64 protein-coding genes and 2 tRNA genes (1 of these 66 cut by a window edge) are annotated in these 53,760 nt (G+C 62.6%); 25 read left to right on the top strand and 41 right to left on the bottom strand.

Going from position 1 to position 53,760, the window contains the following annotated elements; genetic code table 11:
* Positions 1-97 precede the first annotated feature (97 nt).
* From Q4G20_RS08805 to gluQRS, 3 genes are all read left to right on the top strand, one after another.
* Positions 98-718, top strand: coding sequence for a 50S ribosomal protein L25/general stress protein Ctc (locus tag Q4G20_RS08805; RefSeq protein ID WP_303343063.1), 621 nt, complete (start codon positions 98-100; stop codon positions 716-718).
* A 101-nt stretch (positions 719-819) separates the two neighbouring features.
* Positions 820-2,157 carry a methylenetetrahydrofolate--tRNA-(uracil(54)-C(5))-methyltransferase (FADH(2)-oxidizing) TrmFO gene (gene trmFO, locus Q4G20_RS08800; RefSeq protein ID WP_303343062.1) on the top strand — a complete coding sequence of 446 codons (1,338 nt, stop codon included), beginning with the start codon at positions 820-822 and terminating at the stop codon, positions 2,155-2,157.
* The gene (gene gluQRS / locus Q4G20_RS08795; RefSeq protein WP_303343061.1) at positions 2,139-2,981 is read left to right on the top strand and encodes a tRNA glutamyl-Q(34) synthetase GluQRS; all 843 of its coding nucleotides are present in this window, start codon (positions 2,139-2,141) and stop codon (positions 2,979-2,981) included. The genes trmFO and gluQRS overlap by 19 nt, the downstream gene beginning before the upstream one ends.
* On the opposite strand, the gene hisI is transcribed toward gluQRS, so the two are convergent.
* Positions 2,965-3,318, bottom strand: a complete 354-nt coding sequence (hisI, locus tag Q4G20_RS08790; protein WP_303343060.1) for a phosphoribosyl-AMP cyclohydrolase — start codon at positions 3,316-3,318, stop codon at positions 2,965-2,967. The two genes, gluQRS and hisI, sit on opposite strands and share 17 nt — an antisense overlap.
* A 62-nt stretch (positions 3,319-3,380) precedes the next feature.
* Between hisI and Q4G20_RS08785 the strand changes: the two genes are divergently transcribed.
* A complete protein-coding gene (locus tag Q4G20_RS08785; RefSeq protein ID WP_303343059.1) occupies positions 3,381-3,821 on the top strand; it encodes an iron-sulfur cluster assembly scaffold protein in 441 nt (146 codons plus the stop codon).
* A 261-nt stretch (positions 3,822-4,082) separates the two neighbouring features.
* Here Q4G20_RS08785 and recG read toward each other — a convergent pair whose 3' ends face one another.
* The 4 genes from recG to Q4G20_RS08765 all read right to left on the bottom strand — a co-directional run bounded on the left by recG (position 4,083) and on the right by Q4G20_RS08765 (position 9,482).
* Entirely contained in the window at positions 4,083-6,179 is a 2,097-nt protein-coding gene (gene recG, locus Q4G20_RS08780) for an ATP-dependent DNA helicase RecG (RefSeq protein ID WP_303343058.1), read from the bottom strand.
* Positions 6,166-8,298 (bottom strand): NAD-dependent DNA ligase LigA, encoded by a 2,133-nt coding sequence (gene ligA, locus Q4G20_RS08775; RefSeq protein WP_303343057.1) that lies wholly within the window; start codon positions 8,296-8,298, stop codon positions 6,166-6,168. Before ligA ends, recG begins: the two co-directional genes overlap by 14 nt.
* 103 nt (positions 8,299-8,401) lie before the next feature.
* Entirely contained in the window at positions 8,402-9,112 is a 711-nt protein-coding gene (gene ctrA / locus Q4G20_RS08770) for a response regulator transcription factor CtrA (RefSeq protein WP_303343056.1), read from the bottom strand.
* Between the two features lie 94 nt (positions 9,113-9,206).
* The gene (locus Q4G20_RS08765; RefSeq protein ID WP_303343055.1) at positions 9,207-9,482 is read right to left on the bottom strand and encodes a DUF1153 domain-containing protein; all 276 of its coding nucleotides are present in this window, start codon (positions 9,480-9,482) and stop codon (positions 9,207-9,209) included.
* Between the two features lie 166 nt (positions 9,483-9,648).
* Between Q4G20_RS08765 and mnmA the strand changes: the two genes are divergently transcribed.
* Positions 9,649-10,809 carry a tRNA 2-thiouridine(34) synthase MnmA gene (gene mnmA, locus Q4G20_RS08760; RefSeq protein WP_303343054.1) on the top strand — a complete coding sequence of 387 codons (1,161 nt, stop codon included), beginning with the start codon at positions 9,649-9,651 and terminating at the stop codon, positions 10,807-10,809.
* On the opposite strand, the gene Q4G20_RS08755 is transcribed toward mnmA, so the two are convergent.
* A complete protein-coding gene (locus Q4G20_RS08755) occupies positions 10,781-11,191 on the bottom strand; it encodes a SufE family protein (protein ID WP_303343053.1) in 411 nt (136 codons plus the stop codon). The two genes, mnmA and Q4G20_RS08755, sit on opposite strands and share 29 nt — an antisense overlap.
* Before the next feature lie 111 nt (positions 11,192-11,302).
* Between Q4G20_RS08755 and Q4G20_RS08750 the strand changes: the two genes are divergently transcribed.
* Positions 11,303-11,803 (top strand): hypothetical protein, encoded by a 501-nt coding sequence (locus tag Q4G20_RS08750; RefSeq protein WP_303343052.1) that lies wholly within the window; start codon positions 11,303-11,305, stop codon positions 11,801-11,803.
* Positions 11,804-11,848: 45 nt separating this feature from the next.
* Positions 11,849-11,938, top strand: a tRNA-Ser gene (locus Q4G20_RS08745).
* A 491-nt stretch (positions 11,939-12,429) separates the two neighbouring features.
* Here Q4G20_RS08745 and Q4G20_RS08740 read toward each other — a convergent pair.
* From Q4G20_RS08740 to Q4G20_RS08700, 9 genes are all read right to left on the bottom strand, one after another.
* Positions 12,430-12,735 carry a hypothetical protein gene (locus Q4G20_RS08740; protein WP_303343050.1) on the bottom strand — a complete coding sequence of 102 codons (306 nt, stop codon included), beginning with the start codon at positions 12,733-12,735 and terminating at the stop codon, positions 12,430-12,432.
* A 108-nt stretch (positions 12,736-12,843) separates the two neighbouring features.
* On the bottom strand, positions 12,844-13,524 hold the full coding sequence (locus Q4G20_RS08735; protein ID WP_303343049.1) for a hypothetical protein: 681 nt from the start codon (positions 13,522-13,524) through the stop codon (positions 12,844-12,846).
* Between the two features lie 65 nt (positions 13,525-13,589).
* A complete protein-coding gene (locus Q4G20_RS08730) occupies positions 13,590-14,684 on the bottom strand; it encodes a GSCFA domain-containing protein (RefSeq protein WP_303343048.1) in 1,095 nt (364 codons plus the stop codon).
* Positions 14,685-14,927: 243 nt separating this feature from the next.
* Positions 14,928-16,085 carry an AAA family ATPase gene (locus Q4G20_RS08725; protein ID WP_303343047.1) on the bottom strand — a complete coding sequence of 386 codons (1,158 nt, stop codon included), beginning with the start codon at positions 16,083-16,085 and terminating at the stop codon, positions 14,928-14,930.
* A 400-nt stretch (positions 16,086-16,485) separates the two neighbouring features.
* Positions 16,486-16,560, bottom strand: a tRNA-Glu gene (locus Q4G20_RS08720).
* A gap of 142 nt (positions 16,561-16,702) precedes the next feature.
* Positions 16,703-17,623: a metal ABC transporter permease gene (locus Q4G20_RS08715; protein WP_303343046.1), complete on the bottom strand. Its 921-nt coding sequence runs from the start codon at positions 17,621-17,623 to the stop codon at positions 16,703-16,705.
* Positions 17,620-18,819, bottom strand: a complete 1,200-nt coding sequence (locus Q4G20_RS08710) for a metal ABC transporter permease (RefSeq protein ID WP_303343099.1) — start codon at positions 18,817-18,819, stop codon at positions 17,620-17,622. Before Q4G20_RS08710 ends, Q4G20_RS08715 begins: the two co-directional genes overlap by 4 nt.
* Positions 18,819-19,550, bottom strand: a complete 732-nt coding sequence (locus Q4G20_RS08705) for a metal ABC transporter ATP-binding protein (protein ID WP_303343045.1) — start codon at positions 19,548-19,550, stop codon at positions 18,819-18,821. Before Q4G20_RS08705 ends, Q4G20_RS08710 begins: the two co-directional genes overlap by 1 nt.
* Positions 19,547-20,467 (bottom strand): metal ABC transporter solute-binding protein, Zn/Mn family, encoded by a 921-nt coding sequence (locus Q4G20_RS08700; RefSeq protein WP_303343098.1) that lies wholly within the window; start codon positions 20,465-20,467, stop codon positions 19,547-19,549. Before Q4G20_RS08700 ends, Q4G20_RS08705 begins: the two co-directional genes overlap by 4 nt.
* Positions 20,468-20,606: 139 nt before the next feature.
* Here Q4G20_RS08700 and Q4G20_RS08695 point away from each other — a divergent pair, with 139 nt between their 5' ends.
* A complete protein-coding gene (locus Q4G20_RS08695; protein ID WP_303343044.1) occupies positions 20,607-21,029 on the top strand; it encodes a Fur family transcriptional regulator in 423 nt (140 codons plus the stop codon).
* Positions 21,030-21,041: 12 nt separating this feature from the next.
* Here the strand turns inward: Q4G20_RS08695 and Q4G20_RS08690 are convergent, their stop codons facing one another.
* Positions 21,042-22,424 (bottom strand): radical SAM/SPASM domain-containing protein, encoded by a 1,383-nt coding sequence (locus tag Q4G20_RS08690; RefSeq protein ID WP_303343043.1) that lies wholly within the window; start codon positions 22,422-22,424, stop codon positions 21,042-21,044.
* A gap of 48 nt (positions 22,425-22,472) precedes the next feature.
* Positions 22,473-23,846 carry a class II 3-deoxy-7-phosphoheptulonate synthase gene (locus tag Q4G20_RS08685; protein ID WP_303343042.1) on the bottom strand — a complete coding sequence of 458 codons (1,374 nt, stop codon included), beginning with the start codon at positions 23,844-23,846 and terminating at the stop codon, positions 22,473-22,475.
* A gap of 85 nt (positions 23,847-23,931) precedes the next feature.
* Between Q4G20_RS08685 and Q4G20_RS08680 the strand changes: the two genes are divergently transcribed.
* On the top strand, positions 23,932-24,549 hold the full coding sequence (locus Q4G20_RS08680) for an FMN-binding negative transcriptional regulator (protein WP_303343041.1): 618 nt from the start codon (positions 23,932-23,934) through the stop codon (positions 24,547-24,549).
* Between the two features lie 66 nt (positions 24,550-24,615).
* The gene (locus Q4G20_RS08675) at positions 24,616-25,875 is read left to right on the top strand and encodes a 3-phosphoshikimate 1-carboxyvinyltransferase (protein WP_303343040.1); all 1,260 of its coding nucleotides are present in this window, start codon (positions 24,616-24,618) and stop codon (positions 25,873-25,875) included.
* Positions 25,876-25,916: 41 nt separating this feature from the next.
* Here the strand turns inward: Q4G20_RS08675 and Q4G20_RS08670 are convergent, their stop codons facing one another.
* Positions 25,917-27,518 (bottom strand): bifunctional UDP-sugar hydrolase/5'-nucleotidase, encoded by a 1,602-nt coding sequence (locus Q4G20_RS08670; RefSeq protein ID WP_303343039.1) that lies wholly within the window; start codon positions 27,516-27,518, stop codon positions 25,917-25,919.
* Between the two features lie 147 nt (positions 27,519-27,665).
* Here Q4G20_RS08670 and Q4G20_RS08665 point away from each other — a divergent pair, with 147 nt between their 5' ends.
* Positions 27,666-27,998 carry a DUF952 domain-containing protein gene (locus tag Q4G20_RS08665; RefSeq protein ID WP_303343038.1) on the top strand — a complete coding sequence of 111 codons (333 nt, stop codon included), beginning with the start codon at positions 27,666-27,668 and terminating at the stop codon, positions 27,996-27,998.
* Positions 27,995-29,053 (top strand): quinone-dependent dihydroorotate dehydrogenase, encoded by a 1,059-nt coding sequence (locus tag Q4G20_RS08660; RefSeq protein ID WP_303343036.1) that lies wholly within the window; start codon positions 27,995-27,997, stop codon positions 29,051-29,053. The genes Q4G20_RS08665 and Q4G20_RS08660 overlap by 4 nt, the downstream gene beginning before the upstream one ends.
* Here the strand turns inward: Q4G20_RS08660 and cysE are convergent.
* From cysE to Q4G20_RS08545, 23 genes are all read right to left on the bottom strand, one after another.
* A complete protein-coding gene (gene cysE / locus Q4G20_RS08655) occupies positions 29,050-29,877 on the bottom strand; it encodes a serine O-acetyltransferase (RefSeq protein ID WP_303343035.1) in 828 nt (275 codons plus the stop codon). The two genes, Q4G20_RS08660 and cysE, sit on opposite strands and share 4 nt — an antisense overlap.
* A gap of 86 nt (positions 29,878-29,963) precedes the next feature.
* Positions 29,964-30,674 carry a DUF2793 domain-containing protein gene (locus tag Q4G20_RS08650; protein ID WP_303343034.1) on the bottom strand — a complete coding sequence of 237 codons (711 nt, stop codon included), beginning with the start codon at positions 30,672-30,674 and terminating at the stop codon, positions 29,964-29,966.
* Entirely contained in the window at positions 30,664-34,530 is a 3,867-nt protein-coding gene (locus tag Q4G20_RS08645) for a glycoside hydrolase TIM-barrel-like domain-containing protein (protein WP_303343033.1), read from the bottom strand. The genes Q4G20_RS08650 and Q4G20_RS08645 overlap by 11 nt, the downstream gene beginning before the upstream one ends.
* 19 nt (positions 34,531-34,549) lie before the next feature.
* The gene (locus Q4G20_RS08640; protein ID WP_303343032.1) at positions 34,550-34,966 is read right to left on the bottom strand and encodes an NlpC/P60 family protein; all 417 of its coding nucleotides are present in this window, start codon (positions 34,964-34,966) and stop codon (positions 34,550-34,552) included.
* Complete coding sequence (locus tag Q4G20_RS08635; RefSeq protein WP_303343031.1) at positions 34,959-35,792, bottom strand: DUF2163 domain-containing protein; 834 nt, start codon at positions 35,790-35,792, stop codon at positions 34,959-34,961. The genes Q4G20_RS08640 and Q4G20_RS08635 overlap by 8 nt, the downstream gene beginning before the upstream one ends.
* Positions 35,789-36,421, bottom strand: coding sequence for a DUF2460 domain-containing protein (locus tag Q4G20_RS08630; protein ID WP_303343030.1), 633 nt, complete (start codon positions 36,419-36,421; stop codon positions 35,789-35,791). The genes Q4G20_RS08635 and Q4G20_RS08630 overlap by 4 nt, the downstream gene beginning before the upstream one ends.
* 9 nt (positions 36,422-36,430) lie before the next feature.
* Complete coding sequence (locus Q4G20_RS08625) at positions 36,431-37,057, bottom strand: phage tail tape measure protein (protein WP_303343097.1); 627 nt, start codon at positions 37,055-37,057, stop codon at positions 36,431-36,433.
* A 17-nt stretch (positions 37,058-37,074) separates the two neighbouring features.
* Entirely contained in the window at positions 37,075-37,266 is a 192-nt protein-coding gene (locus Q4G20_RS08620; RefSeq protein WP_303343029.1) for a rcc01693 family protein, read from the bottom strand.
* Between the two features lie 10 nt (positions 37,267-37,276).
* On the bottom strand, positions 37,277-37,591 hold the full coding sequence (locus Q4G20_RS08615) for a gene transfer agent family protein (protein WP_303343027.1): 315 nt from the start codon (positions 37,589-37,591) through the stop codon (positions 37,277-37,279).
* Positions 37,591-38,004 (bottom strand): phage major tail protein, TP901-1 family, encoded by a 414-nt coding sequence (locus Q4G20_RS08610; protein WP_303343026.1) that lies wholly within the window; start codon positions 38,002-38,004, stop codon positions 37,591-37,593. The genes Q4G20_RS08615 and Q4G20_RS08610 overlap by 1 nt, the downstream gene beginning before the upstream one ends.
* An 11-nt stretch (positions 38,005-38,015) precedes the next feature.
* A complete protein-coding gene (locus Q4G20_RS08605; RefSeq protein ID WP_303343025.1) occupies positions 38,016-38,438 on the bottom strand; it encodes a DUF3168 domain-containing protein in 423 nt (140 codons plus the stop codon).
* The gene (locus Q4G20_RS08600) at positions 38,435-38,773 is read right to left on the bottom strand and encodes a head-tail adaptor protein (protein ID WP_303343024.1); all 339 of its coding nucleotides are present in this window, start codon (positions 38,771-38,773) and stop codon (positions 38,435-38,437) included. Before Q4G20_RS08600 ends, Q4G20_RS08605 begins: the two co-directional genes overlap by 4 nt.
* The gene (locus Q4G20_RS08595; RefSeq protein WP_303343022.1) at positions 38,770-39,378 is read right to left on the bottom strand and encodes a hypothetical protein; all 609 of its coding nucleotides are present in this window, start codon (positions 39,376-39,378) and stop codon (positions 38,770-38,772) included. Before Q4G20_RS08595 ends, Q4G20_RS08600 begins: the two co-directional genes overlap by 4 nt.
* A 162-nt stretch (positions 39,379-39,540) precedes the next feature.
* Positions 39,541-40,707, bottom strand: a complete 1,167-nt coding sequence (locus tag Q4G20_RS08590; protein WP_303343021.1) for a phage major capsid protein — start codon at positions 40,705-40,707, stop codon at positions 39,541-39,543.
* Positions 40,708-40,795: 88 nt separating this feature from the next.
* On the bottom strand, positions 40,796-41,326 hold the full coding sequence (locus Q4G20_RS08585) for an HK97 family phage prohead protease (RefSeq protein WP_303343020.1): 531 nt from the start codon (positions 41,324-41,326) through the stop codon (positions 40,796-40,798).
* 3 nt (positions 41,327-41,329) lie between these two features.
* Positions 41,330-41,557: a hypothetical protein gene (locus Q4G20_RS08580; RefSeq protein ID WP_303343019.1), complete on the bottom strand. Its 228-nt coding sequence runs from the start codon at positions 41,555-41,557 to the stop codon at positions 41,330-41,332.
* A gap of 1 nt (position 41,558) precedes the next feature.
* Positions 41,559-42,743, bottom strand: coding sequence for a phage portal protein (locus tag Q4G20_RS08575; protein WP_303343018.1), 1,185 nt, complete (start codon positions 42,741-42,743; stop codon positions 41,559-41,561).
* Positions 42,744-42,962: 219 nt separating this feature from the next.
* Positions 42,963-44,309 (bottom strand): DNA-packaging protein, encoded by a 1,347-nt coding sequence (locus Q4G20_RS08570; RefSeq protein ID WP_303343096.1) that lies wholly within the window; start codon positions 44,307-44,309, stop codon positions 42,963-42,965.
* Positions 44,260-44,613 carry a permease gene (locus tag Q4G20_RS08565; protein ID WP_303343017.1) on the bottom strand — a complete coding sequence of 118 codons (354 nt, stop codon included), beginning with the start codon at positions 44,611-44,613 and terminating at the stop codon, positions 44,260-44,262. The genes Q4G20_RS08570 and Q4G20_RS08565 overlap by 50 nt, the downstream gene beginning before the upstream one ends.
* 301 nt (positions 44,614-44,914) lie before the next feature.
* Positions 44,915-45,814 carry a tyrosine recombinase XerC gene (locus tag Q4G20_RS08560; protein WP_303343095.1) on the bottom strand — a complete coding sequence of 300 codons (900 nt, stop codon included), beginning with the start codon at positions 45,812-45,814 and terminating at the stop codon, positions 44,915-44,917.
* A gap of 29 nt (positions 45,815-45,843) precedes the next feature.
* Positions 45,844-46,530, bottom strand: a complete 687-nt coding sequence (locus tag Q4G20_RS08555; RefSeq protein ID WP_303343016.1) for a DUF484 family protein — start codon at positions 46,528-46,530, stop codon at positions 45,844-45,846.
* Entirely contained in the window at positions 46,530-47,183 is a 654-nt protein-coding gene (gene fsa / locus Q4G20_RS08550; protein ID WP_303343015.1) for a fructose-6-phosphate aldolase, read from the bottom strand. Before fsa ends, Q4G20_RS08555 begins: the two co-directional genes overlap by 1 nt.
* A 130-nt stretch (positions 47,184-47,313) precedes the next feature.
* Positions 47,314-48,132 carry a hypothetical protein gene (locus Q4G20_RS08545; RefSeq protein WP_303343014.1) on the bottom strand — a complete coding sequence of 273 codons (819 nt, stop codon included), beginning with the start codon at positions 48,130-48,132 and terminating at the stop codon, positions 47,314-47,316.
* Between the two features lie 228 nt (positions 48,133-48,360).
* Between Q4G20_RS08545 and rpmC the strand changes: the two genes are divergently transcribed.
* The 13 genes from rpmC to Q4G20_RS08480 all read left to right on the top strand — a co-directional run.
* Positions 48,361-48,567, top strand: coding sequence for a 50S ribosomal protein L29 (gene rpmC, locus Q4G20_RS08540; protein WP_303343012.1), 207 nt, complete (start codon positions 48,361-48,363; stop codon positions 48,565-48,567).
* A 12-nt stretch (positions 48,568-48,579) separates the two neighbouring features.
* Positions 48,580-48,825, top strand: a complete 246-nt coding sequence (gene rpsQ / locus Q4G20_RS08535) for a 30S ribosomal protein S17 (RefSeq protein WP_303343011.1) — start codon at positions 48,580-48,582, stop codon at positions 48,823-48,825.
* Positions 48,826-48,901: 76 nt separating this feature from the next.
* Entirely contained in the window at positions 48,902-49,270 is a 369-nt protein-coding gene (rplN, locus tag Q4G20_RS08530) for a 50S ribosomal protein L14 (protein WP_022708219.1), read from the top strand.
* On the top strand, positions 49,270-49,575 hold the full coding sequence (rplX, locus tag Q4G20_RS08525) for a 50S ribosomal protein L24 (protein WP_303343008.1): 306 nt from the start codon (positions 49,270-49,272) through the stop codon (positions 49,573-49,575). The genes rplN and rplX overlap by 1 nt, the downstream gene beginning before the upstream one ends.
* On the top strand, positions 49,575-50,135 hold the full coding sequence (rplE, locus tag Q4G20_RS08520) for a 50S ribosomal protein L5 (RefSeq protein WP_303343007.1): 561 nt from the start codon (positions 49,575-49,577) through the stop codon (positions 50,133-50,135). Before rplX ends, rplE begins: the two co-directional genes overlap by 1 nt.
* Positions 50,136-50,152: 17 nt before the next feature.
* Positions 50,153-50,458 carry a 30S ribosomal protein S14 gene (rpsN, locus tag Q4G20_RS08515; protein ID WP_303343006.1) on the top strand — a complete coding sequence of 102 codons (306 nt, stop codon included), beginning with the start codon at positions 50,153-50,155 and terminating at the stop codon, positions 50,456-50,458.
* A 10-nt stretch (positions 50,459-50,468) separates the two neighbouring features.
* A complete protein-coding gene (gene rpsH / locus Q4G20_RS08510; protein WP_303343005.1) occupies positions 50,469-50,867 on the top strand; it encodes a 30S ribosomal protein S8 in 399 nt (132 codons plus the stop codon).
* 10 nt (positions 50,868-50,877) lie between these two features.
* Positions 50,878-51,411, top strand: a complete 534-nt coding sequence (gene rplF, locus Q4G20_RS08505) for a 50S ribosomal protein L6 (RefSeq protein ID WP_303343004.1) — start codon at positions 50,878-50,880, stop codon at positions 51,409-51,411.
* A gap of 11 nt (positions 51,412-51,422) precedes the next feature.
* Positions 51,423-51,782: a 50S ribosomal protein L18 gene (gene rplR / locus Q4G20_RS08500; RefSeq protein ID WP_303343003.1), complete on the top strand. Its 360-nt coding sequence runs from the start codon at positions 51,423-51,425 to the stop codon at positions 51,780-51,782.
* A 102-nt stretch (positions 51,783-51,884) separates the two neighbouring features.
* The gene (gene rpsE / locus Q4G20_RS08495) at positions 51,885-52,451 is read left to right on the top strand and encodes a 30S ribosomal protein S5 (protein WP_303343002.1); all 567 of its coding nucleotides are present in this window, start codon (positions 51,885-51,887) and stop codon (positions 52,449-52,451) included.
* Between the two features lie 12 nt (positions 52,452-52,463).
* Positions 52,464-52,652 (top strand): 50S ribosomal protein L30, encoded by a 189-nt coding sequence (gene rpmD / locus Q4G20_RS08490; RefSeq protein ID WP_303343000.1) that lies wholly within the window; start codon positions 52,464-52,466, stop codon positions 52,650-52,652.
* Positions 52,653-52,862: 210 nt separating this feature from the next.
* Positions 52,863-53,174, top strand: a complete 312-nt coding sequence (locus Q4G20_RS08485) for a hypothetical protein (RefSeq protein ID WP_303342999.1) — start codon at positions 52,863-52,865, stop codon at positions 53,172-53,174.
* Positions 53,074-53,760: the 5' portion of a hypothetical protein gene (locus Q4G20_RS08480; protein WP_303342998.1), read on the top strand. 183 nt of this gene lie beyond the right edge of the window; the window shows 687 of its 870 coding nt (coding positions 1-687); the start codon lies at positions 53,074-53,076; the stop codon falls past the right edge of the window. The genes Q4G20_RS08485 and Q4G20_RS08480 overlap by 101 nt, the downstream gene beginning before the upstream one ends.

The following is a 53,760-nucleotide window of genomic DNA, read 5'->3' as shown; positions in this document are numbered from 1 at the left end:
GGCTTTACAAAACGCGTCTGCTGGCGTATACGCGCCGCCTGTCGTCACGCACCCTTGGAGGGTGACGGCATCACATAACTGATTAAGGAATATGACTATGGCCAAAGAGATCCCGGATCTGGTGGCCGAGGCACGCGCGGGGACAGGCAAGGGGGCCGCCCGCCAAGCTCGCCGCGAAGGCAAGGTGCCCGGTATCGTGTATGGTGACAACAAAGAACCCGTCGCCGTCGCGTTTGAATTCAACAAGCTGCTGACGCAACTGCGCGCAGGCCGCTTCATGTCCACCCTGTGGAACCTGAAAGTGGACGGTCAGGACGACGTTCGCGTGATCTGCCGCGCCGTGCAAAAGGACGTTGTGAAGGATCTGCCGATCCACATCGACTTTATGCGCCTGCGCCGCACGTCGAAAGTGAACCTGTTCATCCCGGTTGAATTTGTGAACCATGACAAATGCCCCGGCCTGAAGCGTGGTGGCACTCTGGTCACCGTCCGCGCCGAGGTTGAGCTGGTCGTCACCGCTGGCGACATTCCCGATCACATCACCGTTGATCTGGAAGGTCTGAATGTCGGCGACACCATTCACATTGGCGATGTGAAACTGCCCGCCGGCGCCAAGCCGACCATCGACCGCAACTTTGTGATCGCCAACATCGCTGCCCCCTCGGCGCTGCGGTCCAGCGATGACGAAGAAGCCGAAGGCGAAGCCGCGGCCGAATAATCAGCATTTGATTCAAATGCTGTGCAAACAGGGGGCGGTGCCGTTGGTGCCGCCCTTTCAATTTATCTAAGTTTCGCTAATCTGCCCCGCAGGAGGATCGCATGGAACCCGTTCACATCATTGGCGCCGGTCTGGCCGGGTCCGAGGCCGCTTGGCAGGTGGCTCGGGCGGGCGTCCCGGTGGTTTTGCACGAAATGCGCCCCGCTGTGGAAACATTTGCGCATCGCACCGGCGATTGTGCGGAAATGGTGTGCTCGAACAGTTTCCGGTCCGATGATGATGTGATGAACGCCGTTGGGCTGCTGCATTGGGAAATGCGCGCGGCGGATGGGTTGATCATGGCCATGGCCGACCGGCACCGTTTGCCGGCGGGTGGCGCGCTTGCCGTGGATCGCGACGCGTTTTCGGGCGCGGTCACCGATGCGCTGCGGGCGGATCCGCTGATCGACATTGTTCCCGGCGAAATCAGTGACTTGCCCAGTGATGGAAACTGGATCGTGGCGACGGGGCCGCTGACCTCGGACAAGCTGGCCCATGCGATCCGTGGGGTGACCGGCACCGAATCGCTGGCCTTTTTCGATGCGATTGCGCCCATTGTTCACGCCGAAACCATTGATATGTCGGTGGCGTGGGAACAAAGCCGCTATGACAAGGGCGAGACCGAGGCTGAACGCCGCGCTTATATCAATTGCCCGATGACGCGCGACGAATACGAAGCCTTCATCGACGCGCTGCTGGCCGCCGACAAAACCGAATTTCACGAAGGCGAAACCGCTGGTTATTTCGACGGTTGCCTGCCGATCGAGGTAATGGCCGAACGCGGCCGTGAAACCCTGCGCCACGGCCCGATGAAGCCGGTTGGTCTGACCAATGCGCATAAACCCGATGAAAAAGCCTATGCCGTGGTGCAGCTGCGACGTGATAACGCATTGGGAACACTGTATAATATCGTTGGTTTCCAGACTAAGATGAAATATGGAGCGCAGACGCAGGTGTTTCGGATGATCCCCGGCCTGCACAATGCCAGCTTTGCCCGGCTGGGCGGGATTCACCGCAACAGTTTCCTGAACTCGCCCACTTTGCTGGATGATCGGATGCGGTTGCGGCTGCGCCCAAATCTGCGATTCGCCGGACAGGTGACGGGGGTCGAAGGCTACGTCGAAAGCGCGGCCATGGGGCTGTTGGCCGGTCGGATGGCGGCGGCGCAGGCGCGCGGCGGCGATTTGGCCCCGCCGCCTTATACCACGGCCATGGGCGCCTTGGTGAACCACATCACCGGCGGCGCGGATGCCAAGACGTTTCAGCCGATGAACGTTAATTTCGGCCTGTTCCCACCTTTGGATGATGTGCGCGGCGGGCGGCGCGGGCGCAAGGATCGTTACCCCGCCTATACCGACCGGGCCAAGGCGGATTTCACGGCATGGCTGGCCGCGCAGTAACGCGATTCGCGCCGTCACCCACCGGGTTGTTGCATCTGGGCCACGCCTATTCGGCCCTGATCGCGGCACAATCCGGCGCGTTTCACCTGCGGATCGAAGATATTGACTGCGACCGCTGCACACCGGAATTCGAGGACGCGATTTACGAAGATTTAACCTGGCTGGGGTTAAACTGGCCGCGTCCGGTCATGCGGCAATCCGACCGGATGGCCGAATACCGGGCGGCGCTGCGGCGGCTGGCGCCGTTAACCTATCCCTGCCGCTGCCGTCGCGGCGATATTCGGGCGGCCTTGTCCGCGCCGCAAGAAGGCGCGTTGCCCGCCGGCCCCGATGGACTGATCTATCCCGGCACTTGTCGCGGGCGTCGGATGGATAAGGCTGACCCAGATGATGTGATCCGGCTGGATGTCGGGCGCGCCTTTGATGCGATGCAGATCGACCGGATCGGGTTTCAGGATCGCGGCATGGCCTTGCCCAGCGAATTGACCCGCGATCAATTCCGGGACAGGATCGGAGATGTCATCCTGTCGCGGCGGGGGATGGGCACCAGCTATCATCTGGCGGTCGTGGTTGATGACGCCGCGCAGGGGGTGACATTGGTCACGCGCGGGAAAGACCTGTTTGATTCAACCTTTATTCATATTCTGCTGCAACGCCTGTTGAATCTGCCGATGCCCGCCTATCATCACCACGCCCTGATCCGCGATGATGCGGGCAAAAGGCTGGCCAAACGCGATGATGCCCGCGCGATCCGCCAATATCGGCAGGACGGCGCGACGCCCGACGATATTCGCCGGATGGTCGGACTTACTGCGGCTCCATAATCACAATCTCGGCCCCGCCACGAATCGCCGTGTAAAAACAACTGCGTCGGTTGGTGTGACAGGCTGGCCCGGTTTGACGCAGCACGGCCAGCAGGCAATCGCGGTCGCAATCGACGCGCAATTCGACCAATTCCTGAATATGGCCGGAACTTTCACCTTTGACCCAAAAGGATTGCCGCGACCGCGACCAATAGGTGACGCGCCCGGTCTCCAGCGTTTGCGCGACCGCCTGCGCGTTCATCCACGCCATCATCAGCACCTCGCCCGTATCGGCGTCCTGCGCAATGGCCGGGATCAGCCCGTTTGCGTCATATTTAAGGCTGGCGGGATCAAACATCGGGTTTCCTTTCGCTGACTGCCCCCCTATCTAATCCGCAGCCCCGCCACAGGAAAGAACCGATGGCCGACAGCGACCTGATGCAGCTTTATTCCCGCCGTATTCTGGCGCTGACCACGGCGATTCCGCATCAGGGCCGGCTGGATCCCTGCGACGGTCATGCCATGCGGCGGTCACCGCAATGCGGATCATCGGTCACCGTCACCTTGCGCATGAACGGCAACCGCATCGCCGATTTCGCGCAAGAGGTCCGCGCCTGCGCCTTAGGTCAGGCATCGGCGGCGGTTCTGGGCAGAGCCGTCCTAGGCTGCACCCGCGACGACATCGCAACGGCGCGCGACCAATTGGTCGCGATGCTGACATCCGACGCCGCAGCACCCGCCGCCCCCTTTGACGCGGCCGAGGCATTGTTACCCGCCCGCGATTATCCGAACCGACATCCGTCAATCCTGCTGGCATGGGACGCGACATTGGCCGCCATTGACCAAGCCGCATCGGAATAAAAGGGCCAACCCCAAAAGATTGGCCAAGTTACGCATTGCGACCGGGACAATTGGCGCACAGGCGTGGGCGCCGTCGCAATGCGGGCAGTAAACTCAGACGCCGAAAAAGGCGGGCAACCACAGGACAACCGTGGTGGTCAGGCCAACAGCGGTCAGGCCAAGAACATCAGTGATCAGGTCGCGGGTCATGGGCAATCTCCTCTTGTTGCCCCTTTGTTCCATGATTCGCGCCCCTTTGTAAAGAACAATTTAGGAACAAGTTTAACCAATTTGTATCAATTTGATGGCTTGATCTTGGCCCATCATCCACATCAACATGCGAACAGCCTGCCCCCGTTGCGTTTCCAGCCCCGGATCGCGATCCAATAATGCCCGCGCATCCTGCCGCGCGACCGCCATCAGCCCCGGCTGATGTTCCAAATCCGCGATGCGAAATCGCGGCACACCCGATTGTGCGGTGCCGATCACATCCCCGGCGCCGCGCATGGCCAGATCAACCTCGGCGATGCGGAAACCGTCCTCGGTGTCGCGCAAGGTGGTTAACCGCTGCGCGCCGGTGTCGTTCAACGGCGCGTGATACAGTAACACACAGGTCGAGGCTCCGGCCCCGCGCCCCACCCGCCCGCGCAGCTGATGCAACTGCGCCAGACCGAAACTTTCGGCGCGTTCGATCACCATGATCGTGGCCTCTGGCACATCCACGCCGACCTCGATCACCGTGGTTGCGACCAGAATCTGCGCGCGCCCCGACGCGAAATCGGCCATTGCGGCATCGCGTTGATCGGCGGGCATTTGACCGTGAACCAGCCGAACCGCATCGCCAAACTGCGCGCGCAACGTGGTAAACCGCGCCTCGGCCGCGGTCAGATCGCTGACCTCGCTTTCGTCCACCAAGGGGCAGACCCAATAGGCGCGCGCCCCCTCCGCCAAGGCCGCGCCCAGCCGCGCCGTAACCTGATCCAGCCGTTCGTCGCTGATCATCACGGTGGTGATCGGCTGGCGTCCGGGCGGTTTTTCGTCCAACACCGACAGGTCCAGATCGCCATATTGGGTTAACGCCAGCGATCGCGGGATCGGGGTTGCGGTCATGATTAACATATCGGGCGGCGCCGCGCCCTTGGCCGACAGCTCTAACCGCTGGGCCACGCCAAACCGATGCTGTTCGTCGATAATTGCCAGACGAAGATCATGAAATTCAACGTCTTTTTGGAAAACGGCATGGGTGCCGACCAGCACGTCGACCTCGCCCCCGGCCAAGCCGGTCAGGATCTGCGCCCGCGCCTCGCCTTTGTCCCGACCGGTTAATGCGACCAGCCGAACCCCCGCCGCCTGCGCCAGCGGTTGCAGCGCGCGCGCATGTTGGCGGGCCAGAATTTCGGTCGGTGCCATCAGCACCGCCTGCCCGCCCGATTCGACGGCGACCAAGGCCGCCAGAAACGCGACCAGCGTTTTTCCCGCGCCCACATCCCCCTGCAACAGGCGATTCATGCGTGTGTCGCTGGCCATATCGGCGGCAATTTCCGCGACCGCGCGCCTTTGCGCCCCCGTCGGAGGCCATGGCAAACGGTCCAAAACCGCGCGGCGCAGGCGACCATCACCGGGGCTTGCGCGACCCTTGGCCCGCTTTTTGTCGCGCCGAACCAGTGCCAGCGTCATCTGATGCGCCAAAAATTCGTCATAGGCCAAACGCGCGCGCGCCGGATGATCGGGCGATAAATCGCGTGGCGAATCAGGGGTATGCGCCTGATGCAACGCATCGACAAAGCCCGGCCACCCGCGTTCGGCCATCAGTTGCGGGTCGATCCATTCATCCACTTCGGGCAGGCGCGTTAACGCCGCCTGCGCCGCCCGCGTCATCACCCGCTGCGTCAACCCGGCAGAGAGCGGATACATCGCCTCGAACCCAGCGGGGGCTGGGTCGGTGTCGCGCAAAATGTGGTCGGGATGGACGATCTGCGCCAGCCCGTCGAACAGTTCGATCTTGCCGCTGATGATGCGGCGCGCGCCGACGGGCAATTGCTGTTCGATCCAATCGCGGCGCGGGTGAAAAAACACCAGCGTCACATCCCCTACCCCGTCGCTGCAATGCACGCGCCAAGGGCGGCCCTTAGCGGCGGGCGGGTGATGGCGCGTGACCGTGACCGAAATCGTCACAATTTCAGGTGCTTGCGCGTCCGAAATGCGGTCGATCCGCCGCCGCGTGACGCCATTCACCGGCAGGGTCAGCACCAGATCGCGCGGCAGATCGACGCCCATCTGCGACAGCGCCGCCCGGCCCTTGGGTCCGATTCCGGGCAAGGTTTCGATGCCTGCAAACAGCGGAAATAACGCGGGCGGCCGCCCCTTAGGCGCTGTCATTGGCGATCCGCAGCCATTCATCTTCGTCAATCACGGTCACGCCCAGTTGCGCGGCCTTGGTCGCTTTGGACCCGGCCCCCGGTCCCGCGATCAACAAATCGGTTTTGGCACTGACCGAGCCCGCAACCTTGGCGCCCATGGCTTCGGCCCGCGCCTTCGCCTCGGCCCGCGTCATTTTCTCCAGCGTGCCGGTGAACACCAGCGTTTTCCCTGTGATTTCGGTCTGTTGCGCCGTGCGCCCTTCATCCGGCAGAATGGTTAACTGGCGGGTCAGCCGGTCGATCCCGGCGCGTTCGATGGGTTGCGCGAATGTCGTCACCAGTGATGTCACCAGCACCGCACCGATGCCGTCAATGCCGGTTAATTCGGCCCAATGCGGACTGTCGGGCAGCGCGGCGCGGCGTGTTTTGTCGTCAGACGCGACAAAGGCCGGTTCCTGCGCCGCCGCGTCAATCGCGGTTAACAGCGCGTCCCAGTTATGGAAATGTCGCGCCAATATGGTCGCGGCGACCTCACCGACATGGCGGATGCCCAGTGCAAAGATCAGACGCGCCAGCGGGATCGTCCGGCGCGTGTCGATGGCGGCGAACAGCTTTTCCACCGACCGGTCGCCAAAGCCATCGCGGTTTTTCAGGCGGGCCAGATTGGTGGCATCGCGCGCGGCCAGCGTGAAAATATCGGCGGGTTCGCGGATGGGCAGGGTGTCGTCGGCAAAAAACATCTCGATCTGTTTGGCACCCAGACCGTCGATGTCAAAAGCCGCGCGCCCGACGAAATGTTTCAGTTTTTCAACGGCCTGCGCGGGGCAAATCATGCCACCTGTGCAGCGCCGCACCGAATCGCCCGGTTCGCGGATCGCCTCCGACCCGCAATCGGGGCAGTGATCGGGAAAGACAAAGGCCGCGCTGTCCGCCGGTCGTCGTGTCAGGTCAACATCCGCGATTTTCGGGATCACATCGCCCGCGCGGTAGATCTGCACCCAATCGCCGGCGCGAATATCGCGACCGTCGCGGATCGCCGCGCCGTTGCTGTCGCGCCCGGCGATGTAATCTTCGTTATGCAGGGTCGCGTTCGACACGACGACCCCGCCGACCGTCACCGGGTCCAGCCGCGCAACCGGAGACAGCGCGCCGGTGCGGCCGACCTGAATTTCGATCCGGTCCAGCCGGGTCCAGGCCAATTCCGCGGGGAATTTATGCGCAATCGCCCAGCGGGGCGTCGTAGATCGGAACCCCAACCGCGCCTGCCAGCCCAGATCATTGACCTTATACACCACGCCGTCGATGTCATAACCCAACGTCGCGCGTTGCTGTTCAATGCTGGCCCATGTCGCGATCAGATCGGTGGCAGAATGGCACAGCCGCATTAACGGATTGATCTGAAAACCAAATTCCTGAAACCGCTGCACCGCGTCGAATTGCGTTGCAGCCAGCGGTTCGCTGACCTGCCCCCAGCCATAGGCGAAAAAGCGCAGTGGGCGGGACGCCGTGACCGCCGGGTCAATCTGGCGCAGCGATCCGGCGGCGGCGTTGCGCGGGTTGGCGAAAACGCGCCCCTCGCCCGTGTTCAGCCGGGCGAAATCGTCATGCGCCATGTAAACCTCGCCCCGGATTTCCAGAATATCGGGTGCGCCGGTCAGGGTTTGGGGAATATCCGCAATCGTGCGGGCGTTCACGGTGACGTTTTCGCCGATACTGCCGTCGCCACGGGTTGCCGCCTGCACCAATTCGCCGCGTTCATAGCGCAGCGACAGCGACAGCCCGTCGATTTTCGGTTCCGCCGTCATGTCCAAAGGCGCGTCGGCGGCCAGACCCAAAAAGCTGCGGATCCGCGCGGCGAAATCGGTCACATCCGTTTCCGTGAACGCGTTTTCCAGCGACAGCATCCGCTGCGCATGGGTAACCTTACCGAAACCTTCGGCCGGGGCGGCGCCGACCTGCCCGGTAGGACTGTCCGGAGCGATCAGGGCGGGAAATTCCGCCTCTAACGCGGTCAGGCGGGCCTTGATCGCGTCATAATCGGCGTCCGACATGATCGGCGCGTCATGGGTGTGATAGGCCAGATTCGCCGCCGCAATCTGCGCCGACAGTTCCGCAATATCATCCGCGGCCTGCGTCATCTTATCCTGTGTCATCGCGCCCCCGGCATTCTGCCCTGTTCGGCGCGGTTGTGCCGTAAGCCGCGCGCGGCGTCCAGCACCCCCGCCACAGAACCGCAGATCGTCAGGCGCCCACGGCCATGCGTTCTTCGTTCATGGGGATGATGTCGCGCAGGACATAGCCGCGCCCCCAGACCGTTTCGATGGGACTGTCAAAGCCCAAGGCCTCGGCCAGTTTTTTGCGCAATTTGCAAATGAACACGTCGATGATTTTCAGTTCCGGTTCATCCATGCCGCCGTAAAGATGGTTCAGGAACATTTCTTTGGTCAGGGTCGTGCCTTTGCGCATGCTGAGCAGTTCAAGGATCTGATATTCCTTGCCCGTCAGATTTACCGGTTTCCCGCGCACCAGAACCGACCGCGCATCCAGATTGACGGTGATGTCGCCGGTGTGGATGATCGACTGGCTATGCCCTTTGGACCGGCGGATGATGGCCTGAATCCGGGCCTGCAATTCATCGCGGTTAAAGGGTTTGGTCATGTAATCATCCGCGCCGAAGCCGAAACCACGCAATTTGCTTTCGGTGTCGTCCGATCCGGTCAGGATCAGAATGGGCGTGTCGATCCGCGCCAGCCGCAGATGGCGCAAAACCTCCATCCCGTGCATGTCGGGCAGGTCCAGATCCAACAGGATCAGGTCGTAATCATACAGCTTGGCCAGATCAATTCCTTCTTCCCCCATATCGGTGAGAAATACATTGAAATTGGCCGCGGTCAGCATCAATTCGATCGCCCGCGCGGTGTTGGCGTCGTCTTCAACCAGAAGGATACGCATTTGTTCTAAGCCCTCGATTCGTCGCGTTCAGAACAGAATGAACCAAATGAGTTAACAAGACGTTACTTTCGCCAAAATTTTAACAAAATTCAACCTAAAGTTGTCTATAGCGTTGCAGCGCCGTGACCTTTAACGCAGATTTTCCATGCCGTTGCACCGCCATGCACCAGCTGTCGAATTCTTCTTCGGACAGGCCGTAGCGTTCCAAGGCATCGTTGCGCGACACCAGACCGTGATTCACGGCCTTAACGACGACCTCTTTTCGGCTGGCAACCCAACGGGTTGCGCTGTGCGGCAGGTCGGCCATGGACAAAATGCTGCCGTCATCCAGCGTAACCGTGCGGGGACCGGTGATTTTTTTCACGAACATCAAGCTCTCCTTCGTTGTTCATCTGTGCTTAGCGTCCGAAGTTTAATTCCCGGTTAGTCCAACCCGTTTTTTCGCCCTCTGTCAGCTTGAGAATACACAGCATTTACCTATATTTTGATCTATTCCGGGGCTTGCCACAGGTGCGAATCCCCGCCACAGAGGCCCCATGACCAGTCAGAACACAGCGCGAACCGATGAATTGAACAGCCTTGGCTTTGCCAAAAGTCCGGGCGACACCCGTGTGGTTGTGGCCATGTCGGGCGGGGTGGACAGTTCCGTCGTGGCCGCGCAGCTGAAGGCGCAGGGCTATGATGTCATCGGCGTGACGTTGCAGTTGTATGACCACGGCGCGGCCTTGGCGAAAAAGGGCGCCTGCTGCGCGGGGCAAGATATTCACGACGCGCGGCGCGTGGCGGAACGGATGGGGTTTCCGCATTACGTCCTTGATTACGAAAACAAATTCCGCGAATCGGTGATTGATGAATTTGCCGATGCGTATCTGGCGGGGGCGACGCCGGTTCCCTGCATCCGCTGCAATGAACGGGTGAAATTCCGCGATTTGCTGGAAACCGCGCGCGATCTGGATGCCGATTGCATGGCGACCGGGCATTATATTCAGCGCAAAATGGGCGATCAGCGGGCCGAGCTGCATATGGCGGCGGACCCCGCGCGGGATCAAAGCTATTTCCTGTTCTCCACCACGCAGGAACAGCTGGATTTCCTGCGCTTTCCGTTGGGTCATCTGGCCAGCAAAGCCGAAACCCGCGCATTGGCGGCGGAATATGGGCTGGGCGTGGCGGACAAGCCCGACAGTCAGGATATTTGCTTTGTCCCCAATGGCGATTACGCAGCTGTGATTGAAAAACTGCGCCCCGGCGCGGCGGATCCCGGCGATATTGTGGACATGAACGGCACGGTTCTGGGCCAGCATCGCGGCGTGATTCACTATACCATCGGGCAGCGGCGCGGTTTGGGAATCGGCGGCTTGGGCGACCCGCTTTATGTTGTGCGGCTGGACCCGGATGCGCGGCAGGTGATCGTGGGGCCGAAATCGGCACTGGCCACGACGATTGTTCCCGTGTCCGATGTGAACTGGCTGGGCGATGAACCGTTCGACGGCGAAATCCCGGTGAATGTGCGCATCCGGTCCACGCGCCCGCCGCGCCCGGCCATTCTGCGCCCCCTGCCCGGCCGCCGGGCCGAGGTGGAATTACTGACCGCCGAAGAAGGCGTCAGCCCCGGCCAAGCCTGCGTATTCTACGCCCCCGAAGGCACGCGAATCCTGGGCGGCGGCTGGATCAGCTTGCGTCGGCGGCCAGCAGCCTGATCCGCCCGATCATTGCGCGCACGCCGTTGGACCGCTGCGACGACAGATGTTCGTCCAGCCCCAGCCGCGCCAATTCCGCCTGCGCGTCCACCTGCGCGACCTCGGCCACCGGCAGCCCGGAATACAGCGCATGCAGCACCGCGATCAGCCCGCGCACGATCAGCGCGTCGCTGTCGCCGTGGAAATCGAACCGTCCGCCGTCAATCGCCGGCATGATCCAGACCTGACTGGCGCAGCCGTCCACCTTGGTCGCGGGAACCTGCAAGGCCGGATCCATCCCCGGCATGGCCTTGCCCAATTCGATGACATGGCGGTAACGATCTTCCCAATCGTCCAGAAATTCAAAGGTTTCGGCAATATCTTCGAATGCGGGGGTTGCCATCGGTGTCTCCTGATCTGTCGGCTTTGGGTAACCCGCACCGCCCCAAAGGTCAAAGAGGCTTTTCCGCGCCGCGACTTTGCCCTAACACAGAGACAACGACAGGAGGCCCGCATGACCCGACCGATTTTGCCGCTGATGCTGATTGCTGCGACCGCGTTGTCGGGCTGTGGCCGGATGGGGGACAGCGGCTGGAACCCGCTGGGCTGGTGGGGCAGCCGCAGCACCGCGCCGCAAACGCTGGCGCCCGAAGGCGGCTATCGTGACCAATCCGACCGTCGCCCCGGTGTGCCGCAGGTGCTGGCCGCAAGGTGGCAACCCTCGACCGAGGGGCGGCTCTTGGTCGTGCAGGGTTTCGCGCCGGTCAAAGGCTATTCCAATGCCGCCTTGGTGACCGCCGCGCCGCAACCCGGTGGCCGCATGGCGCCCGACGCCGACGGCGTGCTGCGCCTGCGTTTTGTCGCCCTGCCCCCTGCGGAAGGCACGCCCACCCTGCCCGCCACCCCGGCCACCGACACGATCACCGTGGCCCAATCGCTGAGCCATGTGCAGTTGTCGCGCATCACCGCCGTGGAAATCATGGGCGCCGCCAACACAATCAGCATCCGCCGCTGACACATACTTGTCACGGCCCGCGCAACCGTATAAGCCGCGCAGGTCGGAGGAGTGGCAGAGTGGTTTAATGCACCGGTCTTGAAAACCGACGAGGGTGAAAGTCCTCCGTGGGTTCGAATCCCACCTCCTCCGCCACACCATCTTTGCAAACCGCTGAAAAGATGGTATCATTTCCGCGACCGGGAAAATTCTTCCTACACTCCCCTCCCACAGCGCGACACGGCTTGAACGGGAACATGCTAGACGAGTGTAGCGTGACACAGATTTTTACACAGTTTGACACGAATAGTTGCAGCAGACGTTTTTGTGAAACTAACTCTTGAACATGCATTTAAGTGGTCCAGTTCTGCTGCCGGTCAGGCCCCGACACGCCGTCATCAGGTGATCGCCTATCAGCGCGGATTTCCAGACGCCGATGCGATTATAGGCCAGATGGTTGTTTGTGGGATTCGCCTCGCCGCCGATGATCAAGTTGCCCATCCCATGCGTCTTCAAGTCTGTGGTCCAGTTCTCGGATCGACCTCCGACATGGACCGATACTCACGCCCCTGAGATTACCAGAACAACACCGACCGGCTACGGCGCCGGCGGAAACGACCGCTGACCCGCAGTCGAGCCGACGCGGATCAAAACGCCAGCGGCTCGCCACCACGCGCGGCAATACGACGCTGACGACGCCACAATCGGCTGATTGATGCCATTATCGACTGAAACAATCGGGCGGCAATGGTGATGGCCGTATTGGTGCCGACGGCTAACTCCGTTCGTGAGTTGCCACCCATACCAACCCAGCCATCCGTCAGCGAGGGGCGCAGGACTGGATCGGCTTGCCGCCATACACTGCTAAGATCGCCCACCGACGACCATGCGGTTACCGCTCCGCCCTCGGTGGCCATGCGATCCGGGTGGGCTTCCAACAAGCCAAACACCATCAACGCCGCGTTTCAGGCCCTGTTCGACACTCTGGACAGATACAGCCACCACAACGGCAGGAAACACAATCCTGCGCAGCGAACGAATTGCGATTTCTTCAATAAGGATCAGAGAACGGTGCTTTCACGTCGCCTGATATCTTCGACGATTTTATTTGCAACGAAAAGACCCCAAGAGTCGTTCGCATGAACGCCGTCATCATCCGGCTCTTTGTTGTATTCAGGCGCCAGCAACAAACCATCTTGCCCCAGCTGCTCACGCAAATCAATCAGATGAACGCCCAGTTCATCCATTATTCTGCGCATTACATCGTCGTAAATCAGCCATGCCTTTTTTGTGTGATCCTCGAAGCGAGTTGGCCCGTAGAATGCAACGACGCAAGGAAACATGCGAACCAAGCTTGAATAAAAATCAGCATATTTTCGAGTATATTCCTGTGCAGCCGCTTTGATTGACCTTGACGACAGAAGCGAGGGATCTTCACCGTTAGCGCTTGCGGCCACGGCCAACTGCCTAGAGAAATGCGTCGCCGTCATGCCGATATTCGTGTAAACAGGAAGTCGTGTTGCAGACGCTTTTCTAATCGCTTTAGTGATAATCCCCTGTCTGTTTATCCTTTTTCTAACTTTATGCTCTCCATAGGTTCCAGCGTCCAGATATTCTGGTGAGATGTTGAAAACATGCAGCCCGCCGGGGTCATATTCAAGAGATGCATTCAGAAACACAGGTGAAGCACGACATTCTAACATCTCGAAACAAATATTATGACGAAACGCGGCATCACTCATAACACTCCAGTGAGAGTCGCCGAACACAAAAGCCTTATGTTTTTCTGACATTAAACGTCTATGCCCTACAGATCTTTGCTGAACTTATTCAGTTCGATTTCTTCACAGATGACGGCGTCCGCATCCTGGGCGTTCCGCACTGCCTGTTGAATTTCCTCGTCGATTTTTCCCTTCATATTCTTGGGCTGCGCGCCATCGACACCCAAACCAGCCAGAAAATGCTGCATGACGAATTCAACCGCATCAGCCCGCACGCTCCGGCGGTCATCACTGAACATTTGCCGGTTCAGGAACGGATTTGTAACAAGCTCGTAGGAAGGGAAATAATCAACATCCTGATGCGCATCGCAGAAATCGCCCGCTGCGGCGCGCAGAACTGATTTTGAATATGTGGTTGCCGTTAAAACATGCTGCCCATCGGCTGCCGTCGCAACCAGCGGCACCGGCGAAACGGTCAACAGCATACGAATTTCGGGGTTCAGATTCTTAACAAAGCCCCGGATCCTGACCAAGTCTTCGACAACATCATTGTAGGTCAGATTCGCAAATTGATGCGAAACGTCGTCAAAATCACCTTTTACCGTCCCGGGGCATGATGAATAGACAAGCCCCGTGTTTTTATTTTGCCAGCATTCCGTAAGGCCCAGAGTGAAAACAAAAACCGAAGCTTTCTCAATCGCCCTTTTCAGAGCCGCCAATGTGGCGCGCCTTGCGTCGAAAAGCTCATTTTCATCTTCAAAACCTTCGGGTTCAACCTGTGGCCGAGCAGGGTCGAAAAACGCGCCATCCCCACCCCAGACGTCGCGATCTTGCGATTCCGGGGATATTGTCCAGGACAACCACTGCGCCAACATTCGCGTCGTATAAATATTTCCGGTGCGTGCAGAAAAAAGACCATAGCCTAAAGATCGCGCCGTTTCTTCGCTAAGGCCGAACGGCGCGCGTTCCGCCTCGACCCATTCAAACCCCGCCCCGACCAATGCGCGGCTTATATGCTGCGCAAAGCACGACCCTAATGTCATGATCGGGTCATGTGGGGTTATACCAAATTTTGGACGCCACAGGTCCGCTAAAGGCGTTTGCGCCTGCGCCGAGCGTTCAACACTTGTGCGCCAAAATGCACGGCGTGGCAGTTTGTGATACGGGTGAGAACGGCCCATTACAGCCGCTTTCGAAAAGAAGAACGGCCTGAGGAACAATGGTGAAACGTCATTTGCGCCCTCTTTTCCGTCGCAATCCGGTCATGTTAATATGCTTTCCACAAACATGGCACCAATTCAACACTAAACTTAGAAAATCCCACCACTTTGGCCAAGGTATTACCTGCGCCCGCGTCGGGTCGCAAGCCCCGATTGCCCGCGCATATCCGACCCTGCCACCCATGCGCGGGGTCCGGGCCAGCATCATTGAAACACCCTGACGTCCGACAGGTCCGTCACTGCCTGAATCATGCGCGCCAGCTGCCGCAGAGATGTGCGTTTGCACGCCGCCTGACGTTGCCTGAGTGCGCCGCGAACCAGATCATTGGCGATGCCGTGCATGTCGTCCGGCAGCGATGCACGGATATGCTTGCGCGCAACGCAGGCCAGTTCCTCGGTCGTGGGGTCACGCAATTCAATCAGCGTGCAGCGATCCAGCAGCGCCTGAGACAGCGCCGCCGTCGAATTCGTCGTCATGACCCAATTCACCGACGACATATCAAACGGCACACGGTAATAGGGGCAGGTCCAGTGACGGGCGGTCGTGGGCTCGATCATCGATTTCAGAACCTCGACCGCTCCGGGCAGCGACGTCCCTTTGTTTGTGGATACCGCGTCGGGGATTTTGTCCAGCTCATCGACGATCACCAGCGGGTTGGCGATCTGCGTCTGAAGCATTGTTCCCACCAGTCGCCCAGGAGCCGCGCTGCCCCATCCCCGTTCGGTCCCCGATAAGGCAAAGGTCGCGCCGTTCGACGCGCCGATGTCGATATCGACGACCGGAACCCGAAACAGACGCGCCAGCGACCTGGCCCATTGCGATTTTCCGACACCCGGAGGGCCAGAGAGGATCAGCGGCGGCATGGTTAATCCCGCCGCACCCGTTCGCGTGGCGCGGTTCATGGCGTGCATCACAGCGACCGATGCCGGTTGCATCCACGGCGCGTCCTCATGCAGCGCCGCGATCCGTTCATGCATTTGGTGCTGGGTCACGACACCGGCGAATGTCCCCCGGCCAATCACGGCGCGGATCAGCTTGCTATCCGCCGCATTCAGGTGGGCCAGATGCCGGTCAAGCAGGGCGTTCCGCCGCTGCACAAAGCGGACAGCCCGATGAGCGGCCCGTTTCCAGCCGCTTGGCAGGTTGGGCGAAGCTCCGTCGTCTTCGTCATCATCCAAGCCATTCGCTGCGGCAAAATCGGCACCCAGCATCACAAGAATGTCGTCTTCGTCCGGGCAAGGCGCGGCATCGTCGCCCGAAAACTGCGCAATCCCGTGGCAAAAGCGGGCGGTGATCGCAGAAACCGACATATCCGGGGTCGTCGGGAAAGGCCGCGCGACGATACGTTTATTCTTAGACATCAACATACTCCTTCCAGCGGCCAGCCTTTCAGACCGGCCTTAAATGGCAAAAATCCGCTGAAAACGCGAAAGCGTCCTAGCGGGATGATCGCTGGAATATGCCGAAGGTTATGCTTTTGAGGGCGGCGCGATTGCGGCGCGTGTAAAACTGACGCACGGATCACCCTCCCCGTTTTTGGCCGGACACCCATTGCACGGCCACAGACGTAAATATTGGCATTTTATCGCATAATGACAAGGGCCGTATTGATGGCAAAGAACGATTTAGTGCGCGGTCACGCGGGGCAAGCGATCAGCGTCTTTCGACGATCAAAACGGCGCAGGATTTGACTAACCTGTCGGAAAGGTTCGCCAATGATACGCCGCAAGCCATTGAAAGGAAAGATAATGTGTAGGAAAATGGCAGCCCGTAGGGGAATCGAACCCCTCTTTCCAGGTTGAAAACCTGGCGTCCTAACCGATAGACGAACGGGCCACTTTCTGTCCGCTGCCGGTCATTCCCGGCGGCGTGAGGGGGTGTTTACGGACAGTTGCGGCGCCTCGCAAGGGGGAAAATACATCAAACCGTCATTTTTTCCAAAAAACACACCAATACACTGATACAAAACGATTATTTTTCAAACCCCCTGCCCCGCGCCCCGGCGGCATGGCCCCGCAACGCCGCAGATCAGCAGAATCACCCCCGACATTGTGGCGATCATCCCCGCCGCGCTGACCGAATGGGCCGCGCCCAGCCATAGCGGGCCATAGCCCGACAGGATAACCCCCAGCACCGCCGACAGGGTGGCGAAACCGACGGACCATGCGATCTGGCGCGGCAGGCTGTTGGTCATCAGCCGCGCGGCGGCGGGGGGGCAGACGAACATGGCGATCACGATGATCGACCCCACGGCGTCAAAGGCGGCGACCGCGACCGCCGCCGTTGTGATCACAAGACCAAAGCCGACCGCCCCCGCAGGGATCCCCACGGCCCGCGCAAAACCTGCGTCAAAGGTGCAGATGACCAGCCACCTCCAGAACAGCGCCATCATCACCACAACCGCCGCGCAAACCGCCGCCATGCGCCCCAGTTCGGGGGGCAGCGTGCGCAGGGCGTCGGCGTCGAACAGCGACGTCCAGCCGGTCGCGCGCAGCCAAACCAGCCCTTCCAGATTGCCCATCAGCGCGTGTTCAACATCCAGATGGACGGCGGATGTGTTGCTTTGTTCCAGCATCAGCACCCCGGCGGCGAACAGAGTCGTAAAGACCACACCCATGGCCGCGCCCGGCTCGATCCGGCCGAAGCGGCGCAGGAACTCGATCAGGGCGACGGCGATGACGGCGGCGGCGGCGGCTCCGGCCATCATCACGCCTCCGGCGACGGAACCGGTCAGCAGGAACGCCACGACAATGCCGGGCAAAACCACATGGCTGATGGCATCCCCGATCAAGGCCTGACGGCGCAGGATCAGGAAATTCCCCGGCAGCGCACAGGCGACCGCCGCCAGAATGCCAATCACCATCGGCGTCAGGGAAAAGCGCATGAATTCAGTGATCATGGCTTGCCCCCCTGCGCCAGCACCCCGTCGATCTGCGCAATCTGATCAGGGGTCAGCACGCTGGTGATCCGGGTCAGGCCGTCATCGCGCGGCGCAATCCCGGCATCGTCAAACAGGCGGCGCGCGGCGACCCAGCGGCGACCGTCCTGTGCAATATCAGCGGCTTGCGCCAGACCCTCATCCGTGGGCAGCCCCCGCGCATCGACCAGACCGCGCCGCTGCAAGGGGCCACGCAGCGCAGGCGGCACGGGCGATCCCGGCACCATGTCGCGCAGCGCCGCGCGCAGGGCCATCTGACGCCGCAAACGGACATGGCGCATCCAGCCCGCGACAATGCCGCGCCGGGGGGCCATCACCAAGGACAGGGCAAAGATCAACGCCGCCACCAGCACCACCACCGGCCCGGTCGGCAGCGCCGGCGCGACGGATGACAGCGCCGCCCCGATCCACGCGGCCAGCCCGCCAATCGCGCCCGACAGCCCCACCAGACGCGACGACCGGTCGGTCCAGAACCGCGCCGTCACCGGCGGGATGATCAGCATGGCGACAATCAGGATCAGCCCGACCAGCTTTAGCCCCACCACCGTGACGACCATCACCAGCCCCATCAGCGCGCGGTCCACCCACGCCACATTGACGCCCAAAGCCGCCGCATAAGACGGGTCAAACGCCGTCAGGATCATAGGGCGACGCAGCAGCCAGATCAGCGCCACCGGCACGCCGCCGCCAATGGCGATCACCAGACTGTCTTCGAACAGCATCCCGGCGGCGGAGCCCAGAAGGAAGGTCTCGATCCCCGCTTGTCGCCCCTGCGGGACGGTCTGGATCACCGTCATCAGCACCACGCCCAGACCGAAAAACGCGCCCAGAACCGCGCCGATGGCGGCGTCCTCGGTCAGGCGGGTGCGGCGCGTGGCCCATTCGATCAGCCACAGCCCAATCGCGGCACTGGCCGCCGCCCCCGCCAGCAGGCCGATCAGGCTGCGTCCGTCTCTGCCCATGGCCACCATGATCAGAAACGCCGCGCAGACCCCCGGCAAAGCGGCATGAGCGACCGCATCCGACACAAGCGCGCGTTTGCGCAGAAACATGAACGCGCCGACAGCCCCCGCCGCCATGCCCAACAGCGCCGCGCCGACCGCCACCAAGGCCGCGTTATACCCCGCGCGCAGAAACAGCGCGTCCAGCAGATCCATCACGGCGCAGCCCCCGGATGCCGCCCGCCATAGGCAACAGTCAGATTGTCGGGCGTGGCCACAAGATCCACCGGGCCGGACGCGATCAGGCGCATATTCATCAGCAAGGCGGTGTCGAAATAATCGCGCAGCGTGGCCAGATCGTGATGCACCGCAATCACCGCAAAACCCGATTCCGCCAGCGATTTCAAAACCTTGATAATGGCGCGTTCGGTTGCCGCATCCACCCCCGCAAAGGGTTCGTCCAGCACATAAAGCCGCGCATCCTGCGCCAGGGCGCGCGCCAGGAACACCCGTTGTTGCTGCCCTCCCGACAACTGCCCGATCTGGCGATTGGCAAAATCCGCCATGCCGACCCGGTCCAGACAGTCGCGCGCCCGCCCCGTCAACGACGCGGAAAACCGCCCCAGCAAACCAACACGGCGATACATGCCCATCTGCACCACATCACGCGCGGTTGCGGGGAAATCCCAATCCACGCTGGCCCGCTGCGGGACATAGGCGATGTCGTCGCGCGCCTGATCCACCGGGCGGCCCCAGACCTGCACATCGCCCGCCACGCGCGGCAACAGACCCAGACAGCCGCGCAACAGGCTGGATTTGCCCGCACCATTCGGGCCGATAATGGCGGTCATCGTGCCGGGCGCGATATCCGCGCTGACATCAATAGCCACGGGGTGATCGCCATAAGATACGGTGACGCCCCGGATGGATAAGGCGGGCGCGGTCATAGCAGCCCCTGCATACCGGTATCGGGTGCGTCACCGCCCAAGGCGCGGGCAATCGTGGTGACGTTGTGATCCATCATACCGATATAGGTGCCGCGATAGGTGCCGCCCGGACCCATAGCGTCCGAAAACAGATCGCCGCCGATCTGGACGCTGTGGCCCTGCGCCGCCGCGCCCTCGATCAGCGCGCGAATGTTGCGATCGGACACCGAGCTTTCGACAAACACCGCCCCGATCTGGCGCTGAACCAGCACCTCCACCAGATCGCGGATGCGGTGCAGGCCGGCCTCGGATTCGGTCGAGATGCCCTGAATCGCCAGCACCTCGAACCCGAAGGCGTGGCCGAAATAATGAAACGCGTCATGCGCCGTCACCAACACGCGGCGGTCGGACGGGACCGAGGCCAGCACCCCACGCGCGTAATCGCCCAGCCGCGCCAGTTCCCCCAGATAGGCGTCGGCATTCGCGCGGAACGTCGCCGCGTCCCCCGGCCGCGCCGCCGCCATGGCATCGCAGACCGCGCGCACGACATACCCCCAACGGTCCGGGTCCATCCAGATATGAGGGTCAAAGCGCCCCTCGAACCCGTCATAAGGCAGCAACTGATCCGCGGGGACATGTTCGGCCACCGCAACCGTCGGGATGCCATCATGGGCCAGACGCAGCAGAAAATCCTGCATCTGCGCCTCCAGATTCAGGCCGTGCCACAGCACCAGATCGGCATCGGCAAGCGCGATCATATCGCTGCGCGTCGGGCGATAGCCATGCGGATCAACCCCCGGCCCCATCAGCGCCGTGACCTGCACCCGGTCGCCACCAACATGCCGCGCGGCATCCGCGATCATGCCCGTGGTCGCCGTGACGGACAAACGCGCCGCCCCCGCCGCCGCCGCACCCGGCGATGCCATCAGCGCCAGCATGGCACCCGAAAAAAACCGACGATTCATGCGCATGTTGATATCCTTTGCCCCATCCCGTTTTGATATTGCGAATTATTCTCATTGTCAATTACGGCAGAGCGCGCTTGTTCACCGACGCCGCTTCAGGCATAAAACCGCCATGACAGATTTCGATGATACCGATGATTTGCTGAATCAGGCCGGGCTGCGCATGACGGCGCAGCGGCAGGCGATTATGCGCGTCCTGCTGACCAGCAACGACCACCCCGACGCCGAAGAAGTGCTGCGCCGCGCGCGTGATTTTGATGCCAGCATCAGTCAGGCGACGACCTATCGCACGCTGGCCACGCTGACCGAACGGGGCGTGCTGCGGTCGCACACCTTTGACAGCGGCGTGACGCGGTTTGAACTGGCCAACCGCCCGCATCACGACCACATCATCGACATCGACAGCGGCGAGATCGTCGAATTCGTGTCCCACGAAATTGAGCGCCTGCAACAGAAAATCGCCGCCGCGCATGGCTATGACATTATCGCGCACCGGCTGGAACTGTATTGCCGCAAACGCCCCGCGGGGGATTGACCGCCCCGCGCGTCACGGCGGGGTCAACGGCACCCCGTTCCTATCCAGAAAATCACCGGCAAAATGCGCCCGGATGCGGTTCGCTTTCAAAATCTGCGCGGCCTCGGCGATCATGCGGCGCGCGCGGTCGGTTTCATCCGGGCTCAGCCGCGACAGCGCGCGAACATGGGTCTGGTGATCATATTCAACAAGGCTCCAGAACGTCACCGACTGCGCGCCTTGGGCCACCAATTCCTGCGCGAAATCCGGCAGCACCCAGACCGAGGGATCATAAATCCCGACCGAAAATGAGATTTTTGGCCCGCCCCCGCCGCTCTGGCGGGCGGCATCGCGGATGCGGGCGATGTTGTCAAACACGCGGCCCACGCCAACCGCTTTGCGGATGCGGCGCATCATCGCGTCGTCGTGGCTGTCCAGGCTGATCTGAATGACGCCGAACCGTGACAGCGTGTCGATTTCATCATCGCTGTAACGCTTGGCCAGATTGGTGATGATCTGAGGCTTGTGGCCGCTGCGCAAAATCGCGCGGGAAAAATCGACCCAAGCCGGATGATAGGTGGTTTCGCCATGGCCGTTCACATGCACCTCGGCGCCGCGCGGCATCTGCCGGACCAGCCGCAGCGCGTGGGTCAGCGTGGTGGCGTCCATATCGCGTCCCGCATAGCCCGGCGATGTCACCTGACAATAGGTGCAACGCAGATTGCACCGGCCCGTCACGTCAACCCGCAATTCGCTGGTGGGTTGCGGGTCATCCACCTTCGGCGGCAGATCAAGCCGCACGACATTCACCGGGCTCCGACGGCGAATGTGGCAGTTGTGACATTCGTCCAGCAAATGCCCCGTCGCAACCATCCGCCGCACCCGCCGGAACGCGCCCGATTGGCTGATATTCTGCGCGTCATGGCTGGCCACATCCACCATCCACGGCGTGCGGCAACAGGGGCGCGCTTTGCCGTTGCTGCCAAACTCGACATAGCGCCATGGGTCCAGACAGTGCCGCGTCATCGGCGCGCCATCCGCGCCGGTCATGGGCCGCGCGGTGTGAAACAGATGCGCATTACAGCGAAACCCGTCCAGAACCGCAGCGGCCACAGGATCGACCGGATCGCGGCCAAAGGTAAACAGCGGCGCGTCAGCCGCCCCGGTCGCAATAAACGGCGCGATCAGCGCACGCAGATCGTCGGGCAACTGGTAATCGGCAGGGCTGTGCGTGTCGGGTTCGAACCAGCGTAACAGGCCGGTATCGGGGTCATAATCTTTGACCGTCAGAGACAGCGCCGTATCCAACGAGATCGACACATCGGTCAGAAACCGCGCCAATGCGTGAACCAGCGGCGGGACATCGGCCATGTCCTTAGTGGCGTCCGCCACGGCAACATCCAGATCAACCCACATAGACCGTTCCTGAAAAATCCCCCGGGCCGCAACCCGGGGGATTTGATGTTACGCAGCGGCCTGACGGCGTTTGCGCAGTTCTTCGGCCACCAAAAACGCCAGTTCCAGCGATTGGCTGGCGTTCAGGCGCGGGTCGCAGGCGGTGTGATACCGGGCGGACAGGTCTTCGTCTTTGACGTCGCGGACGCCGCCGGTGCATTCCGTCACGTCCTGACCCGTCATTTCGAAATGCACGCCGCCGGGGATCGTTCCTTCGGCGGTGTGGATGGCAAAGAAATCACGCACTTCGGCCAGCACATCATCAAACGGGCGGGTTTTATACCCCGACGCCGATTTCACCGTGTTGCCATGCATCGGATCGCAGGACCACAGCACATTTGCGCCTTCGGCCTGAACGGTCTGGATCAGGCGCGGCAGGTGATCGCCCACCTTGCCCGCCCCGAACCGCGCGATCAGAGTCAGACGCCCCGCTTCGTTTTCCGGGTTCAGTTTCGCCATCAGGACGCGCAGATCCTCGGCCGTGGTGGTGGGGCCGCATTTCAGACCGATGGGGTTTTGCACACCACGGCAGAATTCGACATGCGCGCCGTCGGGCTGACGGGTGCGGTCGCCGATCCAGATCATGTGACCCGACCCCGCAACCGGCAGGCCGGTGGTGGAGTCGATCCGGGCCAAGGCTTCTTCGTATTCCAGCAGCAGGCTTTCATGGCTGGTATAGAAATCAACCTTACCCAGCGACTGCGCCGTGTCCGAGGTCACACCCGCCGCCTGCATAAACGCCATCGTATCCGCGATGCGGTCGGCGATGTCGCGGTATTTCGCGGCCTCATCCCCCCCGGCGAAATCGGAAATCCAGCTTTGCACGCGGTGCATATCGGCATAACCGCCGGTCGAAAAAGCGCGCAGCAGGTTCAGCGACGCCGCCGCCTGCGTATAGGCGGCCAGCATCCGCTGCGGGTCCGGGATGCGCGCGTCGGGCGTGAAGTCAAAGCCGTTGATGATGTCCCCGCGATAGCTGGGCAGTTCCACCCCGTTCACGGTTTCGGTCGGCGCGCTGCGCGGTTTGGCGAATTGACCGGCCATGCGCCCGACCTTGACCACCGGCATTTGCGCACCCCAGGTCAGGACAACGGCCATCTGCAACAGCACCTTAAACGTGTCGCGGATGTTGTCGGCGCTGAATTCAGCAAAGCTTTCGGCGCAGTCACCGCCCTGCAACAGGAACCCGCGACCCGCGGCGACATCGGCCAGTTGCGATTTCAGGCGGCGCACCTCACCGGCGAAAACCAGCGGGGGATAGCGGCGCAACTGATCCTCGACCGCGTTCAGCGCGGCGGTATCGGTATAGTCCGGCATCTGCACGCGCGGCAGGGCGCGCCATCCGGCCTTATCCCAGTTTTTCGGGGCGGTGTGCTGCGTCATCTTACGCTCCTTTTTTAGTTGGCTTGGTATAGCCTTGAAAAACCGTCAGGGAAAGAGGATGCAGGGTCAGGCCAACGGGGGGCGCATGTATATTCCGACGCATTTTCAGGAAACCGACCCGGCGCAGATTGCGGCGATCATGGATGGCGCGCCGCTGGCCTGCATCGTGGCGCAGACCAAACAGGGGCTGGTGGCGAATCACATCCCCCTGTTCGCGGCGCCGGATGGGGCGTTGATCGGCCATGTCGCGGCCGCCAATGACCTGCACCGGATTTTGCCTGACGGATCAGAGGTGCTGGCGATTTTTCGCGGGGTCGATGGCTATGTGTCCGCCAATGATTACCCATCCAAGTCCGAACATCACCGCATGGTGCCGACGTGGAATTACACCGCCGTCCATATCCACGGCGCGATCACATGGCAGCATAATGACCACGCCAAACGCGCGGCGGTCGCCTTGCTGACCCGCCTTCACGAACGCCGCGTCAATGGGGATCAGGCGTGGCGCATGGCCGACGCGCCCGCCGATTATCTGAACGATATGCTGGCGGCGATTGTCGCGTTTCGCATCACGCCGACGCGGGTTCTGGCGAAATCCAAGCTGTCGCAGAACCGCGACGACCGCGATTATCAGGGCGTGATCGACGGCGCGCGGCGGCGGGGTGACGATGATCTGGCCGATGCGATGCAGGCGCTGCGTTAGCGCCCATACTGGCGCAAGGCGGGCGGGTTTGCTAATCATCGCGCGATTGTCGCAAAAGGTCACGCCATGCAGCCCGTCCCCGATTCCGTTCTGATCCATCCGCCTGCGGGCGCCTTGACCGGGGCTGTGACCCTGCCGGGGTCGAAATCCATCACGAACCGCGCCTTGCTGATTGCGGCTTTGGCGCGCGGGACCAGCCGGATCACCGGCGCGCTGTCCAGCGATGACACCCGCTATATGGCGCAGGCGCTGCGTCAGATGGGCGTGAGCGTGGATCAGACCGACGCGACGACGGTTGTCGTGACCGGCACCGGCACATTGCGCGCGCCCGATGCACCGCTGTTTCTGGGCAATGCTGGCACGGCGATGCGGTTTCTGACAGCGGCGGCGGGGCTGGTGGATGGCACCGTGGTTGTTCAGGGCGACGACCATATGGCGCGCCGCCCCATCGGCCCGCTGGCCGCCGCGCTGCAATCGCTGGGGGTCCATGCGCAGGACACGAATGGTTGCCCCCCCGTCACGATCCACGGCACCGGCGGGTTCCGCGCGGATCGGGTGGAAATCGACGGATCGCTGTCCAGCCAGTTCATTTCGGCGGTGCTGATGGCGGCGGCCTGTGGTGATGCGGCCCTGCATGTCTCGGTCCCGCAATCGGATATTGGCGGCGCGGGTTATATCAACATCACGCTGGCGGTCATGCGTGACTTTGGCGCGCGGGTGGATGTGGTGGCCGATGGCTGGGTGGTGCATCCCGGCGGATACACCGCGCGCGATTACGCCGTGGAACCGGACGCGTCGGCGGCGACCTATCTGTGGGGGATCGAACGGCTGACGGGTGGCGCGATTGATCTGGGCGTTGACCCCACGGCCATGTCGCAGCCTGATGCGCAGGCGTGGCATGTGATCCAGCAATTCCCGAACATGCCCGGCCAGATCAACGGCGCGCAGATGCAGGACGCCATTCCGACGCTGGCCGTGATGGCGGCGTTCAACGCCACGCCGGTTCGCTTCACCGGCATCGCCAATCTGAGGGTTAAGGAATGTGACCGCGTATCGGCGCTGTCCACCGAATTAAACCGCATCCGCCCCGGACTGGCGACCGAGGATGGCGACGATCTGATCGTTCACGCCGACCCGTCGCTGTCGGGGCAAACGCTGCCCACACTGATCACCACCTATTCCGACCACCGTATCGCGATGAGCTTTGCGCTCGCCGGTCTGCGGATCCACGGCATCACCATTTTGGATCCGGGATGCACGGCGAAAACCTATCCGTTGTATTGGGATGATCTGGCGGGGTTGGGCGTCACGCTGACGCGGGCATAAAAAAACGCCCGCCCCGGGTCTCAGGGGGCGGGCGATGTTCGTTAACGAACCGTGATGCGACCATCCAGTTCGGGGGTATACCCTTGGGCTTGGGCGGCCAGATAATCGGCCAACACCTCGGCCAGATCGGGGCCGAAATCATAGGCTTGGGTGCCGTTCTGCGCAAACACGCCGTAACCGTCGCCGCCCTGACGCATGTAATTGTTCGACACCACGCCATAGGTCGCGGCGGGGTCAAGATCGGTCCATTCGCCGTCTTTCATCACGCGCACATCGCTGATCCGCGCGCCGGATTCCGCTGCCGGATCAATGGTGTATTGCAGACCCGCGACCTGCGCGAACCGGCCCGCGCCTTCGTCATACCGGCTGGCGCCGTTTTCCAAGGCGGCGATCACATCGGCACCGGGCAACATGAACGTCGCCAGCGTGTTCTGGAACGGCAGGACGGTATACACCTCGCCCATCGTCACCTCGCCCGCGTCGATGGAGGCGCGCAGACCGCCGCCGTTCTGAATGGCGATCTGAATCCCCTGTTCGCGCACGCGGTCCAGCATGGCATCGGCCACCAGATTGCCCATTTCACATTCACGCGCGCGGCAATTCGCGCGGTCGCCGTCAATCGGCGCATTCGCGGTCGCGACGACGGTTTGACGCAGTTCTTCGATCGGGGCGGACATTTCGACGACGCGGGCGGCGATTGTTTCATCTTCGGGGATGGAATTATCCAGCAGGATCGGCTGACCCGACGCGGCGGTGACATGGCCCGCATCGTCAAAGGTCAGGGTCAGATGGCCCAGATATTTGGAATAGGCATAGGCCTGCACCACCGGCACATCGCGCCCATCCGCGCCCGCAACCATGGTCGGATAGGCACCGACCGCGCCCTCCATATCGCCCAACAGGCTGTGCGAGTGGCCGCCAACGACCGCATCCAGCCCCGGCACCTGCGCGGCGAAATCCTGATCGCGCAGATAACCCGTATGCGTCAGCGCGATGATTTTCGTCACGCCCTGATCGGTCAGATCCTGCACCGCCGCGCGCAGGCTGTCGATGTCATCCTGAAAGATCACATTCGGGCCGGGCGACGCAGTTTCGGGCGTGTCCATGGCAAGCGCGGACACGATCCCCACCTTGGTATCGCCCAGGTCGATGACGGTGTGTTTCGACACTTTGCCCGCCAGAATATTCGACTGCGACACGTCGATATTGCTGGACAGAACCGGGAAATCCACGCCGTCGATCAGAGTCAGCAGACCTTCGGGGCCATCGTCAAATTCGTGATTGCCAATCGCCATGGCGTCATAACCGATGGCGGTCATGAACTCGGCCACGTCTTTGCCCTTATAGGTGGTGTAAAACAGGCTGCCCTGATACTGATCGCCCGCATCCAGCACGATCACATGCCCGCCATCGGCACGAATCTGGTCGCGCAATTCGTTGATTTTATGGGCGACGCGGGCCACACCGCCGAAACATTCGCCCTTGGCGCGGGTGTCCTGATCACAGGTGCTGTCATATTGATTGATCGGTTCGATCCGGCTGTGCAGATCGTTGGTGTGCAGAATATGCAGCACGGTTTCAGCCTGCACGCCACCGGCGCACAACGCCAACACGGATGCCGCAGCAAAAAGGCGGGTGTTCATGGATAATCCTTTCCTGACCTTGACCGGGCCAGAGTGGCGGACCACCCCCGCCCAGTCAAATACTTGCGGGGTCCATGAATGACATTGGTTTGTGACGGGGCGGTGACGGGTCTTGACCACGGGGGGGAACAGGCGGCAAATGCGGCTATGCTGATTTACAAAATCCTTCGCCCCGCGGAATGGGCGCATTTGCAGGAACAGGGCGCAACAGACGGCGCGCCTGTGGATGTGGCCGATGGGTTCGTCCATTTTTCAACCGCCGCGCAACTGCCCGTTACTCTGTCCAAACATTTCGCAGGTGACGGGGATGTGATCCTGCTGGCCTGCGAAGCCGACGGGATGGAGGCGTTGCAATGGGAACCCTCGCGCGGCGGCGATCTGTTCCCGCATCTCTATCGTGCGTTGCGGATGGATGATGTGCTGTGGGCGCGCGACGTGCCGCGCACCGAAAACGGCCATGATATTAAGGAATTGGAATGAAACCGATTGAACGCCTTGGCGTGGCCGCGCTGCACCGTCTGGACCCGGAAACCGCGCATGATCTGTCGATTGCCGCGCTGCAACGCGGGCTGGTGCCTCTGGCCGGGGGGCCGGTCACCTCGGATCGGTTAGCGGTCACGGTGGCGGGGCTGGACCTGCCGAATCCGGTCGGTCTGGCGGCGGGATATGACAAAAACGCCCGCGTGGTCGCGCCCCTGATGCGCGCCGGTTTCGGATTCATCGAGGTGGGCGCCGCCACCCCCCGCCCGCAACCCGGCAATCCCAAACCGCGCCTGTTCCGCCTGACCGAAGATCAGGCGATCATCAACCGCTTTGGCTTTAACAATCAGGGCGTTGATGCGATTGCTGACCGTCTGGCGCAGCGCCCGGACGGCATCCCGGTGGGGCTGAATATCGGCGCGAACAAAGACAGCGCCGACCGGGCCGAGGATTTCGCCATCGTCATGCGCCGCGCGGGGCCGGTGGCCGATTTTCTGACGGTGAATGTGTCATCGCCCAACACCGAAAAGCTGCGCGATTTGCAGGGCGCGGATGCATTGGCCGCATTGCTGGCGCGCGTGCTGGATGCGCGCGACGGTCTGCCCGAACACCGCCCGGTCTTTGTGAAAATCGCGCCGGATTTGACCGATGCGGAAATCGCGGACGTTGCGGCGGTCGTGCGCGGATCGGGGATTGATGGAGTGATTGCGACCAACACCACCCTGTCGCGCGACGGTCTGGTCAGCGCGCATCAGGGGGAAACCGGCGGTCTGTCCGGGCGTCCTTTGACGCAGAAATCCGCGCGTGTTCTGGCGCGGCTCTATCGGAAAACGGGGGGGGATGTGCCGATCATCGGCGTGGGCGGCATCAGCACCACCGATGACGCATGGCAACGCCTGCGCGCGGGTGCAAGCGCAATCCAGATTTATTCGGCCTTGATTTATCAGGGTTTTTCGCTGGCCGCGCGGATCGCCCGCGAATTGGACGACCGGCTGGCGCGCGACCGGATCACGCTGCCCGAACTGACCGGCAGCGGCGTGGCGGATTGGGATTAACCGTAATCCCCAATCCCCAGAATCTGATCCATGGCCTGCGACGGCTCATCACAGCCCGCGTCTCCGATGACGCGCGCGGGAACGCCCGCCACGGTTTTGCAGGGCGGCACGTCATGCAGAACCACCGAACCGGCGGCGATGCGGGAATGATGGCCGACATGGATGTTGCCCAGCACCTTGGCCCCGGCACCAATCAACACGCCGTCGCCGATTTTCGGGTGGCGGTCGCCGTCCTCTTTGCCGGTGCCGCCCAGCGTGACGGAATGCAGCATCGACACGTCATTGCCAACCGTCGCGGTTTCACCAATCACAATCGAATGGGCATGGTCGATCATCACGCCCGTGCCGATTTTCGCCGCGGGGTGAATGTCCACGCCGAACGCCTCGGAACAGCGCATCTGCACGAAATAGGCCATATCCGCGCGCCCCTGACGCCACAGCCAATGCGCCATACGATACGCCTGCAACGCCTGAAACCCTTTGAAAAACAAAACGGGTTGCAGCAGCCGATGCGTGGCCGGGTCGCGGTCATACACGGCCAGCAAATCCGCCCGCGCAGCATTGCCCAAGTCTGGCGCGGTCGAATACGCTTCATCCGCCAATTCGCGCAGGATCTGTTCGCTCATTTCCCCTGATGCCAGTTTCAGCGAGAAACGATAGGCGAGCGCCGCCTCAAGGCTGCGGTGATGCAGCAAACCGGCATGGATCAGCGCGCCCAACAACGGTTCATCCGCGACGGCGGCCCGCGCCTCGGCGCACAGTTGCGCCCAGACGGAATCGCGGTCCGTCGTCAGGTTTTGTTTGCCGGAATGTTGCATATTCATAAATCTGCCCGCCCATGCTTTCGGGTGTTGTATCTGATCACCCAAGGAAACAAAAGCAAGGGCGGGCCGGGCGTTATTGCGATGCGTTATTGCGGCAAACGCATCTCCCACCAATGCACGGCGACCTTGACCTGACCGGCGGTAAATGTGCCACCCTCGGCCGTCAGGATCAGCTCAGAGGGCGCGTAATAGGTCATCGGACTGCCCAGCATCCCCCGCGCCCAAGACTGACGCGCCTTGCCCAGACCGTTGCCGAACCGGTCGGTGCCGTCCTCTGTCCCCATCCGCCAGGTGGCGGCGCTGCCGGTGATCGCCGTGGTGACGCGCGCAACCGCGCCGATCACCATGGCCCCCGCCGGGATCATCACGCCCGTTCGGACCGTCGCACCGGGGGTGATGGTCACATCGCCTTCGGCCAATGCGGCGATCATGCCCGAACCGCCCTGCCCCAGCGTCAGCGCGCCGATGGCCCAATCCGCACCGTCGAAAATCGCACCGACGCCCTGATCCGCGATGAACGCCCGCATCCCCGGCTGCGGGGCCAGATACGCCCAGCCGCCATTGCTGCCAATCGCGATCTGACCGGCCTTGCCCGACCAATCGCCCGACGCGCCTACCGGCACCGCCCAGCATTGCCCGTCGATCACGCCATCGGGCGGAGCCGTCACCGTGACGCTGTTCAGGACCAGATTCACCATCCCATCCAACCGCATCAGCGATTCATTCACCGTCACATGCTTTTGCGCCTGCGCGGCCTGAATCAGCGGCAATTGCAGCCGCAAGGTGTCATTCGACATGGAACTCTCCTTTGACAAAAGGCCCCTGCCCGAAGGTTTCGGACAGTTGCGCAACCTCGATCTCGACCGGGCCGCTGATGCCGGACGGGATGATGTGTTCAGGCCGGGTGACGGTCGCCTGATGAACCACGCGATCCCCCTGACGCAAACGGATCAGATAGGTTTCGCGCGCCTCACCCAGCGGCACATCCAGACCGTCCCAGCCGTCGCCATCAACCCGCGTGCGCCGCACCCAATGGATGCGCCGCCCATCCAGCCGCAGATGACACGGCGCATAGGGCCGCAACCCCATCCCCCGCGCCACCGTTTTGCGGGCGCGATAGCTGGCATCATCGGGCGCACGCATTGCCGGACCGATCCGCCAGAACCGTTCCTGACCGCGTGCCGATGGCGGCAAGGAAACCTGACGCATGGCGCTGTCGATCAGCACAATCAGGCTGCCCTTGGGCCACAGATCGGGCATGTCGGCATCCGTCCCCGCCTGCCCGCGCAGACGTCCGCTGATGTCCCACACATCCGGGGCGACCAGTTCGGCGCGGGTGAATTGCATCACCTCCCACCCGGTCAGATCGCCCGTGCCGATGGCCAGCAGGTTGCGCCCCGACAGCATCGCGCGCTGCGTGACCGATGACAGCGCCCCCGCGCGCAGACGCACCTTTAACGGCGCGCCACGGTCCAGAACGCCGGGGCGCGCGCGCGACAGATCGTTCAGCGTCCGCCCAATCACCGCCGCCTGATCCAGATGCAGGTTGTGGTCAAACCCACCCCCCGCATCATCCGACACATAGGCCGCAACCGATCCCGGCCAAGGCCGCGCCGTCACCGCCAGATAGGGGGCCGCCGGGTCTTCGTCCCCGCGCAGCAGCGGCAGGTCCAGAAACACCGGAAACACCGGTAACGGAGGCACAAACCGCCGGATCGCCGTATCCTCATCATGGCGCAGCGACGGGGTATAGGCGCCGGGTTCGACCCGCACCGCGTCAATCGTGATCGCGCCCGCGCGTTCCACCCGATCAATCCGCCAGCGTTGCGCGGGCAGGTCCGGCATCGCCACGCGCACCACATCCCCCGGCCCCAAATCCGCCCGCGACGGCGGCACCGCAAAACGCGCGGTATCGCGGGAAATCGCCGCCTCGGCCAGCCAGCGTTCGATAATGGCGCGGCCCTCGGCCCGGGTCAGAGACATGGCGAATTCGCTGTCGGAAATGCTGTCCTGCCTGTGATCGGGCAGCGACCCCGCCGCCGTTGCCGCGCCGTAATCCGCGCCGGCCTCGACATGCGTTAACCGCAGCCGTCCGGCGATCTGGGCATCCGGCGCGCGCACGGTTTCAAACCCCGTGACCCCATCGGCAAGCGCCAGATCATCCGGTCCGATGGTGGCCCGCGCCAGCCCGTCGCGCGCGATGAACCGCAACACGCCGTCACGTTCCACCGCATCGAACCCATGCGCCAACATCAGCGGCTGCAACGCCGCCCGCCCGGTGTCATTCCCGGTCAGAGCAAAGCCGCGCACCACGCCCGAAATCTGGCTGGTGTCGAAATCAGCCACACCCGCGCGGCGGCAAATATCGCCCACCACGGCGCGCAGCGACACCGCCCCCGCCCGACCATTCAGCCAATGCCCGCGATCCCAAGCGGGACCGTCCGACCACAAATCCCGCCGCGCCGGAAACGCCGGAAAGGGCCGCGCATCCCAACACCACAGATGCGCGCGTTCGACATCCACCATCCGCCGCCCGTCCGGCATGGCCGGGTTGTTCGCCCCGTCGCGCCAGTAATCCATGACCGCCGCGATATAGGCCGCCTGAATCGCATCATCCCGCGTTCCGTTGGAATAATGCGGCAGGGTGCTTTCCGAACTCATGGCGTCCAGAAATTTGTTCGGCTGGTTGGTGGCCTTATCCAGAGCCGCGCAGCCCAATTCCGTGAACCAAATGGGCTTTGACCCCGGAACCCATGCGGTTGCCTGATCGTCACGCACGCCGCCCGGACGGTTGTAATGCAGGTTTTCCCACCAGGCGCGGATGTCTTTGTAACGCCAGACCCACGCTTCGTCATAATAACCATCCGTGATCGGCGTGCGGCGTTGTGCGTCACGCTCAGTATCGCTGGCATAGAACCAATCGAACCCCTCACCCCCGCAGACATTGCCGCGCAGATAATCGGGGTTGTCGATCCGCCCGAACCCGGCATCCAGATGCGCATCCCCATCCCGCCAATCGGACAAGGGCATGTAATTATCAATGCCGATAAAATCGACATTTTCATCCGCCCATAACGGGTCCAGATGAAAGAACAATTCGCCATTCCCCGGATGATGGCCGAAATATTCCGACCAATCCGACGCATAGCTGATTTTGACATCCGGCCCCAAAATCTGGCGCACATCGGCGGCCAGACGGCACAGTTCGGCGACGGCGGGATAGCTGTTCCCCGCCCCCCTAATCTGCGTCATGGCGACCATTTCCGACCCGATCAGAAAACTGTCCAAGCCCCCAACCGCCGCGCACAGATGCGCGTAATGCAGGATAAAGCGGCGATACGACCATTCATCCGGCCCGTGATAACGAACCTGATCGCCGTCGCGGGTGAAATCGCTGACCTGCGCGGTGCCGAAAAACTGCGCCACCTCGGCCGCAGCGGCGGCATGGCCATCCGGCGACCCCTCACGCCCCGGCGCGATGCTGGTCGTCACACGCCCGCGCCACGGCATTACCGGCTGTTCGCCCGGCCCCCACGGATTTGCGCGCCCATTGCCCGCGATCTGTTCCATCAGGATAAAGGGATAGAAAATCGCCTTTTTCCCCGACGCAATAATCGCGCGCATCGCCTCAAGCACCGATTGATCCGCGGGCGTGCCGCCATAGATCGGGCGCCCGTCCACCTGCGCCACCTCATGCGCCTCGGACCGCGTGATCCCGCCCGCACGCCACGGCATTTCGGCGCCGTCAACGGCGATATGTTCAACCTTAGGGCGCACCGTGCATTGATTGATGCGCAGGTCATCACCAAACCACGACACGATAACCGACACCGATTTCGCGTTCGGCAATTCACGGCCCAGTGTCTCCAACGACGCCGAAAAATCCGTGCCGCCCATCGGGCTGTTGACGTTGAACGACCGCGATTCCCCCAAATCCATGCGTTCATTCACCGGCGTTGTCGCCAGCGAATATTCGCCCGTGCCGGGGATCAACGCGACTGCGCGCACGTCACGGGGCAATCCGCTGCCGTCCTGCGCGGGGCAGGTCACCTCGAACGACAATTGCGGCATCCGGTTGCCCCAGCGTTCCAGATGCAGCCCCTCGATCACGACATAGGCCACGCCGCGATAGGCCGGGGCGGCGTCCCCTTCGACCGCCGCAATGGCGGGATCGGGCATCTGGTCATCGCCGCCATTGTAAACCCGCATATTCAAATCCGATGCGGGGATTTCTTCGCCATCCGCCCAGACGCGCCCGACGCCAAGGATCGTGCCTTCGCACAGCGCCATGGCGACCGACAGGCGATAGCTGATGTGATCCACATTGGTGCGCGGCGCGCCCTTGCCGCCGCCCATGGTTTCGCGGCGGGATACCTCGGTCAGGTCCGACGCCCAGATGACATGCCCCGGCAGGCGCATCTGCCCCCAGATACGCGGCAGAGCCATCCCCTCGCCCGCGGTTTGCAGACGCATCCGGTCAACGCGCCCGGTTTCGACCGCACGCGCGCCGCCGCCCAGCAAACGCTGGTCGATCACGCGGCCCACGGTGGCACCAACCGCGCGGCCAATGACCGCGCCCGACAGGCCCAGCACCGTGCCGCCAAAGCCCGAACCAATCGACGCGCCGATTGCGGATAATACGATCGTAGCCATCGCGGCCTCCTTTCAGAAATCAGGGAAAACGGAACCGCGCGACCACACGGTTCCGCCATGGCAAGGTCAGAGGGCTGTCAATCACCCCATGCCCGGAATAGGCGTGGATGAACCGATTGCCCGGCACGACGATGCCCAGATGTTTCGCAATCGCCCCCGCCTGCATCCGAAACAGCAGCACCTGCCCCGGCCGATGCGGGCCGTCATCCACGCGCGGGAAATGCCGGGTCATGGCGCGCAGTAACACCTCATCCCCGGAACATTCGCCCCAATCGGGGGAATAATCCGGCGCAGGTTCGGGGTCCGCGCCATATAAGCCCCGCCACACGCCACGGATCAGGCCCAGACAATCGCAGCCCGCACCCCGCGCACTGGCCTGATGAACGTAAGGCGTCCCAATCCAATCGCGCGCCAAGGCAACAACCCGATCACCCATGCTTGCCCCCGATCTGTGGGGCCATCAGCCAATCTTCGGGCGGCAGATGCGGAAAGCCGCGAAAATTCAGCATGTTGCTGAACTTCAGCCGACAGGTTGCGGCGCGTTTGTCACATCCCGCGATCAGACGCAGCTGGTCGCCGGGCGCGGGCAGAATACCCAAACCCTGCCACAATTCGACCCGACGTGCGCCGCCCGGCCGGGCCTCATCATTCTTGACCGCCGCGTGCAGACCCTGCGCCGCGCCCGACAGAACGACCACGCGGCCATGTTCAAACCAATGCGCGTCAAAGGCCGGAAAGCCGGTGAAATCAAACACCCGCCCGTCATCATGCGTCTGCACCGCCAGATCACAGAAAAACGCGGGGTTTGTGACATCCACCCCGCACGCCGCATCGCCCAAACGGGCCGCGCAACCGGGGTGAAACGCCCGCCCCTGCGGCAGGTTCAGCGGTTCCGACAGCCCGCGCAGTTCCGCCCGGAACGCCCCGTTGAGGCGCGTCACCTCGCCCAGCGATCCGCGAAACATCAGGCGGCGGCGGACGGGATCGGTCCAATCCACATCCCACATCCGCAATTCCGCATCGTCCCAGCGACCGGCCAGAATGTCGCGTTCGGTGATGGCGTCGTCGTTTAACGCGCCCTCGGCCTCGGTGTTGTCCACGGACAGACCGGCGGCCTGAACCAAGGCGCGCGCGGTCATCCCCTGATCGGGGCGAAACGCGATGCCGTCGAAATGCAGCGCCGCGTCGTGATCGGTGAATCCTAACGTCACCCCATCCTGACGCCGGATCGCCCAAGCGCGGGCGTTCGTTGTGACGGTCATACGCGCACCTCAACCACGGGAATCTGCGGAACCTGACCGGCGTTGAAGGACGCCACCGACACCGCGATGCGGTCCGTGTCGAACCGCACCGGCACGTCAAATTCAAAGCCGGCTGTGACGGGGGCGCCAACCTCGGGCGGCTCAGAAAACGTGATCACCCCGCGCTGATCATCAACGCTGAAATGCTGGTCAAAGGTCATTTCATCGCCCCCCACGCCCGCAACCACGGTGCCGCGCACGGGTTTGACGACCGGACGCCGATATTCAGCGGCACCCGATGCGTAGCCTTTGCTGATCGCAAAGGTCACCGTCTGCCCGTCGCCCACCCCGATGATCTGATCGTCAAAGCCCGGCACGCGCGACGGCAGACAGCTTTTGTAATCGCTCCAATCTTTCCAGCGGAAGCCGTGCAACTGCCCGGCCCGCGCCTCAAAGAACGCGATGACGGCGGCGACATCATCCAGCGATCGCAGCCCCACGCCCGCATCGAACCGCCGCCTGGGATGCGCCCAAGGGGTGTTGCGTTCCTCGAACCCGCTGGCCAGCGTGACAATTTCCGTCCGGCGTTCCGGGCCACCCATCGACCCAAAGGACAAATTCGCCGGAAACCGAACCTCGTGAAAAGCCATACGCGCCCCCTATGCGTTACGATCGCCGCGCGCCAAAACACGCGACATCTGCGCCGCGATCTGCGACTGGCTGCGTTGAAACCCGGCCACATCCGGGGTCGAGACATTGATGGTGACATTGACCGGCGCAGGCCCGCCCGCCGCTGCCACGCCCAGCCGCCCATCCGCGCCACGGCGCAGCGGCATGATCGCCTCGGGTCCGGCTTCGCCCATCAGGCCGGTGGCGCCCTTCATCGGGAAATGCACCGGCTGAGACACCACGCCGCCCTTGGCAAACGGCACGACGCGGCTTTGCGTAAACGCGTTTTCCGCCACGGGATACAGATTGGCGATGCCCCCCGCGACCGCCCCGGCCACAGCGTTTTGCACCGGCTTCATCGCAATGGAATAAACCGTATCCGCGATGCTGCGCCCCACCCCGATCAGCGCGTCCGACAGTTTCGCCCCGTCAAACACCAACCCGTCAAAGGCACGACGCAGCCCCCCTTCGATCCCGTGGGTCAGGTTGCCCACCTCGCGCGTGGTCCAGATCATGGATTGCCGCATCCGGGCCAGTTCGTTTTCAAATTCGGACACCATGCGGCTGCTTTGGGTCCAGTCGTCATCCAGCCGGTCAATGCTCCGGCGTTCGTCCATCACCATGTGTTATCCTTTCACCCGGCGTCCGGGAAACGCGCGGCCAATTCGGCCAGCCGGTCGCGCGTCATCATCGCAGGACCGCCGGGTTCAATGCCGACCATCAGCGCCAATTCGGCGGGGGTCAGCGTCCAGAACTGATCGGGATGCAGGCGCAGCGCCCCCATCCCCACCCGCATCAGACCGGGCCAATCCAGCCCGCCCGTCACGGCGCGCCCATCACGACGCACCGTGAAACGCGCGCGCCAGCAATTCCGCCGCCGCACGCGCCGCCCCCACCGGACCGCCGCCAATATCGGCCGTGAACAAATCCGCAGCCGCCCCCTGCCAACCCGCGCCGCGCAGACCCGCGACCAGAACCGCCAGCACATCGCGGCTGCTGATGCGGCCGGTTTCAAACCGCTGCGCCAGCGCCAGAAAACCGTCGGCCTGCAATTCGGTTTCCAATTCGGCCAAAGCCCCCAAGGTCAGCCGCGCGACATGCGGCTGACCGTTCAGGATGACCTGAACCTCTCCTCGATGCGGATTGACCATCACAGCGCCGTAAAGGTGATGGCGCCCGCCGATGCCATCGACATCTCATAGGTCGCTTCGCCGTTATAGCTGCCGGAATATTCCAGCCCGGTGATCTGGAACGGGCCTTCCAGACGCCCGAAATCGGGGATAATCACCTGCAAACGCGGAGTTTCCCCGTCAAAGAACACCTGACGCGCCCGCCCGTCCGTATCGGCGTCGCGGAACACGCCCGACCCCGATACCGATGCGCTGCGAACCCCCGCACCGCCCAACAATTCGCGCCAGCCGCCTTCGCTGTCGATATTTGTCACGTCCACCGTATCGGCGTTGAAACTGATCCGCGTGGACCGCAGCCCGGCAATCGTGGTGAAACTGCCGTCGCCGGTCATGTCCATTTTGATCAGCAGATCGCGCCCGTTTTGTGCCGCCATGTTCTGTCTCCTCAGTTCAGGTCAATGCGCGCGCGAAAGGTCAGATCGACCTGCCGCGCGCCGCCTTTTTCCACCCGACGCGCCCGCGCGCGCAGGAACCACAGCCCGACCAGATGCCCGCGCCCCAATTCAAGCGCGCCCTGATCCAGCGCGTCCGTGACGGCCACGGCTGCGGCCTTGATGCGGGCAAACCCTTCGGCCCCGTCATCCACCCCGGACGAGACCGAGACCACAAAATCATGCTGCGCGCCCCGCGCGGTCATATCGCCCGCATCGCGCACATCTTCGGGGCCAAGCGCGACGTAAACACCCCCCGGCGCGTCCACCGGCATCGCGTCATAGACCGCGTCACCGACCAGATGTGCCAGCGTGGCGTCCGTTCGCAATTGCTGCCAAACCGCCGTTTGCAGCGCAACGGCTGCTGCGTAACTCATGGTTTTGTCTCCTCTTGGGCGTGGATGGTCAGCCAGTGACCGGCGCGGTCGGTTTCGGCCACGGCGTCGATGCGGAACAGGCGTTGCCCGTGGCGCAGGCGCTGACCGGGAACGGGGCGGCGCGGATCACCGGCCCGCGCGGCGCGGGTCAGGATGTGCCACCGAACCGCCGGACCAATGGCCAGCGTCGATCCCGTATCACGCGGCGTCCGCGCCACCATTTCCGCCCAGATCCAGCCCAGCCGCCGCCAGCTCACGGTGAAACCGCCCATGCCGTCGGGCTGACGGTCCATCTGTTCCAGCGCCAGCCGGACATTCGGGTTCGGCACGCTCATCGCCGCGCCCCCCTTCCGGCCAACGTCCTGACCGCGCGCCATTTTTCGATCAGCGCGCTGACGCCGAACGGCAACGCACCGACCTGCCCGTCAAAGGCCCGATCTTCGTAATACCGCGCGGCCAGCATGATGACCGCCTGCGCCAGATCGGCGGGAACCGCGTCCCACGTCGCGCCAAACCCCGCCGTGAAGGTGACCGTCACCGACCCCCGGCGCGGCACATGCGGGAAAATGACGCCCGCGGGCAAAATCATGGGCCTCTGGCTGTCGGGCAGCATCCGCCAGCTTGCCGGGGGCAGCGCGGTGATGCGCCCGTCCCCGTCGTCAATCTCGATCGCATCCACCGAATGAACCGGCGCCAGCGGCAAGGGCTGCCCCAACCGATCGCGCCAGTCGTCAATCTGCATCCGAAACCGGCGCGTTAACAACACCTTGCCGGTGCGCGCCTCGATCATCGACATGGCCGCGCGTAAAAACGCGGCCAGCGCGTCGGTTTCGGCCTGATCCTCGGGGGTGTCGAAACCCGCCCCCAACCGCAGATGCGCACGCAGCCGGGCGACCGGCAGCGCCTCGGCCGCTGGTGTGGTTTCCTCAATCAGCATCATTTCGCGAACCTCCCGTCCTGCTGTCCGCAACGTGGAAAAACCGGCCCGAACCCGGACCGAGTGATGGCGAAAGGGACGCGCCGCCGCAGACCATAAGCCCGTGCGGACAGTGCAAGCTGGTATGCCCCGCACGGCGCGTCCCCCTTCACCGTCCCGTCAGGATCAGGCGGCGAATTGCAGCAGCTTGACCGCGCGGAAATCCGTCACGCCGCCGCCCACGCGCTTGGTGGCATAGAACAGAACATGCGGTTTGGCGCTGAAGGGATCACGCAGCACGCGCAGATCGGGGCGCTCGGCAATGGTATAGGCCGAATGGAAATCCCCGAACGCAATCGACAGAGACGACGCGCCAATATCCGGCATGTCTTCGGAAATCAGCACCGGATAGCCCAGCAATTGCGGTTCCTGACCGGCGGTCAGCGCGTCCGTCCACAGGAAACGACCTTCGCTGTCCTTCATCTTGCGCACGCGGGCGGCGGTTTTGCTGTTCATGATGAACGCTGCGTTTGCGCGGTATTCGGCTGGCAGCGCATAGATCAGGTCGATCAGACAATCCGCCGGAGCCGTCGCCAGAAAATCGGCGGAACGCCCGGTTTTCACAAAACCCACCTGCGCATTGGTGGCCGTCGCCGCCGGAGCAACCGGGTATTTCAAAATCCCGCGCGGCTTGTCGGTGCCGTCGCCATTGATAAACGCCGCCGCCTCGGCGCGGGCGAAACGATCCGCGATGCGTTCGGCCAGCCAGCTTTCCACATCAAACGCGGCATCATCCAGCAGACGCTGGCTGGCCTTGGGCATGGCCGACAATTCGTGAACCGGGATGCTGATGCGTTCCACACCGCCCGACGCGGTTTCCGTTGCCGCCGCTTCGGTCGCCCAGCCCGCACCCAGGCTGTCCTTGTCCACCAGCACTTCGTAAACGCTGCTTTCGATGGTCACGACATTGGCCAGCTTGCGCAGCGACGCGCCGTTATGCAGCACGCTTTGCACCGCATCCGACACCTGCGGCGCGGCCAGAAAACCGCCGTCGCTGGCGACCGTCAGGCCCTTTTCCTCGATCGCCAGACCGCGCAGCCCGTCATCATTGCCCGACCGCAGATAGGCGTTGAACGCCTTTTGATGCGGCACTTCGGTTTCCGCGACGGTGGACAGAGGGGCGCGGTTACGCAGGGCGGTTTTACGGTCGATCATGGTCATACGCTGTTCCTGTGCGTTAAGTTTTTGCTGAATGTCGTTCTGAAAGCCCTTGAGTTCGCTGACGAACCCCATCATGGCCCCCTTCAGATCGGCAGGCACATCGCCGCCGGCCGTGGTTTTCACCTCGGTCATGGTCTTCTCCTCATCGCGATTGCGGGGCGGTTGGCCCCCATTTTCGGGGGTCAGCGCCCCCGAAATCCGTTGGCGCAGATGCGCCGGATCAGTTGCCGCGCAAAGCCTGCGTGGCGGCGGTGAACAGCGCGGTGATGTCGCGCAGGTCATCGGTGTGTTTGCGGCCCACTTTGGCCTCGGGCAGCATGGGGAACGTGACCAGCGACACCTCCCACAGATCCACCTCGATCAGTTTGCGGCGGCCCTGCGGGTCACGTTCCGCGCGGATGGTGCGGTATCCGATGGACAGCCCTTCGATGGCGCCCGCGGCTATCAGCGCCGCCGCCTCGCGGGCCTGCGCCACATCGGGCAGCAACCGCCCGCGCACCCACAACCCCTTGGCGTCTTCGCGGATGTCATCCCAGACGCCAATCGGGCGGGTCGGGTCATGCTGCCACAGCATCCGCACCTTGTCCCCCTTGGCCGCCAGCCGGTCCAGGCTGGCGCGGAACGCCCCCGGCGCGACGGCATCGCCGCCCTGATCGGTCAGCCCGAACAGGCTGGCATAGCCTTCAATCACCTGCCCATCGGTCAAGACCGGCGCGCCGCCCGTAAATTTCACCTCAAGCCCCGGAACCATCTGTCAGCCTCCTTTCGGCGCAAATTCCAAAATACCTTGCACGGCTTGGGTCAGGATCACGGCAACCACGCCGTAAACCGTCATCCATAGCCGCTTTTCCAGCCGTTCGATCAGGGTTTCGATGCGTTCCAGCCGCTTTTCCACGGTGCCAAATTGCAGCGCCATGATGCGTTCCTGAACGTCGAACCGCTGATCGTGCCAGCCGTCTTTGATGAAACGCGACCCCTCCACGTTACACCTCGGCCACGGGGGCCAGCCCCAACAGCGCGCGCTTTTCGGCATCGGTCAGGAATTGCGCATCGGTGACGCGCTTCCACAACTGATCGCGTTCGGCCGACAGCGCGGGGATCTGGTCGGGATCGGGGCGCAGTTCGACCTCGGCCCCCATATGTTCCGACAGCCACCACGCGACGGATGCGGCAACCCGCGTCACCAGCGGCAACACCGTCAGGCGGTAAAACGCCCGATGCGCCTCGGCATAATTGGCATAGGTCGCATCGCCAGGGATTCCCAACAGCATCGGCGGCACGCCAAAGGCCAACGCAATTTCCCGCGCCGCCGCCAGCTTGGTGGCGTGAAACTCCATATCCGAGGGGCTGAACCCCATGGGCTTCCAGTCCAGGCCCCCTTCCAACAACATCGGACGGCCCGCATTGCGCGCGCCTTGGTGGTTGGTTTCAATCTCACCGACCAGCCGGTCATATTGTTCGGGCGACAAGGTGCCATGCCCATCAACACCGCGATAGACGATGGCCCCGCTGGGACGCGCGGCGTTATCCAGCAACGCCTTGGACCAATGACTGGCGCTGTTATGCACATCCAACGCCACCGCCGCCGCCTGCATGGGCGACAAGCCATAATGGTCATCCTGCGGGTGAAAGCTCTTGATGTGGCAAATCGGGTCGGGGCTGCCGGTCATATCAAACCGATGCTTGCGCCCCCCAACGGCATAGTCATAGGCCACCGGCCAGCCATCCGCGCCGGGAACAATGCTCATCCGGTCCGACCGCAGCACATGCAGTTCTTCGGGCAAACCGGCATCCGACACGCCGACGGCCTCCAGATAGCCATTCCCGGACAACAGCATCTGCCCAAACAGCGCCTCGAACAACTCGGCCCGGCCCTGCCCGGCATTGGGACGACGCAGCAGATCAATCACCGGATGACAGTCAAACCGATGATCCCGGTCACCACAGATCAACGGCACCGCCGCCGCGGCTTCGGCAATCAGCTTGACCGACCGGAACCCCACCGGATTGCCCATAAACCCGCCGCGGGTCAGGCTGCCCGTATCGCGCGCCATCCAGACCGGACGCCCAACCCCCGCCGCCATCGCCGCAATCTTCCCCGAGGCACTGGCCTTAACCTCAGGCACCGGCGCAGCCTTCCCCGCGCCCCCAAACAATCGAAACGCCATCCGCGCCCCCTTTTGTCATGAAAAAAGGCCGCCCCACGGGGCAGCCCTGCATTTCTTACCTGTGAACCCCCGCAGCAACGAAGGCTGACCCGCCTATCTGCTGAGCGAACATATCCCGTCGAACGCCCGCTCCAAATCCGGGCCGGCCTGTCTATCTTCTGTGCAGAAATATCCCGGGGGTCCGGGGGCTGGCCCCCGGCGCCATCCCCCGAAAGCCCCCTACAACCGCCGCATCTGAGGACGCCGCCACCCCGCCGCCGGTTCAATCATCAACTCATGCAGCGCCCAGACCAGCGCATCCAGACGGTCGGGACTGCCGCGCCCCTCATATCCGCGAACGGTCATGCGGCACATCTGATCCTCTAACGCGCCCAAGGCCCCGCCGCGCAGATGCCGCACGCGCCCCTGTTCATACAGCGCCGCGACGGGTTCGGCCCGCAGCCCCTTGCCCCGCGACGCCCGCAACGCGCGGAACGGAACCAAAGGGTCCACCTGCCGGATGACCTGTTCGACCAGATCGCCGCCTTGGTTCACCTCGGCGACCAGCTTTTCAGCGCCGTGGCGGTCCATCGCGGCAATCGCGGCGCGCGCCCAGTCGGTCGGCCCGCCGCGGATGGTCGCATCCTCCAGAACATAGGCGCGCCAGTCGCGCGGCTCGCCCTGTGTGACGACACCGGCCACCACGATGCCACATTCATCCGACGCCGCGCCCGAACTGACCGCCGGATCGACCGCCACCACGACCCGATCCAGAACCGGCGCGCGATCCACCCGTGCCGCCTCTAACATCGCCGTGGTCCACAGCGCGCCTTCGACATCCTCCAGCAGCACCCCGTCCAATTCCTGCCGCCCGAGCCGAGTCCCGGCATAACGCGCCTGAACCTCGGTCAGGAAACTTTCCGCCAGATAGGCGCGGTTGGCCTCGGTCGGTGCGTGGGTCATCACCGTGCTGGCATTGTCCAGAATACGCTTCAAGACGCCGACATTGCGCGGCGTAGTCGTGATGACCTGCTGCGGATGATCGCCCAGACGCAGCGCGAATTGCAGCATGTCCCAGACCTCATCGGCCTTTTTCCACTTGGCCAATTCATCCGCCCAGGCCGCATCGAATTGCGGGCCGCGCAGCGATTCAGGCTCATGCGCGCTGTAAACCGTGGCCGTCGCGCCATTCGCCCAGACCAGCCGCCGCCGCCCGGCTTCCCAGACCGGGCGACGGTCGGGCGGAGAACAGGCGATAATGCCGCTTTCGCCGAACACCATCACCTCGCGCACCTGGTCGAATGTTTCGCCCACCAACGCGACCCGGTGGCATTTCCCCGGCGCGGCGGCGGTCGGTCCTTCGACCATGCGGCGCACCCATTCGGACCCGGCGCGGGTTTTCCCCGCACCGCGCCCGCCCATGATGACCCAACTTTTCCAGTCACCTTCGGGCGGCAATTGATGCGGCAGCGCCCAGAATTCAAACAGCCACGGCAGCGCCATCAACGCGTTTTCCGACAGCTCGCCCAGAAAGGCGTCAACCTGTTCCGGCGCGGCGCAGGCAAGCCAACCGGCGCCCGATTTCATGGCGTGCGTCGTCAAGGTCCAATCCGCCCCCGCCGACGCCCCCGGCAATATCTTTGCGCAGTTTGTCAACTTTGTTCCTTTCCGCCATCATCAGATGCAACGCCTCGCGCACGCCTTTGGCGCTGTTGATCGCTGCTTTCAGTTCTGCGGGGTCTATATCGCCCGCGTGCCGCGTTTCCAGCGCGGCTTCGTGGCTTTTCAAGTCCCGCACATAGGACCAGAAAAGCCCCTCGGCGACCGCCAATGCCTCTGCCGGGCAAATCGGGTCGCGGTTATCCCTGCATGCTGTGGCCTTTGCGGCCATGAATGGTCCTTCGGCCCCAAAGGGCCGTTCCGGTGTCAAATCGTTCATGCAAACTGTTCCGCCTCGTGTCCTGTCCGCACGGGCTTTCGGTATGAAAAAAGCGGCCCAAGGGGATGACCCCGGCCGCTTGCCCACCTGTTCCAGCATGGGTGTTTTCTATCTTGGGGCGTTCGCCAAGTCAATTACTAAATCTGGGGTTGCGGGATTAACGCCGCATTAATCCGTGATAACAACCGCTTAACCCCACGCAACACCCCCAGCGAACGCCGCGCAACACCGCCCAAAATCGGCGGGAATCACCCTATCCGCGTGGATGCGCCGCGCGATAGACCGCCATCAGCCGCGCATCATCCACGCCGGTATAGACCTGAGTCGTGGACAGGCTGGCATGGCCCAGCAATTCCTGAATCGTGCGTAAATCGCCGCCGCTGGCCAGCAGATGCGTGGCGAAACTGTGGCGCAGGGCGTGGGGCGTGGCGGTTGCGGGCAAGCCCAGCGCCGCACGGGCGCGCGCCATCGCGCCGTCAATCGCGCCCGCATACAGCGCGCCCCCCCTCGCGGCCCGAAACAGGGGTGCCGCGCGGGTCAGGGGCCACGGGGACAGCCGCAAATAATCCGCCACAGCATCGCGCGCGACCGGCAAAACCGGCACCTGCCGTTCGCGTCCGCCTTTGCCGCGAATGGTTAACGCATCGCGAAACGGCCAGTCAGCGCCGGTCAGGGCCAAGGCCTCGGATATGCGCAACCCGCAGGCCCACAGCAGCGTCAGAACCGCCATATCGCGCGCAGCGATCCACGGCTCGGGGTGCAGCGCGGCGACCTGATCCAGCGTGTCCTGCGCCTGTTCCGGCGTCAGAGGCCGAGGCAACCCGCGCGCATATTTCGGGCTGCGCGCCGACAGCGCGGCGGACAGGTCATAGCCCTGCCGATCCGACATCCACCGCAGAAAACTGCGCACCGCCGATTGACGCCGCGCCAGCGACCGCGCGCCCAAACCCCGGCGGCGTTCCTCGGCGGCAAAGGCGCGCATATCGGCCTGCACCAACCCACCCAACGATGCCGGAGTCGCCGCCTGCCCGTGATACCCGCCCAAAAACCCCAGAAAGGCCAGCACATCCGCCTGATAGGCCGTGATCGTGTGCCGCGACAGATCGCGGGCGGCGGCCTGCGCGTCCAGCCACCGCGCCACCGCGTCCGACATGGCGGGCGACAGAGCCAGCGGCGCGTCGGTCACGCCCGCAGCCGCGACAGCAGCACCAGACGGAACACCTGCGCGAAAAAGCGCAACAAATCCGTGCCATGCGCGGGCATGAACCGGCGCGGGTCGGTGCTGCCCATCAGCATCATGGCGCGCGGACGGCGGGCGCCCAGATCCAGCGGCAGCAACGCCTCGGACGCGACGGGGGTGCCGTGGATGGGCTGCGTGATGGGCGAGGCCGGACGCAGCACAATATCATCGCCCCGCGGCGCGCGCCTGCCGGCGGACACCATGCGGTCGATCGCGCCTTCGGGGGTGATGAACACGTCGCCCGGCAGATGCGGCATGACGGGTTCCGATTCCACCACCAGCCGCAGCGTTTCCACCCGCAAAAGCGGTGCAATATCGGCCTGCAACGCATGGGTCAGATCGGCCAGATCCACCGTTTCCAGCAGCCCGATCACCGCGCGATGAATCACCGCCGTGCCGGATTGGTTGTCATAGGCGGCGGCAATCACGCTTTCATGCGCGGATTCCAGACGATCCAGCCGGTTTTCCAAGGCCTGCATCGCCCGCCCGCGGATGTCGATGACGTTATCGCCCAGATCGGCCTCATGCGCGGCAACCAGCACGCGCATCAAGTCCCGATCCGCCAGAATGGCCGACGGATCGGCCAGCAGTTTGTCGCGCGTTTCCGCGTCCAGCCTGGGCGTGGTCATCAGCCGATTTTCTGGCCGGTTTTGGCCCAGTCGGCGTTGAATTGCTCCAGCCCTTTGTCGGTCAGGGGATGGGTGGCCATCGCTTTGATCACAGCCGGGGGGGCGGTGATGACATCGGCGCCAATGCGGCCCGCCTGAACGATGTGGTTCACATTGCGGATCGACGCGGCCAGAATTTCCGTTTCATAACCGTAATTGTCGTAAATGTCGCGGATGTCGGCGATCAGCTCCATCCCGTCCAGATGAATGTCGTCCAGACGCCCGATAAAGGGGCTGATAAAGGTCGCGCCCGCTTTGGCCGCCAAGATCGCCTGCGCGGCAGAAAAACACAGCGTCACATTGACCATATGCCCTTCATCCGACAGCGCGCGGCAGGCCCGCAGCCCGTCCCAGGTCAGAGGAACCTTGATCGTGATGTTTTCCGCGATTTTGGCCAGAATTTTGCCTTCGCGGATCATGTCATCGGCGGAGTTCGCCACAACCTCGGCGCTGACGGGACCGTCCACCATGTCGCAGATTTCGCGGGTGACTTCGGTAATGTCGCGGCCCGATTTCAGGATCAGCGACGGGTTCGTCGTCACCCCGTCCACCATGCCCAGATCATTCAGTTCACGGATGGCGTCCACATCAGCGGTATCAACAAAGAATTTCATGGCCCGGTTTCCTTATGGCTGGGTTTGAAGGGTGTGTAACATGATGCGCGGGCGGGTCAAAGGGGATAGCGGCCGGGGGCCAGCCCCCGGACCCCCGGGATATTTGCGCCAAGATGAAAGGGCGCGGCGTTTAGTTTGCGCAGTCGGCGCGGGTGCTGAGGACGGGCGCGTATTCCGGGCGGTCGCCGCCGGTTGTGACCGTCAGCCGGTTGCCCGACGAATCGTCATAGGTAAAGCCGCAATAGCCCATGCCGGTGCCGGCGCAGTCGCTGACCTCGGTGATGTTATGGGTGGCGAAGAAAGGGTCGGCATGGGGGGCGGGGGTTTGCGCGACGGGGTGCCAGCCGGCTTCGGCCAGCGCCGCGCGCGCGTTAAGGATCGGCTGGCCATAGATATTCGGCACCTGCCGGTCGCCGCAGACCGTTGTTAATGTGGCGATTTCGGTCAGCCGCGCGCCGGTCGCGTCGATATGCAGATCCGCAAACGGCGTCAGATAGGGACCGCCCGCAGAGACGCGGACCACATCGGGGCCGACCTGTTCCAATGCGCCCACCTGTTCCAGCGGGCTGCCATCGGGATAGATCATGGTCGGGTCGGTCAGGTAAAAGCCCAACAGGCTGCGGCCGCGAAAGATCGCCAGATGGCCGTCGTCGACCGCGCAGGGGGCGCCCGCCATGGGCCGCAGCGCACTGGCATAGCTGACCACGCTTAGCCCGTTCACGACCAATTCCGATTGCACCACCCAACCGGCGTCATACACCATCTGCCCGCCTTGGGTCGCGTAGTCGGTGATGGCGCGGCCCGAACATTCGTCGGCCAATCCGCTGGGATTGGGGTTCAGCTGGTCCAGTTTGACGGCGTGCATCCCGTTGATGGTGCTGGTCAGGTCAAAACCCGCGGCGGGCAGCGCGGTCAGGCAAGCCGCGCAGATAAGGGGAATAAGACGCATGGGACGCTCCGGCAAAGACAGGGGCAGTGTCGCGGAACCGGCGCGGTTGTCAACGCGCGTGATCGGGGATATTCGCGTCAGGATGAAAAAGCCCGGCATTTGCTGCGATTTTCGCTTGCAATTCGTTGCAACCGGGGGTAATTGCCAAGCCTTCATGTGAACTCCACCGGAATCAGGGTGGCCCGTGCAACACGGGGCCTGCCGGTGATGTTGAAAGGAAAACGCGTCATGGACGCCAAAGAACTGCGGTCTAAGACCCCTGACCAGTTGAAAGATCAACTGGTTGCCCTGAAGAAAGAGGCGTTTAACCTGCGCTTCCAACAGGCCACCGGCCAATTGGAAGGCACGGCACGTATGCGCGCCGTCCGTCGTGACGTCGCCCGCGTGAAAACGATTCTGAACCAAAAAGCGGCGGAAGCCGCTGCCGCAAACTAAGGAGCCTTCACTATGCCCAAACGCATCCTGCAAGGCACCGTGACCTCGGACAAAAACGACCAGACCGTCACCGTTCTGGTTGAACGCCGTTTTAAGCACCCGCTGCTGCACAAAACCGTCCGTTCGTCGAAAAAATACCGCGCACATGACGCGGAAAACCAGTTCAAGGTGGGTGACACCGTTCGCATCGTCGAATGTGCGCCGATCTCGAAAACGAAACGCTGGACTGTCCTGACGGACGAAGCTGCTTCGGCATAAGTCCATCAGAACTGATCAGAAATGATCGAAACCCTGGGGCCGGATAGGCCGGTCCCCAAAGGTCGGGAGAAACCAAATGATCCAGATGCAGACCAATCTGGATGTTGCTGACAACTCCGGCGCTCGCCGGGTTCAGTGCATCAAGGTCCTGGGTGGTTCGCACCGTCGCTATGCGTCGGTGGGCGACATCATTGTCGTGTCCGTCAAGGAAGCCATTCCGCGGGGCCGCGTGAAGAAAGGCGACGTCCGTAAGGCCGTGGTCGTTCGGACCGCAAAAGAAGTGAACCGTGAAGACGGCACCTCGATCCGCTTTGACCGCAACGCCGCCGTCATCCTGAACAATCAGGGCGAACCGGTCGGCACCCGTATTTTCGGGCCGGTCGTGCGCGAATTGCGTGCGAAGAACTTCATGAAGATCATCTCGCTTGCACCGGAGGTGCTGTGATGGCTGCCAAGCTGAAAAAAGGCGATAAAGTCGTCGTTCTGACCGGCAAGGACAAAGGCAAAGAAGGCGAAATCACCGCCGTCATGCCCAAGGACAACAAAGCCATCGTGGACGGCATCAACGTCGCAATCCGCCACCAGCGCCAGACGCAAACGACCCAAGGCGGCCGTCTGCCCAAGGCAATGCCGATCGACCTGTCGAATCTGGCCCTGCTGGACAAAAACGGCAAAGCAACCCGCGTCGGCTTCCGCGAAGAAGACGGCAAAAAGGTGCGTTTCGCCAAAACCACGGGGGACGTGATCTGATGCTGGATACCGCAAAATACACCCCGCGTCTGCGTTCGCAGTATCGCGACCAGATCCGCGCCGCTCTGAAAGAAGAGTTCGGTTACAAAAACGACATGCAAATCCCGCGTCTGGACAAAATCGTCCTGAACATGGGTGTCGGCGAAGCTGTGAAAGACACCAAAAAGGTGAAACAGGCCGCCGAAGAATTGTCGCAGATCGCTGGCCAGAAAGCAGTCATCACCCATGCGAAAAAGTCGATCGCCGGCTTCCGCGTGCGTGAGGAAATGCCGCTTGGCACCAAAGTGACCCTGCGCGGTGACCGCATGTATGAATTCCTGGATCGCCTGATCAACGTCGCGCTGCCGCGCGTCCGCGACTTCCGTGGCGTGAAAGGCACCTCGTTCGATGGTCGTGGCAACTATGCGATGGGTTTGAAAGAACACATCGTGTTCCCGGAAATCAACTTTGATAAAGTTGACGAAGTTCTGGGCATGGACATCATCATCTGCACCACCGCACAAACCGATGCGGAAGCGAAGTCGCTGTTGAAGCTGTTCAACATGCCGTTCAACAGCTGATCGCAGGGGAAAGAGATATGGCTAAAAAATCCATGATCGAGCGCGAGAAAAAGCGCGAACGTCTGGTTCAGAAATACGCAGCCAAGCGCGCTGCCCTGAACGAGATCATCAAAGACCAGTCCCGTCCGATGGAAGAGCGGTTCAAAGCCACGCTGAAGCTGGCCGACCTGCCGCGCAATTCGTCGGAAACGCGCCTGCACAACCGTTGCCAACTGACGGGTCGTCCGCATGCGTATTACCGCAAACTGAAACTGTCGCGGATCATGCTGCGCGAGCTTGGCTCGTTCGGTCAGATCCCCGGCATGGTCAAATCCAGCTGGTAAGGGGGCAAACATGTCGATGAACGATCCTCTCGGCGATATGCTGACCCGCATCCGCAACGCACAGATGCGCGGCAAATCGACCGTTCGCACCCCCGCTTCCAAGCTGCGCGCCTGGGTGCTGGATGTGCTGAAAGCCGAAGGTTACATCCGCGGCTATGAAGAAGTGACTGTGGCCACCGGCCATAAGGAACTGGAAATCAGCCTGAAATACTTCGAAGGCCAGCCGGTCATCCGCGAATTGTCGCGCGTGTCCAAGCCGGGCCGTCGTGTGTATGCCGGCGCCAAGGAAATTCCGCAGGTCCGCCAGGGTCTGGGTGTCTCGATCGTGTCCACGCCGAAAGGCGTCATGTCGGATGCAGCGGCTCGCAACGCCAATGTTGGCGGCGAAGTCCTCTGCACCGTATTCTAAGGGGGCCGCAATGTCTCGTATTGGTAAACGGCCTGTCGAACTGCCGAAAGGCGTGACGGCCGAGATCAAGGGCCAGACCATTGAGGTCAAAGGCCCTAAAGGCTCGCGCAGCTTTACCGCGACCGATGACGTGGATCTGGTGCTGGAAGAAGGCGCTGTCAGCGTCAAGCCGCGCGGCCAGTCCAAGCGCGCGCGCCAGCAGTGGGGGATGACCCGCTCGATGATTGAAAACCTGACCGTCGGTGTGTCGGAAGGCTTCAAAAAAGAGCTGGAAATCCAGGGTGTTGGTTACCGTGCCACCATGCAGGGCAAAACCCTGAAACTGGCACTGGGCTACAGCCACGACGTGAACTTCGAAGCGCCCGAAGGCGTGACGATCACGGCACCCAAGCAGACCGAAATCGTCGTCGAAGGCATCGACCAGCAGCTGGTCGGCCAAGTGGCAGCAAACATCCGCGAATGGCGCCGCCCCGAGCCGTATAAAGGCAAGGGCATCCGCTATAAAGGTGAGTTTGTCTTCCGCAAAGAAGGCAAGAAGAAGTAAGGGGCGCAGAAATGGCACTGAAAAAGCAAGAGCTGTTCCAAAAGCGCCGCCTGCGCGTGCGGAACAAATTGCGGGCTATGTCGAATGGCCGCCCGCGGATGTCGGTTCACCGTTCGTCCAAAAACATCTCGGTTCAGATCATCGACGATCTGAACGGCGTCACGCTGGCCGCGGCCAGCACGCTGGAGAAAGATTTTGGTCTGGTCGGGAAAAACAACGTCGAAGCCGCTGCCAAAATCGGCACGGCGATTGCCGAGCGTGCAAAGCAAGCGGGCGTTGAAGAAGTCGTGTTTGACCGTGGTGGTTTCATCTTCCACGGCAAAATCAAGGCTTTGGCCGATGCAGCCCGCGAAGGCGGTCTGAAATTCTAATCTTGCGGGGGGCGGCAACGCCCCCCCGATGATCCGGGGGTCATTGACCCACCAGGATTGGACAAAACGGCGCCGATGCGCGCCACCATGAAAGGATGCCTTATGGCAGAACGTGAAAACCGTCGGGGTCGCCGCGAAGAGCGCGAAGAAACCCCGGAATTCGCCGATCGTCTGGTCGCGATTAACCGTGTGTCGAAAACCGTTAAGGGTGGTAAGCGTTTCGGCTTTGCTGCTCTGGTGGTTGTTGGCGATCAGCGCGGCCGTGTCGGCTTTGGCAAAGGCAAAGCGAAGGAAGTCCCCGAGGCGATTCGCAAAGCCACCGAACAGGCAAAACGCAACATGGTTCGCGTGCCGCTGCGTGATGGCCGCACCCTGCACCACGACATCGAAGGTCGCCACGGCGCCGGTCGCGTTGTGATGCGCACCGCGGTTCCGGGGACCGGGATCATCGCTGGTGGTCCGATGCGTGCCGTGTTCGAAATGCTGGGCGTTCAGGATGTTGTGTCGAAATCGCTGGGTTCGCAGAACCCGTATAACATGATTCGCGCCACGCTGGACGGCCTGAAAAAAGGCGCCAGCCCGCGTTCGGTCGCGCAGCGCCGCGGCAAGAAAGTGGCCGACATCCTGCCGTCGAACGACAAGCCGGCTGACGCCGCCGTCGAAGCGTAAGGAGACAGGATTATGGCGAAAACCATCGTTGTGAAGCAGATCGGTTCTCCGATCCGCCGCCCCGCCATTCAGCGCGAAACGCTGAAAGGTCTGGGCCTGAACAAGATGCACCGCACGCGCGAACTGGAAGACACGCCCGCCGTGCGCGGTATGGTCAACAAGATCCCGCATCTGGTGACCATCATCGAAGAAAAGAACTAAGATCATGGCCGGGGCGACCCGGCCTTTTCTTTTGCGGGTATTTGTGCGACATCGCCGTCAGCTGGTCTTTGGTTGAGTCTCATTATGGTAAATGTTTCAAATTTCCGCCGCGTTGATCGTGATGGGCGTGTCGCCATCTGGGCCGATATTGCCGAATCGGCCTTGCCCGAACAGCTGTAGTTTTCAGTCCCGCAGGATCAGGCGGATGCCGTGATCGAGGCGAACCGCGACTGGGTCTTGCTGGCGCTGATCTATCCCGCAATGATGCTGGCCGAGCCGCTGCATATCGACGGCGCGATTTCCGCCGAATTGTTGCATTATGCGAATAACGACCTGCAATTCCTGCTGACATCGCACGATCCCCGGCTGTCGCGGATCACGGTGACGGCCTCGGGTTTCGCGCCCCGACCGGCCGCGTCGTGTGGCGACCGGGTTTTCCGCCGGGATCGACAGCCTCGCCACCGTGGCCGAATTCACCGCGCCCGATTGCCCGTTGCAGCTGACGGATTTGACCGTTTTTGACGTGGGCGCGCTGAATCTGGCGGGTGGCGACATGTCGCTGCGCACGGCGTTCGAAGACCGCGCGGATCGTTTTGCCGCCGTGACCGGGTTGAATACGCTGTTCGTTCACAGCAATCTGGATGCGTTTTTCGACGTGGCGTCGCGCGTCCATAATATCACGTTTATTCAAAGCTATGCGGTCCGCAACGGTGCGGCGGCGCATTTTCTGTCAGGCCGGCTGACGGATTATCTGTATTCCTCCAGCGAACCTTACTCCAGCACGCGTCTGCTGAATGGCGCGGGCGGCAAAATTGATGATCTGGGCATTATGGACCCAATTCTGTTGCCGCTGATCAGCACCCCCGGCCTGCGGATCCACAGCACCAGCGCGACGCTCACGCGCCCGGAAAAAACCCGCCTCGTTGCCAATTACGCCAAAGCCCCCGAGTTTCTGAATGTCTGCGTCGGTGATATAGACCTCAGCGGCAGTGACTTGCGCAATTGCGGCACCTGTTTCAAATGCGCGCGCACCCTGCTGACACTTGAAGGATTGGGGATGGCCGATCGCTTTGAAACCACCTTTGACATGGAGGTGTGGCGTCAGAAC

The sequence above is a fragment of the Paracoccus sp. (in: a-proteobacteria) genome (genome assembly GCF_030538495.1).
Lineage (GTDB): Bacteria > Pseudomonadota > Alphaproteobacteria > Rhodobacterales > Rhodobacteraceae > Paracoccus.
This window is presented reverse-complemented; position numbering and strand designations above follow the sequence as displayed.

Bases quoted from the DNA above. Each gene is read 5' to 3' on its own strand.
- Q4G20_RS08805 (WP_303343063.1), top strand. From the start codon at position 98: ATGGCCAAAGAGATCCCGGATCTGGTGGCCGAGGCACGCGCGGGGACA.
- trmFO (WP_303343062.1), top strand. From the start codon at position 820: ATGGAACCCGTTCACATCATTGGCGCCGGTCTGGCCGGGTCCGAGGCC.
- gluQRS (WP_303343061.1), top strand. From the start codon at position 2,139: ATGGCTGGCCGCGCAGTAACGCGATTCGCGCCGTCACCCACCGGGTTG.
- hisI (WP_303343060.1), bottom strand. From the start codon at position 3,318: ATGTTTGATCCCGCCAGCCTTAAATATGACGCAAACGGGCTGATCCCG.
- Q4G20_RS08785 (WP_303343059.1), top strand. From the start codon at position 3,381: ATGGCCGACAGCGACCTGATGCAGCTTTATTCCCGCCGTATTCTGGCG.
- recG (WP_303343058.1), bottom strand. From the start codon at position 6,179: ATGACAGCGCCTAAGGGGCGGCCGCCCGCGTTATTTCCGCTGTTTGCA.
- ligA (WP_303343057.1), bottom strand. From the start codon at position 8,298: ATGACGCAGGCCGCGGATGATATTGCGGAACTGTCGGCGCAGATTGCG.
- ctrA (WP_303343056.1), bottom strand. From the start codon at position 9,112: ATGCGTATCCTTCTGGTTGAAGACGACGCCAACACCGCGCGGGCGATC.
- Q4G20_RS08765 (WP_303343055.1), bottom strand. From the start codon at position 9,482: ATGTTCGTGAAAAAAATCACCGGTCCCCGCACGGTTACGCTGGATGAC.
- mnmA (WP_303343054.1), top strand. From the start codon at position 9,649: ATGACCAGTCAGAACACAGCGCGAACCGATGAATTGAACAGCCTTGGC.
- Q4G20_RS08755 (WP_303343053.1), bottom strand. From the start codon at position 11,191: ATGGCAACCCCCGCATTCGAAGATATTGCCGAAACCTTTGAATTTCTG.
- Q4G20_RS08750 (WP_303343052.1), top strand. From the start codon at position 11,303: ATGACCCGACCGATTTTGCCGCTGATGCTGATTGCTGCGACCGCGTTG.
- Q4G20_RS08740 (WP_303343050.1), bottom strand. From the start codon at position 12,735: ATGGTGTTTGGCTTGTTGGAAGCCCACCCGGATCGCATGGCCACCGAG.
- Q4G20_RS08735 (WP_303343049.1), bottom strand. From the start codon at position 13,524: ATGAGTGATGCCGCGTTTCGTCATAATATTTGTTTCGAGATGTTAGAA.
- Q4G20_RS08730 (WP_303343048.1), bottom strand. From the start codon at position 14,684: ATGGGCCGTTCTCACCCGTATCACAAACTGCCACGCCGTGCATTTTGG.
- Q4G20_RS08725 (WP_303343047.1), bottom strand. From the start codon at position 16,085: ATGTCTAAGAATAAACGTATCGTCGCGCGGCCTTTCCCGACGACCCCG.
- Q4G20_RS08715 (WP_303343046.1), bottom strand. From the start codon at position 17,623: ATGATCACTGAATTCATGCGCTTTTCCCTGACGCCGATGGTGATTGGC.
- Q4G20_RS08710 (WP_303343099.1), bottom strand. From the start codon at position 18,819: ATGGATCTGCTGGACGCGCTGTTTCTGCGCGCGGGGTATAACGCGGCC.
- Q4G20_RS08705 (WP_303343045.1), bottom strand. From the start codon at position 19,550: ATGACCGCGCCCGCCTTATCCATCCGGGGCGTCACCGTATCTTATGGC.
- Q4G20_RS08700 (WP_303343098.1), bottom strand. From the start codon at position 20,467: ATGCTGGCGCTGATGGCATCGCCGGGTGCGGCGGCGGCGGGGGCGGCG.
- Q4G20_RS08695 (WP_303343044.1), top strand. From the start codon at position 20,607: ATGACAGATTTCGATGATACCGATGATTTGCTGAATCAGGCCGGGCTG.
- Q4G20_RS08690 (WP_303343043.1), bottom strand. From the start codon at position 22,424: ATGTGGGTTGATCTGGATGTTGCCGTGGCGGACGCCACTAAGGACATG.
- Q4G20_RS08685 (WP_303343042.1), bottom strand. From the start codon at position 23,846: ATGACGCAGCACACCGCCCCGAAAAACTGGGATAAGGCCGGATGGCGC.
- Q4G20_RS08680 (WP_303343041.1), top strand. From the start codon at position 23,932: ATGTATATTCCGACGCATTTTCAGGAAACCGACCCGGCGCAGATTGCG.
- Q4G20_RS08675 (WP_303343040.1), top strand. From the start codon at position 24,616: ATGCAGCCCGTCCCCGATTCCGTTCTGATCCATCCGCCTGCGGGCGCC.
- Q4G20_RS08670 (WP_303343039.1), bottom strand. From the start codon at position 27,518: ATGAACACCCGCCTTTTTGCTGCGGCATCCGTGTTGGCGTTGTGCGCC.
- Q4G20_RS08665 (WP_303343038.1), top strand. From the start codon at position 27,666: ATGCTGATTTACAAAATCCTTCGCCCCGCGGAATGGGCGCATTTGCAG.
- Q4G20_RS08660 (WP_303343036.1), top strand. From the start codon at position 27,995: ATGAAACCGATTGAACGCCTTGGCGTGGCCGCGCTGCACCGTCTGGAC.
- cysE (WP_303343035.1), bottom strand. From the start codon at position 29,877: ATGAATATGCAACATTCCGGCAAACAAAACCTGACGACGGACCGCGAT.
- Q4G20_RS08650 (WP_303343034.1), bottom strand. From the start codon at position 30,674: ATGTCGAATGACACCTTGCGGCTGCAATTGCCGCTGATTCAGGCCGCG.
- Q4G20_RS08645 (WP_303343033.1), bottom strand. From the start codon at position 34,530: ATGGCTACGATCGTATTATCCGCAATCGGCGCGTCGATTGGTTCGGGC.
- Q4G20_RS08640 (WP_303343032.1), bottom strand. From the start codon at position 34,966: ATGGGTGATCGGGTTGTTGCCTTGGCGCGCGATTGGATTGGGACGCCT.
- Q4G20_RS08635 (WP_303343031.1), bottom strand. From the start codon at position 35,792: ATGACCGTCACAACGAACGCCCGCGCTTGGGCGATCCGGCGTCAGGAT.
- Q4G20_RS08630 (WP_303343030.1), bottom strand. From the start codon at position 36,421: ATGGCTTTTCACGAGGTTCGGTTTCCGGCGAATTTGTCCTTTGGGTCG.
- Q4G20_RS08625 (WP_303343097.1), bottom strand. From the start codon at position 37,057: ATGGACGAACGCCGGAGCATTGACCGGCTGGATGACGACTGGACCCAA.
- Q4G20_RS08615 (WP_303343027.1), bottom strand. From the start codon at position 37,591: ATGGTCAATCCGCATCGAGGAGAGGTTCAGGTCATCCTGAACGGTCAG.
- Q4G20_RS08610 (WP_303343026.1), bottom strand. From the start codon at position 38,004: ATGGCGGCACAAAACGGGCGCGATCTGCTGATCAAAATGGACATGACC.
- Q4G20_RS08605 (WP_303343025.1), bottom strand. From the start codon at position 38,438: ATGAGTTACGCAGCAGCCGTTGCGCTGCAAACGGCGGTTTGGCAGCAA.
- Q4G20_RS08600 (WP_303343024.1), bottom strand. From the start codon at position 38,773: ATGAGCGTGCCGAACCCGAATGTCCGGCTGGCGCTGGAACAGATGGAC.
- Q4G20_RS08595 (WP_303343022.1), bottom strand. From the start codon at position 39,378: ATGATGCTGATTGAGGAAACCACACCAGCGGCCGAGGCGCTGCCGGTC.
- Q4G20_RS08590 (WP_303343021.1), bottom strand. From the start codon at position 40,707: ATGACCGAGGTGAAAACCACGGCCGGCGGCGATGTGCCTGCCGATCTG.
- Q4G20_RS08585 (WP_303343020.1), bottom strand. From the start codon at position 41,326: ATGGTTCCGGGGCTTGAGGTGAAATTTACGGGCGGCGCGCCGGTCTTG.
- Q4G20_RS08575 (WP_303343018.1), bottom strand. From the start codon at position 42,743: ATGGCGTTTCGATTGTTTGGGGGCGCGGGGAAGGCTGCGCCGGTGCCT.
- Q4G20_RS08570 (WP_303343096.1), bottom strand. From the start codon at position 44,309: ATGAAATCGGGCGCCGGTTGGCTTGCCTGCGCCGCGCCGGAACAGGTT.
- Q4G20_RS08565 (WP_303343017.1), bottom strand. From the start codon at position 44,613: ATGGCCGCAAAGGCCACAGCATGCAGGGATAACCGCGACCCGATTTGC.
- Q4G20_RS08560 (WP_303343095.1), bottom strand. From the start codon at position 45,814: ATGTCGGACGCGGTGGCGCGGTGGCTGGACGCGCAGGCCGCCGCCCGC.
- Q4G20_RS08555 (WP_303343016.1), bottom strand. From the start codon at position 46,530: ATGACCACGCCCAGGCTGGACGCGGAAACGCGCGACAAACTGCTGGCC.
- fsa (WP_303343015.1), bottom strand. From the start codon at position 47,183: ATGAAATTCTTTGTTGATACCGCTGATGTGGACGCCATCCGTGAACTG.
- Q4G20_RS08545 (WP_303343014.1), bottom strand. From the start codon at position 48,132: ATGCGTCTTATTCCCCTTATCTGCGCGGCTTGCCTGACCGCGCTGCCC.
- rpmC (WP_303343012.1), top strand. From the start codon at position 48,361: ATGGACGCCAAAGAACTGCGGTCTAAGACCCCTGACCAGTTGAAAGAT.
- rpsQ (WP_303343011.1), top strand. From the start codon at position 48,580: ATGCCCAAACGCATCCTGCAAGGCACCGTGACCTCGGACAAAAACGAC.
- rplN (WP_022708219.1), top strand. From the start codon at position 48,902: ATGATCCAGATGCAGACCAATCTGGATGTTGCTGACAACTCCGGCGCT.
- rplX (WP_303343008.1), top strand. From the start codon at position 49,270: ATGGCTGCCAAGCTGAAAAAAGGCGATAAAGTCGTCGTTCTGACCGGC.
- rplE (WP_303343007.1), top strand. From the start codon at position 49,575: ATGCTGGATACCGCAAAATACACCCCGCGTCTGCGTTCGCAGTATCGC.
- rpsN (WP_303343006.1), top strand. From the start codon at position 50,153: ATGGCTAAAAAATCCATGATCGAGCGCGAGAAAAAGCGCGAACGTCTG.
- rpsH (WP_303343005.1), top strand. From the start codon at position 50,469: ATGTCGATGAACGATCCTCTCGGCGATATGCTGACCCGCATCCGCAAC.
- rplF (WP_303343004.1), top strand. From the start codon at position 50,878: ATGTCTCGTATTGGTAAACGGCCTGTCGAACTGCCGAAAGGCGTGACG.
- rplR (WP_303343003.1), top strand. From the start codon at position 51,423: ATGGCACTGAAAAAGCAAGAGCTGTTCCAAAAGCGCCGCCTGCGCGTG.
- rpsE (WP_303343002.1), top strand. From the start codon at position 51,885: ATGGCAGAACGTGAAAACCGTCGGGGTCGCCGCGAAGAGCGCGAAGAA.
- rpmD (WP_303343000.1), top strand. From the start codon at position 52,464: ATGGCGAAAACCATCGTTGTGAAGCAGATCGGTTCTCCGATCCGCCGC.